49 protein-coding genes, 1 other RNA gene and 2 pseudogenes (1 of these 52 running past the window's edge) are annotated in these 57,671 nt (G+C 38.4%); 25 read left to right on the plus strand and 27 right to left on the minus strand.

The features are described from left to right. On the plus strand, positions 1–775 hold a 775-nt coding region (locus HEQ36_RS21630; protein WP_290708425.1), incomplete at its 5' end, for a hypothetical protein. 586 nt (positions 776–1,361) lie between these two features. On the opposite strand, the gene purF is transcribed toward HEQ36_RS21630, so the two are convergent. Next, a complete protein-coding gene (gene purF / locus HEQ36_RS21635) occupies positions 1,362–2,852 on the minus strand; it encodes an amidophosphoribosyltransferase (RefSeq protein WP_168635460.1) in 1,491 nt (496 codons plus the stop codon). Between the two features lie 214 nt (positions 2,853–3,066). Next, positions 3,067–6,897: a phosphoribosylformylglycinamidine synthase subunit PurL gene (gene purL / locus HEQ36_RS21640; RefSeq protein ID WP_168635461.1), complete on the minus strand. Its 3,831-nt coding sequence runs from the start codon at positions 6,895–6,897 to the stop codon at positions 3,067–3,069. A 735-nt stretch (positions 6,898–7,632) separates the two neighbouring features. On the opposite strand from purL, the gene ssrA reads away from it, so the two are divergent. After that, positions 7,633–8,024: a transfer-messenger RNA gene (gene ssrA, locus HEQ36_RS21645) on the plus strand. A gap of 128 nt (positions 8,025–8,152) precedes the next feature. Here ssrA and psb29 read toward each other — a convergent pair. Together psb29 and HEQ36_RS21655 are read right to left on the minus strand one after the other, a co-directional pair. Continuing rightward, complete coding sequence (gene psb29, locus HEQ36_RS21650) at positions 8,153–8,824, minus strand: photosystem II biogenesis protein Psp29 (protein ID WP_168635462.1); 672 nt, start codon at positions 8,822–8,824, stop codon at positions 8,153–8,155. A 111-nt stretch (positions 8,825–8,935) separates the two neighbouring features. Further along, positions 8,936–9,307: an STAS domain-containing protein gene (locus HEQ36_RS21655; RefSeq protein WP_168635463.1), complete on the minus strand. Its 372-nt coding sequence runs from the start codon at positions 9,305–9,307 to the stop codon at positions 8,936–8,938. Positions 9,308–9,416: 109 nt separating this feature from the next. Between HEQ36_RS21655 and HEQ36_RS21660 the strand changes: the two genes are divergently transcribed. Continuing rightward, entirely contained in the window at positions 9,417–9,590 is a 174-nt protein-coding gene (locus HEQ36_RS21660; protein ID WP_168634707.1) for an alpha/beta hydrolase, read from the plus strand. Here the strand turns inward: HEQ36_RS21660 and hemF are convergent. The 4 genes from hemF to HEQ36_RS21680 form a co-directional block, all read right to left on the minus strand. Beyond that, on the minus strand, positions 9,581–10,627 hold the full coding sequence (hemF, locus tag HEQ36_RS21665) for an oxygen-dependent coproporphyrinogen oxidase (RefSeq protein WP_168635464.1): 1,047 nt from the start codon (positions 10,625–10,627) through the stop codon (positions 9,581–9,583). The two genes, HEQ36_RS21660 and hemF, sit on opposite strands and share 10 nt — an antisense overlap. Positions 10,628–11,221: 594 nt before the next feature. Next, on the minus strand, positions 11,222–11,677 hold the full coding sequence (locus HEQ36_RS21670; RefSeq protein WP_168635465.1) for a ferredoxin: 456 nt from the start codon (positions 11,675–11,677) through the stop codon (positions 11,222–11,224). Further along, positions 11,677–12,063 (minus strand): DUF1257 domain-containing protein, encoded by a 387-nt coding sequence (locus tag HEQ36_RS21675; protein ID WP_027400746.1) that lies wholly within the window; start codon positions 12,061–12,063, stop codon positions 11,677–11,679. Before HEQ36_RS21675 ends, HEQ36_RS21670 begins: the two co-directional genes overlap by 1 nt. A 39-nt stretch (positions 12,064–12,102) precedes the next feature. After that, the gene (locus tag HEQ36_RS21680; protein ID WP_053539079.1) at positions 12,103–12,312 is read right to left on the minus strand and encodes a DUF2997 domain-containing protein; all 210 of its coding nucleotides are present in this window, start codon (positions 12,310–12,312) and stop codon (positions 12,103–12,105) included. 808 nt (positions 12,313–13,120) lie between these two features. Here HEQ36_RS21680 and HEQ36_RS21685 point away from each other — a divergent pair. Next, positions 13,121–13,978, plus strand: coding sequence for a peptidoglycan recognition family protein (locus HEQ36_RS21685; protein ID WP_168635466.1), 858 nt, complete (start codon positions 13,121–13,123; stop codon positions 13,976–13,978). A 105-nt stretch (positions 13,979–14,083) separates the two neighbouring features. Further along, positions 14,084–14,962, plus strand: a complete 879-nt coding sequence (locus HEQ36_RS21690; RefSeq protein ID WP_015080216.1) for an Rpn family recombination-promoting nuclease/putative transposase — start codon at positions 14,084–14,086, stop codon at positions 14,960–14,962. A 135-nt stretch (positions 14,963–15,097) separates the two neighbouring features. Here the strand turns inward: HEQ36_RS21690 and HEQ36_RS26095 are convergent. The 3 genes and pseudogenes from HEQ36_RS26095 to ribBA all read right to left on the minus strand — a co-directional run bounded on the left by HEQ36_RS26095 (position 15,098) and on the right by ribBA (position 18,922). Beyond that, positions 15,098–15,781, minus strand: a pseudogene (locus HEQ36_RS26095) (RloB family protein). Beyond that, the gene (locus tag HEQ36_RS21705; RefSeq protein WP_168635467.1) at positions 15,708–17,051 is read right to left on the minus strand and encodes an ATP/GTP-binding protein; all 1,344 of its coding nucleotides are present in this window, start codon (positions 17,049–17,051) and stop codon (positions 15,708–15,710) included. The pseudogene HEQ36_RS26095 and the gene HEQ36_RS21705 overlap by 74 nt, the downstream one beginning before the upstream one ends. A 197-nt stretch (positions 17,052–17,248) precedes the next feature. Beyond that, positions 17,249–18,922, minus strand: a complete 1,674-nt coding sequence (gene ribBA, locus HEQ36_RS21710) for a bifunctional 3,4-dihydroxy-2-butanone-4-phosphate synthase/GTP cyclohydrolase II (RefSeq protein WP_168635468.1) — start codon at positions 18,920–18,922, stop codon at positions 17,249–17,251. A 299-nt stretch (positions 18,923–19,221) separates the two neighbouring features. Here ribBA and HEQ36_RS21715 point away from each other — a divergent pair, with 299 nt between their 5' ends. Then, positions 19,222–20,073 carry a site-specific DNA-methyltransferase gene (locus HEQ36_RS21715; RefSeq protein ID WP_053539074.1) on the plus strand — a complete coding sequence of 284 codons (852 nt, stop codon included), beginning with the start codon at positions 19,222–19,224 and terminating at the stop codon, positions 20,071–20,073. A 21-nt stretch (positions 20,074–20,094) separates the two neighbouring features. On the opposite strand, the gene HEQ36_RS21720 is transcribed toward HEQ36_RS21715, so the two are convergent. Beyond that, complete coding sequence (locus HEQ36_RS21720) at positions 20,095–20,925, minus strand: ScaI family restriction endonuclease (RefSeq protein ID WP_168635469.1); 831 nt, start codon at positions 20,923–20,925, stop codon at positions 20,095–20,097. After that, a complete protein-coding gene (locus HEQ36_RS21725; RefSeq protein WP_015080221.1) occupies positions 20,926–21,147 on the minus strand; it encodes a helix-turn-helix domain-containing protein in 222 nt (73 codons plus the stop codon). A 210-nt stretch (positions 21,148–21,357) separates the two neighbouring features. On the opposite strand from HEQ36_RS21725, the gene argC reads away from it, so the two are divergent. Then, on the plus strand, positions 21,358–22,416 hold the full coding sequence (gene argC, locus HEQ36_RS21730; RefSeq protein ID WP_168635470.1) for an N-acetyl-gamma-glutamyl-phosphate reductase: 1,059 nt from the start codon (positions 21,358–21,360) through the stop codon (positions 22,414–22,416). A gap of 80 nt (positions 22,417–22,496) precedes the next feature. Here argC and eno (HEQ36_RS21735) read toward each other — a convergent pair whose 3' ends face one another. From eno (HEQ36_RS21735) to HEQ36_RS21745, 3 genes are all read right to left on the minus strand, one after another. Beyond that, positions 22,497–23,786: a phosphopyruvate hydratase gene (eno, locus tag HEQ36_RS21735; RefSeq protein WP_168635471.1), complete on the minus strand. Its 1,290-nt coding sequence runs from the start codon at positions 23,784–23,786 to the stop codon at positions 22,497–22,499. 410 nt (positions 23,787–24,196) lie between these two features. Beyond that, a complete protein-coding gene (locus HEQ36_RS21740; RefSeq protein ID WP_015080224.1) occupies positions 24,197–24,907 on the minus strand; it encodes a serine-tRNA(Ala) deacylase AlaX in 711 nt (236 codons plus the stop codon). Positions 24,908–24,990: 83 nt separating this feature from the next. Next, positions 24,991–25,764 carry a hypothetical protein gene (locus tag HEQ36_RS21745; protein ID WP_015080225.1) on the minus strand — a complete coding sequence of 258 codons (774 nt, stop codon included), beginning with the start codon at positions 25,762–25,764 and terminating at the stop codon, positions 24,991–24,993. Positions 25,765–25,973: 209 nt separating this feature from the next. Between HEQ36_RS21745 and HEQ36_RS21750 the strand changes: the two genes are divergently transcribed. After that, complete coding sequence (locus HEQ36_RS21750) at positions 25,974–28,424, plus strand: tetratricopeptide repeat protein (RefSeq protein ID WP_168635472.1); 2,451 nt, start codon at positions 25,974–25,976, stop codon at positions 28,422–28,424. 95 nt (positions 28,425–28,519) lie between these two features. After that, positions 28,520–28,828: a hypothetical protein gene (locus HEQ36_RS21755; protein WP_015080227.1), complete on the plus strand. Its 309-nt coding sequence runs from the start codon at positions 28,520–28,522 to the stop codon at positions 28,826–28,828. A 62-nt stretch (positions 28,829–28,890) separates the two neighbouring features. Here the strand turns inward: HEQ36_RS21755 and HEQ36_RS21760 are convergent, their stop codons facing one another. From HEQ36_RS21760 to eno (HEQ36_RS21770), 3 genes and pseudogenes are all read right to left on the minus strand, one after another. Continuing rightward, entirely contained in the window at positions 28,891–29,226 is a 336-nt protein-coding gene (locus tag HEQ36_RS21760; protein WP_053539065.1) for a XisI protein, read from the minus strand. Further along, the gene (locus tag HEQ36_RS21765) at positions 29,214–29,633 is read right to left on the minus strand and encodes an element excision factor XisH family protein (protein WP_027400758.1); all 420 of its coding nucleotides are present in this window, start codon (positions 29,631–29,633) and stop codon (positions 29,214–29,216) included. Before HEQ36_RS21765 ends, HEQ36_RS21760 begins: the two co-directional genes overlap by 13 nt. A gap of 33 nt (positions 29,634–29,666) precedes the next feature. Beyond that, positions 29,667–30,101 (minus strand): annotated as a pseudogene (eno, locus tag HEQ36_RS21770) (phosphopyruvate hydratase); the annotation flags it as partial. A 48-nt stretch (positions 30,102–30,149) separates the two neighbouring features. Between eno (HEQ36_RS21770) and HEQ36_RS21775 the strand changes: the two are divergent. Together HEQ36_RS21775 and HEQ36_RS21780 are read left to right on the plus strand one after the other, a co-directional pair. Then, a complete protein-coding gene (locus HEQ36_RS21775) occupies positions 30,150–30,326 on the plus strand; it encodes a type II toxin-antitoxin system HicB family antitoxin (protein ID WP_233455408.1) in 177 nt (58 codons plus the stop codon). Continuing rightward, on the plus strand, positions 30,319–30,462 hold the full coding sequence (locus HEQ36_RS21780) for a type II toxin-antitoxin system HicA family toxin (RefSeq protein ID WP_205748429.1): 144 nt from the start codon (positions 30,319–30,321) through the stop codon (positions 30,460–30,462). The genes HEQ36_RS21775 and HEQ36_RS21780 overlap by 8 nt, the downstream gene beginning before the upstream one ends. Positions 30,463–30,800: 338 nt before the next feature. Here HEQ36_RS21780 and HEQ36_RS21785 read toward each other — a convergent pair whose 3' ends face one another. Both HEQ36_RS21785 and proB read right to left on the minus strand, forming a co-directional pair. Next, positions 30,801–31,988, minus strand: coding sequence for an FtsW/RodA/SpoVE family cell cycle protein (locus HEQ36_RS21785; RefSeq protein WP_168635473.1), 1,188 nt, complete (start codon positions 31,986–31,988; stop codon positions 30,801–30,803). Positions 31,989–32,078: 90 nt separating this feature from the next. Next, positions 32,079–33,188: a glutamate 5-kinase gene (gene proB, locus HEQ36_RS21790; RefSeq protein WP_053539063.1), complete on the minus strand. Its 1,110-nt coding sequence runs from the start codon at positions 33,186–33,188 to the stop codon at positions 32,079–32,081. 686 nt (positions 33,189–33,874) lie between these two features. Here proB and HEQ36_RS21795 point away from each other — a divergent pair. Then, positions 33,875–34,438 carry a Uma2 family endonuclease gene (locus HEQ36_RS21795; protein ID WP_168635474.1) on the plus strand — a complete coding sequence of 188 codons (564 nt, stop codon included), beginning with the start codon at positions 33,875–33,877 and terminating at the stop codon, positions 34,436–34,438. Positions 34,439–34,561: 123 nt separating this feature from the next. Here HEQ36_RS21795 and pheS read toward each other — a convergent pair whose 3' ends face one another. Then, positions 34,562–35,554, minus strand: a complete 993-nt coding sequence (gene pheS / locus HEQ36_RS21800) for a phenylalanine--tRNA ligase subunit alpha (RefSeq protein ID WP_168635475.1) — start codon at positions 35,552–35,554, stop codon at positions 34,562–34,564. A gap of 340 nt (positions 35,555–35,894) precedes the next feature. Between pheS and surE the strand changes: the two genes are divergently transcribed. Both surE and HEQ36_RS21810 read left to right on the plus strand, forming a co-directional pair. Continuing rightward, positions 35,895–36,692: a 5'/3'-nucleotidase SurE gene (gene surE, locus HEQ36_RS21805; RefSeq protein WP_027400770.1), complete on the plus strand. Its 798-nt coding sequence runs from the start codon at positions 35,895–35,897 to the stop codon at positions 36,690–36,692. A gap of 243 nt (positions 36,693–36,935) precedes the next feature. Continuing rightward, positions 36,936–37,817 carry an MBL fold metallo-hydrolase gene (locus HEQ36_RS21810; protein ID WP_168635476.1) on the plus strand — a complete coding sequence of 294 codons (882 nt, stop codon included), beginning with the start codon at positions 36,936–36,938 and terminating at the stop codon, positions 37,815–37,817. 88 nt (positions 37,818–37,905) lie between these two features. Here the strand turns inward: HEQ36_RS21810 and HEQ36_RS21815 are convergent, their stop codons facing one another. Further along, positions 37,906–38,043, minus strand: a complete 138-nt coding sequence (locus HEQ36_RS21815) for a hypothetical protein (protein WP_168636213.1) — start codon at positions 38,041–38,043, stop codon at positions 37,906–37,908. Between the two features lie 61 nt (positions 38,044–38,104). Here HEQ36_RS21815 and HEQ36_RS21820 point away from each other — a divergent pair, with 61 nt between their 5' ends. The 4 genes from HEQ36_RS21820 to HEQ36_RS21835 all read left to right on the plus strand — a co-directional run bounded on the left by HEQ36_RS21820 (position 38,105) and on the right by HEQ36_RS21835 (position 40,265). Beyond that, positions 38,105–38,194, plus strand: a complete 90-nt coding sequence (locus tag HEQ36_RS21820) for a helix-turn-helix domain-containing protein (protein WP_233455409.1) — start codon at positions 38,105–38,107, stop codon at positions 38,192–38,194. A 52-nt stretch (positions 38,195–38,246) separates the two neighbouring features. After that, positions 38,247–38,708 carry a transposase gene (locus tag HEQ36_RS21825; RefSeq protein WP_290708442.1) on the plus strand — a complete coding sequence of 154 codons (462 nt, stop codon included), beginning with the start codon at positions 38,247–38,249 and terminating at the stop codon, positions 38,706–38,708. A 143-nt stretch (positions 38,709–38,851) separates the two neighbouring features. Then, positions 38,852–39,049 carry a zinc ribbon domain-containing protein gene (locus HEQ36_RS21830; protein WP_290602872.1) on the plus strand — a complete coding sequence of 66 codons (198 nt, stop codon included), beginning with the start codon at positions 38,852–38,854 and terminating at the stop codon, positions 39,047–39,049. 325 nt (positions 39,050–39,374) lie between these two features. After that, the gene (locus HEQ36_RS21835) at positions 39,375–40,265 is read left to right on the plus strand and encodes a bestrophin family protein (protein WP_168635477.1); all 891 of its coding nucleotides are present in this window, start codon (positions 39,375–39,377) and stop codon (positions 40,263–40,265) included. Positions 40,266–40,272: 7 nt separating this feature from the next. Here HEQ36_RS21835 and HEQ36_RS21840 read toward each other — a convergent pair whose 3' ends face one another. From HEQ36_RS21840 to HEQ36_RS21850, 3 genes are all read right to left on the minus strand, one after another. Continuing rightward, positions 40,273–41,202, minus strand: coding sequence for an alpha/beta hydrolase (locus HEQ36_RS21840; protein WP_168635478.1), 930 nt, complete (start codon positions 41,200–41,202; stop codon positions 40,273–40,275). A gap of 21 nt (positions 41,203–41,223) precedes the next feature. Next, positions 41,224–42,048 carry an SDR family oxidoreductase gene (locus tag HEQ36_RS21845; protein WP_168635479.1) on the minus strand — a complete coding sequence of 275 codons (825 nt, stop codon included), beginning with the start codon at positions 42,046–42,048 and terminating at the stop codon, positions 41,224–41,226. 774 nt (positions 42,049–42,822) lie between these two features. Next, entirely contained in the window at positions 42,823–43,494 is a 672-nt protein-coding gene (locus HEQ36_RS21850; RefSeq protein ID WP_053539058.1) for a pentapeptide repeat-containing protein, read from the minus strand. Positions 43,495–43,933: 439 nt separating this feature from the next. Here HEQ36_RS21850 and HEQ36_RS21855 point away from each other — a divergent pair, with 439 nt between their 5' ends. Beyond that, a complete protein-coding gene (locus HEQ36_RS21855) occupies positions 43,934–45,769 on the plus strand; it encodes an APC family permease (protein ID WP_168635480.1) in 1,836 nt (611 codons plus the stop codon). Between the two features lie 230 nt (positions 45,770–45,999). Here the strand turns inward: HEQ36_RS21855 and HEQ36_RS21860 are convergent, their stop codons facing one another. Then, positions 46,000–51,468, minus strand: a complete 5,469-nt coding sequence (locus HEQ36_RS21860) for a translocation/assembly module TamB domain-containing protein (protein ID WP_168635481.1) — start codon at positions 51,466–51,468, stop codon at positions 46,000–46,002. A gap of 412 nt (positions 51,469–51,880) precedes the next feature. Between HEQ36_RS21860 and HEQ36_RS21865 the strand changes: the two genes are divergently transcribed. From HEQ36_RS21865 to HEQ36_RS21890, 6 genes are all read left to right on the plus strand, one after another. Next, positions 51,881–52,300, plus strand: a complete 420-nt coding sequence (locus tag HEQ36_RS21865; RefSeq protein WP_168635482.1) for a DUF3110 domain-containing protein — start codon at positions 51,881–51,883, stop codon at positions 52,298–52,300. 170 nt (positions 52,301–52,470) lie between these two features. Then, positions 52,471–53,391, plus strand: coding sequence for an N-acetylmuramic acid 6-phosphate etherase (gene murQ / locus HEQ36_RS21870; protein WP_039204873.1), 921 nt, complete (start codon positions 52,471–52,473; stop codon positions 53,389–53,391). A gap of 603 nt (positions 53,392–53,994) precedes the next feature. Continuing rightward, positions 53,995–55,203: a response regulator gene (locus HEQ36_RS21875; protein ID WP_053539055.1), complete on the plus strand. Its 1,209-nt coding sequence runs from the start codon at positions 53,995–53,997 to the stop codon at positions 55,201–55,203. Between the two features lie 204 nt (positions 55,204–55,407). Continuing rightward, positions 55,408–55,770, plus strand: coding sequence for a response regulator transcription factor (locus HEQ36_RS21880; protein ID WP_053539054.1), 363 nt, complete (start codon positions 55,408–55,410; stop codon positions 55,768–55,770). Positions 55,771–55,905: 135 nt separating this feature from the next. Further along, on the plus strand, positions 55,906–56,379 hold the full coding sequence (locus HEQ36_RS21885) for a chemotaxis protein CheW (RefSeq protein WP_053539053.1): 474 nt from the start codon (positions 55,906–55,908) through the stop codon (positions 56,377–56,379). A 195-nt stretch (positions 56,380–56,574) separates the two neighbouring features. Continuing rightward, positions 56,575–57,671: the 5' portion of a GAF domain-containing protein gene (locus HEQ36_RS21890; RefSeq protein ID WP_168635483.1), read on the plus strand. It continues 2,770 nt past the right edge of the window; the window shows 1,097 of its 3,867 coding nt (coding positions 1–1,097); it begins with the start codon at positions 56,575–56,577; its stop codon lies off the right edge, out of view.

A 57,671-nucleotide genomic window follows, 5' to 3' on the forward strand; every position in this document is an offset into this window, starting at 1 on the left:
CCATCCTGTACATCCTTTAATCCTAGTTATCCTGATTCAGACAAATACAACTTTCATCACCAACAAACTATCTAAAAATTACCATCCTGTACATCCTTTAATCCTAGTTATCCTGATTCAGACAAATACAACTTTCATCACCAACAAACTATCTAAAAGTTACCATCCTGTACATCCTTTAATCCTAGTTATCCTGATTCAGACAAATACAACTTTCATCACCAACAAACTATCTAAAAATTACCATCCTGTACATCCTTTAATCCTGGTTATCCTGATTCAGACAAATACAACTTTCATCACCAACAAACCATGTAAAAATTACCATCCTGTACATCCTTTAATCCTGGTTATCCTGATTCAGACAAATACAACTTTCATCACCAACAAACTATCTAAAAGTTACCATCCTGTACATCCTTTAATCCTAGTTATCCTGATTCAGACAAATACAACTTTCATCACCAACAAACCATCTAAAAATTACTATCCTGTACATCCTTTAATCCTGGTTATCCTGATTCAGACAAATACAAATTTCATCACCAACAAACCATGTAAAAATTACTATCCTGTACATCCTTTAATCCTGGTTATCCTGATTCAGACAAATACAAATTTCATCACCAACAAACCATGTAAAAATTACCATCCTGTACATCCTTTAATCCTGGTTATCCTGATTAGGATGATGATTTTGAGATATTTTAGCCAATGTTCTTCCTTCCTTGCGAAAACCTTCCACATATTTAGGATAATTAGCGGCATTAGATAGTTACCTCAGCTTCAGCAACAAAAGCTTCTAAAATCGGTGATTCATCTTCTAAAACTTCCTGACCAAATACTTCTATATGACATCGAATTGCTGATTTTATGCTAAAGCTTCTTCGTAACTATCACCTTCACCAACTATAACTCCTTGAATACCCAGAGGATAAGCAATATAGCCATCAAAGTGCTTTTCTACAATAATTTTAATTTGCTTCATCAGACCTCACGGTAAGTGGAAAACGGGCGTGTCTTTAGACCTGAGAGGGACTGCGCCCTCCATTGTATTTCATTAGAGCGAGAATTACTGTAATAGAAATTTATAGTTATTATAAGGGAAATGCCGAAAACCCCATCTCATTCCCAGTCAGAGACTGGGAATGAATTCTAGAAGGCTCTGTCTTCAATAATATTAGAGGCAGAGCCTCATCAACTGCATTCCTAGTCAGAGACTAGAAACGAGATGTGGTAGGGATTTGAGCTTAAGTTGACACCAATGAAGCTCTTGCTTTACCCCTACACCTGTAGCAAATAATTGGTAATTGATAATTATCAATTACCAATTTAATTACTTCTTGGATATTCCCAATTTTCTAAACTAGGGCTTTTTCCAAAATCAATTTAGAACGCTTCATTTTTTCAGGAATAGCCACAGGATAATCACCAGTAAAACAAGCCGAACAAAAACTATTAGTATCTTCTCTGGTTGTTTCTAGCATTCCTTCCCAACTCAAATAAGCTAAACTGTCAACTTGTAATTGCTTGGCTATTTCTTCGACTGACTTCGTAGCAGCAATTAATTGATCTTGGGTATCAGTATCAATACCATAGAAACAAGGATGAGTTACAGGAGGAGAAGAAATTCTCATGTGGACTTCGGCTACACCAGCATCACGCAAGGCTTGAACGAGTTTGCGGCTAGTAGTTCCCCGGACAATGGAATCATCAATAATTACAACTCGCTTACCGAATAAGACATCTTTAAGGGGATTAAGTTTCATTTTAATCCCTGATTCTCGCATGGCTTGGGTAGGTTGAATAAAGGTGCGACCAACGTAGCGATTTTTAATCAATCCTTCACCGTAAGCTATACCAGAGGCTTGGGAAAAGCCAATGGCGGCAGGGATACCAGAATCAGGGACACCGAAGACCAAATCAGCTTCTACGGGGGCTTCTGCCGCCATTTTCCGTCCTAACCGCATTCGATAACTGTATAGGGTTTCGTTGTGCATGAGGCTATCAGGACGGGCAAAGTAGATCATTTCAAAGATACAAAGTTTGCGTTCTGATTGTTGATGCCATTGAAATGATTCTAAGCCTGTTTCCGTGATCCAAACCAATTCTCCAGGGGCAACATCACGCAGATATTCTGCACCGATAATATCTAAACCGCAAGTTTCGGAAGCGAGAACGTAACGGACAGGATCACTATCTAATGTGCCAATTACCAAGGGACGAATCCCGTTAGGATCACGGACTCCCATCACACCTACGGGTGTAGCAACAGTCAGGCTAAATGCTCCCTCGCACCGATGAAAGGCACTGGTAGCTCCTGTTACCCAATCTGCACCAGCGTTGACTTCTTGAGCGATCGCATAAGCAATCATTTCTGAGTCGGTTGTCGTTATTAAGTTAAACTTATCTTTGAGTAACTCTTCTCTCAATTTTACGGTATTGACTAAATTACCATTATGTGCAAGTGCTAATAAACCCAACCGAGTTTCTACTACAGCAGGTTGGGCGTTAACTTTGCGACTAGAACCGGTAGTGGAATAGCGATTATGACCAACTGCCAGATTTCCGGGTAATTGATCTAAGATGGTTTCATTAAAGACTTGAGACACCAAACCCATATCTTTGTGCTGGTGGACACGCGTACCCTCAAAGGTAGCAATCCCAGCAGATTCTTGACCCCGATGCTGAAGAGCATACAATCCAAAGTAGGTCAATTTAGCAACGTCTTGTTCTGGGGCATAAATGCCAAACACACCACAAGCTTCTTCTGGCTTGTCAGGGCGCTCTTCATGACTATTGATTGGGTTGTTAGCAATTTGGGGGTACTCATCCGAATTCATGGGAATCATGCTGGTATTGCTCCTGGTGGGGATGTTGTTCAAAAATCAAAAATCAAAAGTCAAAAGTCAAAAGTAAAGAAATCCTATCTGTCACCTTGCTTGAGGGAGAGTTAAAAACTTCTTAACAAATCTTTAACCATCCACTAAAACAGTACCGTAAATTGGTCAAGGATAGAGGATGAATTGTAAATTTTCATGTTTAAACCTTGATTTTTGCTGTTGCTTAGGTATTGGTGTAGATGGCGAGACGTTTGGAAATTGACAAAGAATAGCGATCGCTCATATCTTCGAGACTAACCTGGAGTAACTTCTGGTGATCTGTGGTTAAAATCTCTAAATTGCCGGAATTAGATACTGTTCCTAGCTTTTGCCAATTCTCTGGCAGATTTTTCTGTAAATAGGATTCCCATGCTTCTTGGTTTTCTTGACTCACAGAAACTAAAATCCTCGCCCCACCTTCACCAAATAGCACTTCATCAAAACGGGAATCGTGATTTGTAGAAATTGGGAAATTAATTTCCGCCCCCAAATTTCCCGACAGACAAGATTCCGCGATCGCTACAGCTAAACCACCTTCAGCCGAATCATGGGCAGAATTTACCCAACCAGCGCGAATACCATCACGACAAGCCTTTTGCACCAGCCGTTCTAAATCAAAATCAATTCTAGGCGGCTTACCAGCGATCGTATGATGAATAGTTGCCAAATATTCAGAAGCACCCAATTCCATTTTAGATTTTGGATTTTGGATTTTGGATTGAATTGATAAACCCAGAAGATAAATTATATCATCTGCATTTTGCCAACCTTGTCCGCAAATTTTCGTTAAATCAGGAATCAAGCCCACCATACCCACAACCGGAGTCGGGTAAATTGGTTGGGGATTACCTTCCGCGTCGAAAGTTTCATTGTAGAGAGAAACATTCCCCCCAGTTACCGGCGTTCCCAACTCACGACAACCTTCACTCAAACCCCGACAAGCGGATGCTAATTGCCAATAACCAATGGGTTTTTCTGGACTACCAAAATTGAGGTTATCCGTCACAGCAATGGGTTCAGCACCCACACAACTAAGATTCCGGGCAGCTTCCGCCACTACTGCCTTCGCCCCTTCATAAGGATCAAGATAGACATAACGAGAATTACAATCTACCGTAGCCGCAACACCGGATTTTAGATTTTGGATTTTGGATTTTGGATTTTGCGGTGTTTCTAAGGGACGGATACGAATCACAGCCGCATCAGCGCCACCGGGTAACAATACGGTATTATTCTGAACTTGATGGTCATATTGGCGATAAACCCAGCTTTTAGAAGCAATGGAAGGAGTATCTAGCAAAGTCAATAAAATCTGATTCCAAGTTTCCAGACTTCCCGCAATTTCAATTCCCGCAGCATTGCAAACAGGTAAATCATCACTTGTCCATTGCCATGCTTTTTGTGCATATTCTGGGGGTTCTGTCAATAATTCTCTTTCATACAAAGGCGTATTTTCCGCCAAAGCATCAGCCGGAATTTCCGCCGCAATTTTCCCCTCAAACCAAATTCTGACAATGGGTTCTTCTATTACTGTCCCCGCAACCACCGCTTGTAGTCCCCAACGGTGGAAAATATCAATTAATTCCTGTTCTCGTCCTTTTTCGGCAACAAACAACATTCGTTCTTGAGATTCCGAAAGCAGGTATTCATAAGGAATCATTCCCGATTCCCGCACCGGAATTTTATCTAAATCGAAGTCAATCCCCACACCACCTTTTGCAGCCATTTCCGAAGTGGAACAGGTGATACCCGCAGCGCCCATATCCTGTGCTGCCACTACAGCCCCAGTTTTAAATGCCTCTAAACAAGCTTCAATTAAGGACTTTTCGACAAATGGATCTCCCACTTGCACAGCGGGACGGTTATCCATTGATTCATCAGTTAATTCCGCACTGGCAAAACTCGCGCCGCCCATGCCATCCCGTCCGGTGGTTGAACCTACATACAGCACAGGATTTCCGAAGCCAGAAGCCCCTGATTTGACAATTTCCGCCGTTTCCATCAATCCCAGTGCCATGACGTTGACCAGGGGATTGACCGAGTAGGCGGGGTCAAAATAGACTTCACCACCAACGGTGGGAACCCCGACGCAGTTATGAGTAACAATCCCAGATGAAGTTACAAAAAGATGGGTGTGATCTACTTCCACATCGTAAACATTACATTCATCAACGGCTTGACATTCGATACTTTTAATTTTGACAACAGCCACATCTGCCGCAGACTGAGTAAAGCGGGGAAATGAATATTTACTGCCATTGTAACGATTCAGGGCAACTGCTAATTCTGCATTGCGCTGTTGACTAAAGACAGTTGCTAATTCTTTTAATCCCGCAAAATTACTAACTTCCAATTGCCATAATGGTTTGTGAATGTGCTTACGTCCCTCTATTTCTCCTTCCCCCGCTGGTCTTTGATAAATATAGGGCATGACTCCTTGACTTTGCAGCAGGATAACTGTTTGTTCAAACAATTGATGGCTGGTTGTCCCAAAACTGATTTTGGCATGATTACCATTAGTTTTTGTAGTCATTGAACCGTCACCACGCAGTAAGCCTTTCAGGGCTTCACGCTGCAAATTTTGTGACCATTGAAAAATACAAGCGGGAAAAGCCTTATTACTGGCTTGAGTTCCACATTGCCATACATTTTTGAGGAAATGCCCTAATAACCACGAAGTTGCATAAACAGCGATAGTAGAAGCGCGTTTTTCCACACAGGGGCGTAATCCTAATTGCTTCAATCCAGCAATTACATCTTCAACATACTCTGTTTCATGGTGGGCAAAGGTGAAAATAATTTTGTATGTGTTGCCATTTTGGGAAACGCAACCTTCAGACAAGAAATAGCCAATTAATCGGGCAAATAATTCATTTGGCTGAATAACTGCTGGCATATAGTTAGCTTTGCCACGTCGGAATAGACTAATATCACTGCGGGAAACGTTAAGCAGCAGTTCTAGGGCTAAAAAGTGAGAAAGTGGGAGTCTACCAGTGCTTAAATAGTGATGACGATTAGTAGCTGAAGGTTCAATTAACCGCAATGCAGTCCGCACAACTTCCGTGACTTGCCAATTTTCCGGTAGTTGTACATAAACATCTTTACCACTAGCATCTTCTGGGTTTAAACCAGCAATTAAGTCTAGGGGTGCGTTTTGGTTTTCTCCTGGTTCTAATTCCGGTAAAGCGGTGATAATGGGAATTTGATCACCCACTTTTAAAGATTGTGCTGGGGATACATCCCATTGACCTTCTGCACAAATTACCATGGGATGGTCTGGGGTAACTATCAGCTTACGCCCCAAAGCGGTGCGGATAGTCATGAGATTTTGGGTACAACGTTTGAAAATACGGCGGACACGCTGCCAACTTACAGTATGCTGATCTGGGTCTAAGGACAGGGTTGTAACTGCATTAGCATCGTCTATCTCTAAAGTGTGGACATTAGCAGGTAAGCGCGATTCTACAAAATTACCAATCGTATCAAAATGCACACCTTCTTGATCTTTCCAGATAAATGTTTCGCCACCGACCAAACAGTTACCATAATGGGAGATTCCCGCAACTACACCCGTAAATAATCTTTGGGTTTTGGGATCATTCAAATCCCCAAACCGCAAAGAATTTAATAAGGCTATGGGACGCGCCCCCATTGTAAAGATATCTCTTAATATCCCACCAACTCCGGTGGCTGCACCTTGGAAGGGTTCAACGGCGGAAGGGTGGTTATGGGATTCTATTTTAAACGCTAATTGTAGTCCGTCGCCAATATCCACAACTCCGGCATTTTCACCTGGTCCAACGAGGATGCGTGGTCCGGTGGTGGGAAACTGTTTGAGTAAAGGGCGAGAATTTTTATAACAGCAGTGTTCTGACCACATTACCCCAAACATACCGAGTTCGGCTTTGTTGGGATGACGACCTAAGCGACGGATGATTTCTGTATATTCTTCTGGTTTTATGCCTTCTGAGGCTATTTCTTGCGGAGAAAAGGGATTTTCACCAAATATGGTCATGGAAGTTATGCACCAAGGGGACAGATGAATATTCTATCTGAGATTCCCGACTTCTTTTTTTTTATAAGGAAGAACGCCGAAAACCCTTGAAAATGTGGGTGACTCAGGAAGCCACATTTGGGCTTTAGACAAGGGATGAAGGCTAGTACCGCAAGGCGGAAGTCAAAAGTCAAAAGTCAAAAGTCAAAATGAAGACAGTATAGGCTTTTGGAGGATTTAGAATGGTTGGTTTATTTACGCCGTTTTGTACTAGAGGCAGGATAAATCCTGCATTGATTTTAATCCATATTCGTGATACAACTATATTGTCACTAAAGACATAAAAAGCTACCGAGGGACTCTCGGAAAGTTACGCTTGTCAGATATGATTTCGCCCGCCAGGGCCAACGAAATCAGGGCAAGAACCCAAATATTTAAGGCAGTGCCTGAAACTGGGATAACTGAGGGATATAGACTGAAACTCTCTATAGAATCTCCGCGTCTTTAGACCGGAGAGTGTCAAGCTACGCTAAGTAATTGGACAAGAATATTGACAGTCATTGCGATCGCAGGGAAGCAATCACAACCCTGGCAATTGCTTCATTTCACTTCGTTCCATATGGCTAACGCCAGGCAACGATTACGCAATAACATTGTATAATTAATTCTGTCTCACTACTTATCAGCAAATCTTAACTATACTTTTTATTTGTCAAATTACAAAATTGTCTACTATAATAAAAGTGTGAAGTACATGGGGCTTTAACGGTTTCGACAGGTTGGCGAAAGCTACTCTGTGATTCAGGTCGAGAGCGAGTCATCTCTCGGAAATCAAAGACTCAAAAAAAAAGTAAATGCGAACAATATCGTAAAATTTGCTCGTCGGGAAGCTCTAGTAGCTGCCTAAGAAACCTCTTTTAGGTTCGAGCGTCTTTAATTTGACTCCGTTAAGGATTAAAGACCTAACCCCCAACGGATGCTCCAACAAGCGTTCTCTGGTTGGCTTGAAGGCTAAGATTAAATCAGAGCATCCTACGTTCGGGATAATGAGCGATTCCCGCCTTGAGGGTCAGAAAGGCTAAACCTGTGAACGAGTGGAGGGTTAATACCCAATTTGGACATGGGTTCGACTCCCATAAGCTCCATTTTCAATTTTCAATAATTATTTAGCCCGCTAAAAACTTTGATGTTAGGCGGGCTTTTTGCTATCTGGGGGATTTCTTGACACGGTTATCCCGTTCCCAATTTATTTATTGGTACGGGATGGTGCTGATAGTTAGGCTGACTTTAAAGCATCCCGCTTTTTGCGATCTGCTGTCAAAATATCTGCCATGACTATGAGTGCTTGCGCCATTTTTTCCAGGTTGGAACTGTATAGTTCTAAATCTTTGATGAGTTTATCTTCAGAGATATTTAACCCGTTAGCGATCGCTTTGAGTGCTTCACTCTTTTGTTTATCATCTTTGATCAGTTCAGGATCTGACTGTACCAATAATGCAAATAAACCAACACCAAATAAGCGACTGTATTTAAAGTTGGAATTGGTAGCAACCGCTTCTAATTGCTGCTGCAAGTCCCCATCTTGATCTAGGGAATTTGCCCGACTCAAACCAGCAATCAAATCCTTAACTGGTAAACTGACAGCTAAAGCTTGCAATCTGGAAGCATCTTGTCGGTAACCCTGGGGATCTTGTTCCACAGCTTGACAAATTGCTCGGAAAATTGATTCTTTATCCTGTTCTGGTTGGTAGCCGTCCATGAAGCTGTCAAAAGTGGTGACAACGCCCAAGGCATAAATGGCATTGTAGCTAAAATCAACATTGACTGATAGCAGGTGCATTTCTACCATCAACTCTTCCACTACCCGGCGGTAAATAGTGTTAATTGGCCTGGTATGAAGGGTGTAAAAGGTTCTTTTTGTATCAGATACTGTACGGACGTTATTCACAAAGAAAATTTTAGTAAAGACGTATTCCTCTTCTCTAGTATGAACTAATCAGACCTAATTCGTGAAAGTCATTCAATTTTAGATTTTGGATTTTGGATTTTCTGATAAATCCTATTGACTCGCCAAAATCCGGGGTGGAGTCTTTAAAACCTGTTCTTCGGTATCAAAAATTTCAAATACTGTATCCATCATTGTAACTTCAAACACAAGTTTAGCTTCCGAATGAAGATTACAAATCCGAAAACTGCCACTAATTCTATCAGCTTCACGCATCCCGGCTAATAAAGAGGTCAACCCGGAACTATCAATAAAATTTACTTGTCCTAGATTGACAACAACATGAGGACTGTGTTTAGAAATACATTCCTGTAGCTTGAGACGAAATTGCCAAGCAGTGGCAATATCTAAACGACCAGCAGGTGTCAATACCATTATGGTATGACCGTCTTCAGTCGTACAGGTTTTTTGATCTATATTAATCACTGAACCGATACTTTTTTACTAATATTTGCTAATCCAAACACTCGCAATGAGAGGAAGTATCAACTCATGTCCAGAAGATGACATCTAGTTGTTAGTGTAACTTACTGTCATGGTATTTAACAAAAATAACTGGAAATTGGGAACTGGGGACTGGGGATTGGGGATTGACAAACATATTCTGTTTTTTACTTCCTTACCATTACCCATTACCCATTACCCATTACCCATTACCCATTACCCATTACCCATTACCCATTACCCATTACCCATTGCTTATTCCTGACTTGGTTTCCAGTTTATCCAATCTTGAGGTTTTAGGAAAGTCTCATACAACTGGGCTTCAGGAGTATTAGGTTCTGGTTTGTAGCCATATTCCCAACGAACTAAAGGTGGTAGAGACATGAGAATTGATTCTGTGCGACCGTTGGTTTGGAGTCCAAAAATTGTTCCCCGGTCATAAACCAAGTTGAATTCTACATATCTACCACGACGGTATAATTGGAAATTGCGTTGGCGATCGCCATATTCCATCCCGTGCCGGCGTTCCGCAATTGGCACATAAGCAGGTAAAAATGCCCCAGCACAGTCTTGAACTAAAGCAAATATATCTTCCCAACTCCGCGAGGGTAATTCACCTACCTGATTGCTATAAATCGCTGCTTCCCCATTGGGATCTGGACCGCGATAGATAGAACCTTGACCATCTTGGTAATCCAAAAATAACCCACCAATTCCCCGTGTTTCATCTCGATGTTTCAGATAAAAATATTCATCACACCAGCGCTTAAACACAGGATAATATTCGGGATGGTGTTGATCACAAGCTTTTTTAAAGGTGCCGTGGAAATGTTGTGCATCTTCAGCAAAAGGGTAATAAGGTGTTAAGTCTGCACCGCCACCAAACCACCAAACTGGACCTGCTTCAAAATAGCGGTAATTTAAATGGACTGTAGGTACATAAGGATTGCGTGGATGCAATACTAAGGAAGTCCCCGTTGCATAAAAGCCATGTCCTGTAGCTTCTGGCCGTTGGGCTAAAATCGAAGGAGGTAAATGAGAACCCCAAACTTCAGAGAAATTTACACCTGCTTGTTCAAAAATTGCTCCGTCACGCAGTACACGCGATCGCCCCCCACCCCCTTCTGGACGCTGCCAACTATCTTCTTGAAACTTCCCCAGACCATCTAATTTCTCTAAACCTTGGGTAATTTCATCCTGCAAATTTTGCATAAACTGGCTGACTCTAGCCTGAGCATTAACTCCAGGGAGAAGATCAGATGATTCTTTTGTGATAGTGGGGGTTTGCGAGTTGGTTAACATAGATTCCCGAACCTAAAATTACAATTTCCAAAACAATTACAAATTTTTGTTGTCAAAACTTGTCAGCAGCGAGAGTCACAAATCCGGCTTAATTTGCCAAATACAGTCTTTTATTATACGCCAAAACACAACCGTTCAAAACGCCTTCAAATCTCCATTGGCACGGATTTTATTCCAATTCACACATATCACACCTGAAGACCCTTTTTCACAGTTACAGAAATAATCTTATTATTCATTCTACAAATTTTCTCTTCCCCACAAGCTCCTTGAATGAAAACTTAACGGTCTTTACCTGTTCACGTTTCAACATTAAAGAACATTTTTAATTTGACTATAATATGATTAATTAAGATTTAACAAGGTTAACTAAAATAAAGAGCAAAGTTAATTAAATAGGGTTTGCTGATAGCGTAGCGTTAGCCATACTCCTGAATGGGCGCAGGCCCTGCGCCCCTACCTCCTGATAGCGCAGCGTGGCGTTAGCCATAATTACCGATTGTGACACCGGGGGGTGCGGAATGTGGGATATAAAATAAAAGCACTGGTAAAACCAGCGCTTAACTGCATAATCAATACAAATTGTCAAGTTATTTAAGGATTGGATTTTTTTAACTTTTGTTTTTTCCGGCGTTTTTCTGTAATGGCTACACCATGTTCTACTGGATAACCAACTACAGGAATTACCTGATATTTTCTGTCTTCTTCTAAATTTTTAAGTTCTGTGTAATCAACCCAGTGAATACAATCAACAGGACAGGTATCTATGGCTTCTTGAACTACCTCTTCTATGTCTCCATCTTGACGGATGACGCGCGATCGCCCATAATCTTCTTCAATAAAAAAAGTATTTCGGGCAACATGGGCGCAATGCTTACAACCGATACAGGTAATTTCATCCACATAAACGCCTTTTTGCCGCACCAATCCACCTAATTCCGGTTCTAAACCAGAACGTTCAGGGACATCTCGGAGAAAATTCCCTAATTCTGGTTCTAAGCCGGAACGATTATATTCCTCTGCTTGTGGCGACGGCTGCAAATTAGACATTACGCACTCCAGCGTTGTACTACTAGGCGAATAGAACCATCTTCCTGTTGCTGTTGTTCTGCCACTTGGAAGCCAACTTTAGTGGTTTCTTTGACTATTGTTTGATAAGCATAACGTTGAGTTACTTGACGGACAAACCCGTCCACAGATAGATTTTGTTGCCAATATTGTAAATCTGCAACTAATTCGTATTCTTGACCATTCCATCTGAAACCGATGTCATAGCCGTTTTGCTGTTCAATAGTTACTTCGGCTGCATGAGTTTGACCACGATAACCACGCACCTCACAAGGTCCAGGTTTCCAGTCTATTCCCAAATCGGAAAGGGCATCTTTCAAGGATTCTAGATTACGGATTTGTGTTTTAATTTGGCTAAAGTGTGACATAGTGGTTTGTAATCAATGAACATTAACTAGTTGGAAAACTTACCATTCGCTGTGGGCGGTTTGTGTATTCGCCACACTATTTTGCTGCGGGTTAGTGGCGAAAAACTCTGAGGTTGGTTCATTACTCAACACTCGTCCTAGCTGGGCTTCTATGGCTGCTGTCACCTCAGCACAAGATGCACCGATAATACCGGTGACTTTTTCTTGTACTCGACCATCTGGATAAATGATGAATTCTAATGTTTCCATGCTTTGAAAGCCAACCTAGATAATAGATTTGAACCTAGCTGCCTGATTTCAGACTAGCTCAAAATTTAGGGATAGGAATTTAGATACAAATTTGCCACCTATCTCATAATTTCCCATACTTAAGGACATATATTTCATCGTTTTTACAAAATTTATTATTTTCACTAGTATTTACCTTCGTTAATTATAAGTTTCTCTTAACCTGATCAATTAGTCAATATGAGGACTGCCAAAGATCAGAAATAATCAAGAACCTGATTAAATCAATCTTGTGGACAACATCTCTAGTCAAAAACAGGCTGAGATTTTTCTCAGCTTCATTGGAAAATCTTATCATTATCATTAGTTAGGGTTTGCTGAATAAGTCTTCTCGTGAAGGGAGGTGACAGGTGACAGTTGACAGGTGACAGTTGACAGGTGACAGTTTCAGCTATCTGTCATCCCCAAACTTTTAAGTTTATTAGAGGTAAAATACTCCGTTTTGGTACTACCCCCTCAAAAACCTTGCACCTATTTTCCTTTTTATCAACCTCAAACCTTTGATTCATTTACGGTTTACGTTTTTTCAGCAAGCCCTAGTTAGCCAATTCAGGCACTTTGTACTTGTCAGCAGGTATAATTGTTACTAGTAGTTCGTCAAATTTATTTTGACGGGTAATGATCGAAAAAAAACCTCTGTTCTTCCCTCCCCCACCTCCCCTACCCCCCCTACCCCCCCTACCTCCCCCACCTCCCCTACCCCCCTGCTTGCCTTCACCCATGAATATTGACAATCAGCACACTATATTACCGATTTTCTATAAAAAATATGAAATTTAGAGCTTGGGCAACTAGAGTCATCCTGATTTTTTTGATGTTAGCTACCCTGATTCTGGCTGTATTTATTGGGGGTGCAAGACAAAAACACAATCAAACAATTGCATCCACTTCAGAGGTGACAACGTGGAATCAGTATTCACCAGGGCAATTACAATCAGCAGTAACTAAGCCAGAAAATAAGCAAAAATTAAGACCATCTCCCACAAAGATGAATAAAATTAATCCTCTATATATAACTACTAGGGATTTTGCTAATTATAGACCTAAGTTTGCCCAGGTTAAGGTTGATCCTAGCAATTATGGCGATCGCTATACAGCAGATATTAATGGTGTCCCGTTTAATAATCAAGCCATTATTGTCCTTCATGAAACTACTAATTCTACTTCTAGTGCCATTAATTTTTTTCAAACACGCCATGATGATGAAAGTGTTCAAGCCAGTTATCATGCCATCATTACTTTAGAGGGAAAAGTTATTTATTTAGTTCCTCCAGAAAAACGCGCTTTTGGTGCTGGTAATTCAGTTTTTAAAGGTGCTAATGGTGTGGAAACTGTGCAAACTAATCCTAATTTACCCCCATCTGTCAATAATTTTGCCTATCATGTATCCCTAGAAACCCCTCCAGATGCTTGGGGTAAAAGTAATATAGAATCACATTCAGGATATACAGAGGCTCAATATAATTCTTTAGCTTGGTTAATTGCTCAAAGTCAAGTTCCTGATGAGAGAATTACTACTCATCGTGCTGTAGATGTGGGGAATGGGAAGGTTGATCCTTTGAGTTTTGATGGTGAAAAGTTTATCAATAAATTGCATTCTTTTCGGCAATTACAAACTTTCAATTAGTTAGCAAAACAAAATTCTGAACATTTAATTTAGTTAAAACTTATGCAGAATCTCAAATAATGTGATTAAATTTAGAGGATATTTAACAAATAGATAGAATGCTTCATGCGTCGAGACTCCATTTTCTATAAACTATTTCAACAGTCTCCAACTTTGCTATTTGAACTGTTGACAAATCCACCCATAAATGCAGATGCTTACCGATTTGATTCGGTAGCTGTCAAAGAACCCAAGTTTGAAATAGATGGAGTATTTCTCCCCCCAGAAAATGAAGGTGCTGGGATTGTGTATTTCTGTGAGGTGCAGTTTCAAAAAGATGAACAACTTTATGAAAGAGTATTTGCAGAATCTTCACTATATTTCTATCGCAACCGCGTTAGATTTAGTGACTGGCAAGCAGTTATAATATATCCATCTCGCAATACCGAACAAAGGGACATTTACCCTCATAGAACCTTACTAAAAGGTGAACAAGTACATAGAGTGTATTTGAATGAATTGGGGGATATTCGTCAATTACCTCTATGGGTAGCATTGATGGTATTGACTACGGTGGAGGAAGAACAAGCGCCAGCAGCAGCACGGGATTTGTTAATAAGAACCCGTGAAGAAGATCCTCAACCATCAAGTCGCGCCATAATAGAGATGATCACGACTATCATGGTGTACAAGTTTGAAAAACTTAGCCGAATGGAGGTAGAGTCTATGCTAGGAATAACACTCAAGGAAACTAGAGTTTACCAAGAAATTAAGGAAGAAGGACGAGAGGAAGGACGAGAGGAAGGACGAGAGGAAGGACGAGAGGAAGCAACTGTTAATGTGATTATTCGACTGTTGACTAAGCGGTTTGGAAAAATCTCTGAGGAAATGCGTTCCTCAATTTCTAGTTTACCTTTGCCGGTTCTCGAAGATTTGAGCGAAGCATTGTTAGATTTTACCAGCTTTGCTGATATCCAAACTTGGTTAAAAGGGCGGGTAAATTAAATTATTTGGGCTGAATATTCGCGTAAGTTGCTAGTTAAGAAAAAAGGGAATAGGTGAAAACTAAAAACTTACCTATTTCCCAAATTACATTTTTTCGCCAGTTAAGAAGCGTTAATACTGCTAATAAATAATTGGTCATTCAAAGTTTTTTTGTTTTTGCAATTTATCAATTAGAATATGTACTCTTGTTGATGGTTTGGTACATCCATCTTCGTTGGGATGATTATTTTCTAGTTTAATAGCATGAATAATTGCTTTTTCTTGATTGGGTTTAAGTTTTTCATATAGTAATCTATCACTTTTATTATAAGTTTCTCCTTTTTGGAGAATACCCTCTTTTCTCATTTCTGATTCTAGCTTTGGACGTAATTCTTTGTAACTACTAAAGGGACTGGTAGTATAACAACAATGGAGTAAAAACCAAAATTCAAAACAGGGTATTGATGTTATAGATTCAACATTATATTTTTTTGCTGTGCTGAGAGCTTGTTTATATTTATCCGGTTTATTATCATCATCAAATATACAAAATACTTAATCATATTGTTTTTGTTGAGATAGATCATAAGCTGTAGTTACAATCTCCAGAGGATCTCCACCATAAGCGGGAACTATTTTAACTTCAGTTGTTGATAATTTAAGTTCACGTTTTAGAGACTCAAAGTAATTATATTCTGTTTGTTCACCCTCAACTACAATTAAAAAGTATCCTCTAGGATTTTTATTCTCCGAACTTCGTTTTAAATTATTTGTCGATTTTCCCTTTCTCATCTTTTTCACTCCCTCCCTTGAACCCATTAATAAAAGGAATAGCACCATAACGACCTAGTAGATAACCTTTTTGTAAAGATTCATGTTCACGAGGTCGAAAGTCAAACAATGAATATAGTTTAGTCATGCTGTTATCTTTTTCAGTAAACCATATCTGGTCAGGTCTGAATATTTCACCATCTAATAATGTAGTATCATGAGTTGTAAATATTAATTGAGCATTGTTTTTATTAATTTCTGGATTATTAAACATTCTTATTAATGCTTTAGAAAGAACTGGGTGTAAACTTCTATCTAATTCATCTATTATTAATACTTCTCCACATTCTAATACGAATAATAAATATCCTGCTATATTAAATAAACGTTCTGTTCCCGCAGATTCATCACTCATTTCTAATTCTATTTTACTATTAGAATCATTCATTTTATGTATAGTTATAACTTTTTTAAAGTCTTTTTCTAATAAATTATTAGCATTCTTTCTCCCTTCAAATTCTTTGCTAAAAAGATTTTGAACCACCAATTTTATATTATCATCCATTGGTTCACTTTCAAACCTTATATCTGAAATACCAATATCAGCTTCACTCAACAAATTAACAATCTGTTCACGAAAATTATTATCTTCTTCACACATTTTAATGGTAAAATCAAATTCTCTAAGCTGACCTTCCGTTAAAGAAATCATATTTATTTCATCTTGAAAAAAATCAAATACCTCTTTTAACTGAGGATGATTATTTTGTGCAGCATGAGATATAAATAAAGAATTAGAACGGACAAATCTTTGAATACGCTTTTTTTCCCCTTTTAATCCTTTACAAAAAGACCATTTATATCCTTCATCTGGTTGAAACTTTGGATCATCTGGCAGATATTCACGAGAAAACCAGTTTTGTTGAACTTCATTTGGATAAGCAATTAACCACTCTTCAAATACTCGTTCTCGATTTAATGAAACTCCATATTCATAACGAATATCATCAAGAATAAAAATCACTTCAAAACTACTAGGCTTTTTTGCTGATTCACTATTTAATCTAAATGGTTCAACAGGTAATTTATCCCCAATTTGCATTCTACTAGCTGAGTTAATGACAAGATTTTTCAGCACTTGTATAGCTTTGAGTAAATTACTTTTACCAGAAGCATTTGGACCATAAATAGCAGCACTTGTAACTAAGCGTAAATCATCATTATCAGGTACAGAAAAAGTATTACTATCTAGCATGGTTTCATTATCAGCAGCTACCATACTCAATGTTTGCTTTTCTTGGATTGAACGATAATTTTCTACACTAAATTCTACAAGCATGACTTTCTTCTTAGTTTGTTATCTGTATATGACCCACAAATTATTATAAATGGTAAAAATTATACTTGTTTTACTTGCTAATGTCTAGTTGATAGCAATTTTTATTTGTGGGGTTATTCAAGCATACATAAATAATCAACAAATAGCTCTAGTTATAAAACTAAAGCTATGATTAATCTATGGAAATTCAGCAAACCCTACTTACTAAAACTGTAAATGTGCTGTGTTTGAAAAATACCTTTTAAAGAAGAAGGTAGTACACCATCAGCGAAAGTTTGCCTATCTAACTGTACTTGCAAATTACTCAAAGGATCGCTACCTGTCGCAATCAGAAATTCCATTTTCTGAATATAGGGTAAAGTTGCAATTTCATCTAAAATCTGGCAGATTGCTTGCAGGTAAGGATGACCTTTTTGTTGATACCAATTGGATTCAGCAATATTAGCTTGGTCAAAACCCAAATGTACAGTTAAAGAGGGTTGATCAAATAAAGCGATTCCCAATGGACGGGCTTCTTCCTGTAACAATAAATGTTGATTTTTGGATAAATACCGTATTTTCTCTAGTCGTTCATAGCGTCCGGTGACGGATTCTGGTTCATCTTGCCAATGTATCGCTACTGTAACTAGATAAGTTTGTAACAGCATATGTCCCAATTTCTTAGCTTTAGTAGCTAGGTAATAGGAATTAAAATCATTAGACTCAATTAAGAGGGGAACACGATCTACGACTTCTAAGCCATAACCTTTGACACCAGCAATTTTTCGGGGATTATTGGTAATGAGACGGATTTTTTTGATGCCCAAATCCATGAGAATTTGCGCCCCCATGCCATAATCACGCAAATCAGCGGGAAACCCTAACCGTTCATTGGCTTCGACGGTATCTAAGCCCATATCTTGTAAAGAATAGGCTTTTAGCTTGTTAACTAAGCCTATGCCCCGTCCTTCTTGACGCAGGTAAACAACGACACCTTGACCTGCATCCTCAATCATTTTTAATGCGGCTTGCAATTGCATCCGACAGTCGCAACGCAAAGATCCTAAAGCATCTCCTGTTAAACATTCCGAGTGCATTCGCACCATTACGGCTTCATCTCGGAAATTTGCTGGATCTCCCTTGACAATGGCAACGTGTTCTGTGTTGTCCAGGGTGTGACGGTAGCCGTAAATATCAAATTGACCGAACTGGCTGGGGAGTTTGGTAATGATTTCTCTGTATATTAGGCGATCGTTTTGGAGACGATAACTGATTAAATCGGCAATGCTAATAATTTTGAGGTGATGATTTTTGGCATATTCGACTAACTGATTTAATCGCGCCATTGAACCATCGGGGTTTTGAATTTCACAAATTACCCCGGCTGGATACAGTCCCGCCAATCGGGATAGGTCTACAGCGGCTTCTGTATGTCCTGCCCGTTTGAGTACGCCTCCCGGTCTAGCCCGCAGGGGAAAAATATGACCTGGACGGCGTAATTCTTCCGGTTTGGTGCCTGGGTTGAGGGCGACTTGGATCGTGCGGGCGCGGTCTTCGGCGGAAATGCCGGTACTAACGCCTAAATGGGGTCCGGCATCAATACTAACTGTAAAGGCGGTTTGGTTAGTATCCGTGAGTGTGCTGACCATTAATGGTAAGTCTAGTTCATCGAGGCGATCGCCTGTCATTGCCAAACAAATCAGTCCTCTGGCTTCTACAGCCATGAAGTTGATCATATCCGGGGTGGCAAATTGGGCGGCGCAAATTAAATCACCTTCATTTTCTCGATTTTCGTCATCTACGACAACAATGACACGACCGGCTTTGAGATCGGCCAAAGCGGCATCAATAGAATCAAATTTAAAGGTTTGGGTAATATTAGGCTGTGACACAGAAAATTTCCAGCTATTAACGTAAAGTTTTTTAACAATTTCTTATTTTAGATTGTAGCTTGTTTATCGGAATTAGAGCTTTTGTGAGATAACTAAGTAGGTTAGCATTGAAAATCGTCGTTATGACAAGGCAAGAGGCAAGAGGCAAGAGGCAAGGGTGAAGAGGGTTTGGGCGATTTTACTTTTCGTTACATATTTCGGTTTTTTTCCGTTCACCTACTTAAACTGTTACTTGCTAATAAAGTAGTTCATATATACTATCAGCAGTTTAGAGTACCATATACACAGATTATTAAGCTATGAATTTGACTGATATAAGTAAATTACTAGGTAAACCCTACTTTCAAGCGTCTAATTGTCTCATTTACAATTTAGATTGTTTAGAGGCGATGACAATTTTACCAGATGAATCAATTAATTTAACTGTCACCAGTCCACCGTATAACATTGGTAAAGAATATGAAAATTTATTGCCATTAGACGATTATATAAATTGGTGTGAACAATGGATAAAAGAAGTTTATCGTCTGACTTTATGTGATGGAGCTTTTTGGCTAAATTTAGGTTATTTATCTATTAAAAATCGTGCTAAAGCAATTCCTATTTCATATTTGCTTTGGGATAAAATTCCTTTTTATTTAATTCAGGAAATTGTTTGGAATTATGGTGCTGGAGTCGCAGGAAGTAAGTTCTTTTCACCTAGAAATGAGAAATTTTTGTGGTATGTGAAAAATTCAGAAGCTTATACTTTTAATCTTGACGATATTCGTGATCCTAATGTTAAATATCCCAATCAAAAAAAGAATGGTAAAATCAGGGTTAATCCTTTAGGTAAAAATCCCACTGATGTTTGGGAATTTCCGAAAGTAACTTCTGGACAAAACCGATCTTCAAAAGAAAGAACACCACACCCAGCACAGTTTCCCTCTGCTGTCATTCAAAGAATAATTCAAGCATCTTCAAATCAAAATCAAATTATCCTAGATCCATTTTTGGGTTCAGGTACTACTGCTATGGTAGCTTTAGATTTAAATCGGCTAGTAATTGGTTTTGAAATTCGTCAAGATTACTGTGATATTGCTGCTAATAGAATTGAAACTTTTTTGAAAGAACAAAGTTGTCAAGTAGAACAAATGTCTTTATTTCTATAAAATAAAAGTAATTTTATATTTTTAAGTTAACCACCACCAAACACCATTTATTATGTTTTTGCCCAGTGCAAATTTTTCAATCCCTGAATTCAATTTAAGTATATTGTGATATTTTTCCTGCACTTTGGCTTTTTTAACAGTTTGATTATTACCTTGATAATCACTTAATTCCTGAATAATTTTTATTCCTTCCTTATTCATCTCATTCGCAATTACATCACCAACTTTACATAATAAATTAACAGGAGAATCTAAAATATATTCTCCTGATATTGTAAAAAGTTTATGCTCATAGACTTTTTGATCTAAACCAGATGCCTGACCTGTTGCTGATTTTTGTGCATTCCAGTCTTCATGATCTATCCAACCGAATCTTAATAATGTTAAACTTTGCTGGTAGAAATTAGCTGTAATATAATAACCAGACTTTTCTTTTTTAGCAAGCTCCTCATTATTTTCATCTTTTGCTTTTTGACCATAGCTGCGATTTCCAAAAATTTTTGTGCCAAGCTGACCAGAAGTTTTTATCTCTATTGAATATCTTGTATCCTTTAGATAAACAATATCTTTTTCATCTTTACATTGTGTTCCTCTCCATTCTTCTGGATAACGCTTTTGCAATTCTTTGGCAAATAGTTTTTCAAAAAAATAACCCACCATAATAGCTGGTGGATCAATTTCTGCCAGGCTCAAATATGTGTCTTCCTCTCCTATTTTTGTTTGCCATAAAAGCTGCCAACTCTTTAAAGCAACCTCTCTAATAACATTTGGCTTGAGAGGATGTTCTTCTATCAGTTCTTTTGTTTTATCTGCCCATTTTTCAACTGGAATACTGGCATAAGGAAATACCATTTAATCTAAACCTTTTAATAATTCACTGGGTGATATTCCCAGAGCCTGAGCAATACGGATAATATTTAACAAAGCAATATTTCTTTCACCACGTTCAACACCACCGATATAGTTGCGATGTAGTCCTGACAGTTCTGCTAACTGTTCTTGAGAAAGATTTTGCGCTTTTCTGATTGTGCGAATATATTCGCCAAATTTTTGAAGTTGAGAATTTTCTGTCACATAGCAAACATAATCTTTAGTGGTACTGATTTTCTACACACTATAAGTGTGATTATTTTTTAAAGATATTTGTGATTATAGGTACGCTAAAAGATCCGCTTTGCTATACAATGCTGCGAAAGTTCAATCAAAAGTCATTAGTAATTAGTTAGTAGCTTGACTGCTGATGATTGATAATAGATAACTAAAAGTGGATAAGGATTTAAGATCATGGGAAATTTAAGACGCGTACCAGTTGGAATTGTTGGCGCGTCAGGGTATGGCGGAGTGCAGCTAGTCCGACTGCTGATGGATCATCCTGAAGTGGAAATTGTTTATTTAGGTGGTGAAAGCAGCACGGGTAAATCCTTTGCTGACCTGTACCCACATTTCGCTAATATAGTGAATTTGCCCATTGAGGCGGTAGAACCGGAAGTTATTGCTAGTCGTTGTGAAGTGGTATTTCTGTCTTTACCCAATGGACTGGCTTGCCAAATTGCTCCCCAACTTATAGAAAAAGGCTGCAAGGTACTGGATCTGAGTGCTGATTATCGCTTTGGTGATTTGAAAACTTATACAGATTGGTATGGTACAGAAAGAAGCGATCGCTCGACAGCAGCCACAGCAGTATATGGTTTACCAGAATTGTACCGCGATCGCATTGCCGAATCAAATCTAATTGGCTGTCCCGGTTGCTATCCTACAGCCAGTTTACTGGCATTGTCCCCACTGTTAAAACAAGGTTTAATAGTTCCCGAAACAGCCATCATTGATGCCAAATCCGGCACATCTGGAGGCGGCAGACAAGCCAAAGTCAACCTGTTGTTAGCCGAAGCTGATAACTCTCTGGGTGCTTATAACGTTGGTAGACACCGCCACACCCCAGAAATTGAGCAGATTTGTAGTGAATTGGCAGGACATGAGGTAAAAATCCAATTTACACCCCATCTCATCCCGATGGTGCGGGGGATTTTAGCCACTGTGTACGCCACTATGCGCGATCCTGGTTTAGTCCGTGATGACCTCATTACCATCTACAGTGCCTTTTATCGTAATTCCCCTTGGGTGAAAATCTGCAATAGTGGCACTTATCCCCAAACTAAATGGGCGTGTGGCAGTAACAATTGTTATATCGGCATAGAAGTTGACCCCCGCACTGGTCGCGTTATCGTCATGTCAGCCATTGACAACCTGATTAAAGGCCAAGCCGGACAAGCAATTCAGTGTATGAACCTGATGTTAGGCTGGGATGAAACCTTGGGATTACCTAAAGTTGGGTTTTATCCTTAATTCGGTAATGGGTAATGGGTAATGGGTAATGGGTAATGCTGTTTACAATCACCAATCACCAATTACCAATCACCAATTGCCTATTTTGGTCCTAAACCAACAGTACCAGCATAGACGGCGCGATCGCCTAATTCATCTTCAATTCTGAGTAAGCGATTGTATTTTGCTACTCGTTCACTACGACATAGAGAACCGGTTTTAATTTGACCGGCGCGGGTAGCTACAGCCAAATCAGCAATTGTTGTATCTTCAGTTTCACCGGAACGATGGCTAATTACTGAACGGAAACCGTTGCGAGTGGCTAAATCAATGGTTTCCAAAGTTTCGGTTAGTGAACCGATTTGATTCAACTTAATCAAAATCGAGTTAGCGGCTTTTTGTTCGATACCTTTTTGTAAGCGGGTAGCGTTAGTTACAAATAAATCATCACCCACTAATTGTACTTTTGAGCCGATTTTCTGAGTTAGTAATTGCCAACTTTGCCAATCTTCCTCATGTAAACCATCTTCAATAGATACAATCGGATATTGGTCAACCAACTGACCTAAATAATCAATAAACTCAACAGGACTATGGGGTTTACCATCATAAACATATTGTCCATTTTTGTAAAATTCACTTGCAGCCACGTCTAAGGCTAAAGCTACTTCTTCACCGGGTTTGTAACCAGCTTGTTTAATTGCAGCTACCAACAATTCTAAAGCCACTTGGTTAGATTCTAGATTAGGTGCAAAACCGCCTTCATCACCCACACCTGTCAGCAAACCTTTATCATCTAACACTTTGCTAAGAGTGGCAAATACTTCCGCACCCCAACGCAAAGCTTCTTTAAAAGAAGGCGCACCGATAGGAACAATCATAAACTCTTGAAAGTCAACGTTATTAGATGCGTGCGCTCCACCGTTGATCACATTCATTAAGGGGACTGGCAATAAATTTGCCAAAGGTCCACCCAAATAGCGATAGAGAGGAATATCTAAAGCTACTGCACCTGCTTTGGCTGCTGCTAAAGAAATACCTAAAATGGCATTTGCGCCTAAGTTAGATTTGTTAGAAGAACCATCTGTAGCAATCATTGTCCGGTCTAACAATTCTTGGTTGAGGACATCTAACCCTAATAATTTGGGTGCTAATATCTCATTGGCGTTTTTTACCGCCGTGAGGACTCCTTTACCACCATAACGGCTTTTATCCCCATCTCTCAGTTCATGAGCCTCAAATGTGCCTGTGGAAGCACCGCTAGGAACTTGCGCGAGTCCGACTGCACCACCAGCTAAATGTACTTCCGCTTCTAGTGTAGGTCTTCCCCGTGAGTCGAGGATTTCGCGGGAGACAATGGCTTCAATAGCGGTGTCTAGAAATTTAGTCATTCGTGGTTTGTCCTTGATTTTGATTATGTCGTCAGGGTTTAACCTTTACAGTTTACTAATAACCCAATCGTTAGTTTATGTGTTTCTGGGGGAAAATCGGCTGACATTAAAGAAGATTTCCAATCGTGAAGGGTGGTAATGCTCGCTGAGTATGGAAGGAAACATGGAGTTTGTCTGAATCAGGATGCTCAGGATTATTTATACTGCTTGACTGTTTCTGAAGAAATTAGTTGCTATTTTTAATATTTAGGTACAAGATTCTGAGAATCCTCAAATCCTGTAAATCCTGATTCTGACTAATATGAATAAGAAAAGCGATCGCTCTTTTGAAGTGAATATTGCTATACAGCGATCGCTGTATAGCAATATTCAAGATTTAGCTAACTACCATTGAAGAGAATCTTAATCTTTTAGCCTTTTTGATTCAGAGTGGTAATTATTTCATACCCAATTTGAGTTTTTTGTTTTTTACTCTTAATATTTCGGATTTTAATGGAACTAATTTGATTAGCATTAGTCAAATGTGTTCCACCACAGGCTTCTTTTGTTAAACCACCAACATCCAATTTACGGACTCCTGATTCATCAACTATTGTCAGCGGCATACTATTTCTAATTACTTCATCAAGTCTTTCCTCTAGCATTAGCTTTAACTTATCTTCATCAATTGGACTACCTATAAATGTGACTTTAGCTTCTCCAGGAAAGTGATGTCCTTGGACGGCTTTTAAATTTGGTTCAATTTCTTCAGCTAAAGCAGCTAATATGTGTCCTGCGGAATGTAAAGACATTTGTTGAAAACGCCATTCTTCATCAACACGCAGTATAACCATACTTCCAATTTCAAAATCAGGTTTCTCCTTCACAATGTGATTAATTTGAATGAGATTGGGATTAGTAGGATCAAGAACTTCCTTTTGCACAAAGTCAACTTCCATGTCATTTATTCTTCCCTTATCTGAACGTTGACCTCCTCCTTGAGGGTGAAATATTGTTTCATCAACATGAATAGAATAGACATTATATCCACCGAATTCTATCTGCTGAATATCCGTAACTTTAGCTGTTGATTCATATTGGTACTGATGAATCATATACAATGGATTTGTGACAAGCTGCATAATTTAATTTCCTTGACTTAGTTTTGGCAAAATTTAGATGAATTTTTGAGACTGCCTACTATTATTAATTCATTGAGAAAATTCTAACTCCAGTAGGTAAGTGGTAAATTATCGTTTCGATAACCAATAAAACATGAAGCTGTTAATCTATGTGTATTTCCTGGACGAATTGAATGAAGATTTTGGGCATTAAACAGAATTAAATCACCAGTAAATGCTTTAAGACTAGTTGATGGTTCTGGTAAATGACAATGATTAATACCATAAAGACCATCCGACTTATTTTGATAAGATCCATGATCTAAGCCAAATGACCAAAGTTCCAAATCACCTCCATTTTCAGGGACTTGAAGATATATATTCGCTGCTAACTGGGTTTTTATTGACTTTAAACTAGACTCATTTGAAACATTCCATGTAACCATATCTTGATGTGGAAGCACGTATGTTTCTGGTTCTATAACCCGACATAAACCCACAAACATTAATTGTTGATTATAACGTTCAATATTTGCTCCAGATGGCCATATTTCATCTAATTCTAATCGCAGAATATCTATAGGTGATAAGGATGGAGTAAAGTATTGCCGGATTCGATCAATTGATGGTTTAGCTGAGGTAAAATACTGACTTGCAATTTTCTCTGATGACTGAGTTTCAGAAAAAGATAAACCATATCTACCAACTTCACCAGGCGCATAAGCATAAAATTCATACTCATCTCGTAAAATTGTATCTGCACAGTTTTTTGCTTTATTTATGGGAAAATAATTAGGAACCCATATAGCTAATATTTCACCTCTTATGAGTTTTTTGAGAGACTCTAAATCTAATTTTTCTTGTTGGATGTAATTCATGTCTGATCTCCAATATTATTCAATTGAGTCAATTTTTACTCATATTGAATTTAATAGCAATTCAAAAAGTTCATAACTTTTATTTGTCAAAATTGCAACAAAATAGTAAAATCTTCATAAGATTCAGAAAAATATACTAAAAATTCAGAAAATTCAGTTATTATCAAATTAGTTGGGTAAATTTGTAATTATTCGTACATCTCTAACAAATGACTGCGGAAGAAGCATTGAAACTAGTGGAAGTTGCCAATAGCTGGGTTTTTGCCAAGCTAGAAGAAAACCTCTCAGATATCCAGAAGGCCATAATCCAACAGATATTAGAAGGTCAAAAGCTTAAGAATATTGAATTTTTAGGCTATGCAAATAGTTCTATTCAGCGTGAATATGCGCCCAAGTTATGGAGACTGTTAGAGGAGGTAACAGGAGATGAAAAGGTCGGCGTGAAAAACCTACAGGTGATTCTAGAGAGATTGCAAAAACGCGAATTACCGAAAGTTTCAGACACCATAACAGCACAAGCTGAGGAAAGAGAAGGAGAAAACAGTCAAATACAAGAGATTTCAGAATCTTATATAGAGAATGTTCTATGCTATTCATCTGAGCGTGATTTTGTCGGACGTGACGCAGCTATTACCCATATCAACAAACTTGTAAATGAAGGTAGAAAAATAATTGTTATCCAAGCCGCAGGAGGAGTAGGAAAAACAACCTTAGCAAAGCAATATCTAACTCAATTTGACTTGATATTACCACTAGAAATGGCGAAAGATAAAGAAACTATTACTGCTGTTGAAAGTGTGGTTGAAGAATGGCTAAAACAATATTTTAAAGAAGAACCCGGAAGAGAATTTGGAATTACTTTATCAAGATTAAAAACACAATTAAAAACTCGCAAAGTAGGAGTATTAATTGATAACTTAGAACCTGCACTAGATGAAAAAGGAAGATTTGTTGAAAAACATAACGGTTATGTAAGATTATTGGGAATTTTGGCTGATGAAAATGTGCAATCTGTTACCCTAATTACTAGCAGAGAACGCTTATGTGATGACCGTGTGAATGGTATTTATCATTATCCTTTATCTGTGTTGGATGTAACCGCATGGAAAGAATTTTTTACATTTTATCAAATTAAAATTGATACCTTTTCATTGGCAGCAATGCACAAGGTTTATGGGGGTAATGCAAAAGCAATGGATATCCTCCTGGGGGTAATGAGAGAAGATTATAAAGGGGATATGGCCGCTTATTGGCAAGAAAATTGTACTTTCGTGGAAACGGAATTAAAAAATTTAGTTGAAAGTCAATTTAACCGGTTACAAATATTAGATACAGAAGCATATAAACTGCTTTGTCGGCTGGGATGTTTTCGTTATCAAGATGTACCCAGAGTTTCTATTGATGCGCTTTTAGCTTTACTTTGGGATATTTCTGAAGAGAAACAGAAAAATGTAATTAAGTCTTTGCGAAATCGGTGTTTAGTGGAGTTTGAAAAGGGAGAATACTGGTTACATCCAGTTATTCGGGAACAGGCGATAGAAAGATTGAAAGCAAGTGGAGAATGGGAAGAAGTAAATCATAAAGCGGCTGAGTTTTGGACTGAGAGCGTAAATACTATTGAAGCTATAAATGATGCTATAAGAGCATTTGAAGCTTACCATCATTATTTAGCTGTTCCTAATTATGAAGAAGCTGCTGCTGTGATTATAAAAGGGAGAGATAATAAATGGGAGCAAGGTGAGTACCTTGGTAGATCTTTCTATAGGATAGGTTTATTACAGCCAATGATTTCTGGAATTTTATTGTTATTAAATAATTTGAAAAATTGCTACTATTTAAGCTATCTTAATAACATTTTAGGAGATATATATTGGCATACTGGAGATATTAATAAATCTATTAAATGCCACCAAAATTCGAGATTTTTAGTAGTCAATTATTTAAGTTTAAAACATCAGATAAACGAAGAGCAGGATTTATTATTTAAACTCAAAAATCTTGAAATAGGGTCTTTTATGAATATAGGTATCTGTAAACTTGATTTATGGGAACTTGAAGAAGCAATCAATTTTTTTGAGATAACTGTTTCTATGTCTAAAACAACAGGTTATGATAGATGTTTAATTCCTGCACTTTTTGGCTTATCTTTTGCAAAATCATCTTTAAACTGGAAGGATGCAAAAAATGCAGATTTTCATTTAATTGCCAACTTACACTTTTATACCACTACAGTTGATAAAAAAGTAACTACATGGGCTACCATATGGCTTGTATATTTAGGTTTAACATATAAAAATTTGAGAAGTATAGAAAAATCTTTTGAAATGTATAACCAAGCTATTTCTTATGCAGAAGAAAGTAATTATACTCAAGTTAAAGCTAAAGCATTTACTGGTTTAGCAGAACTATATCGAATACAGGATGATTTTGAAAAAGCACTTTCCCATCATTCAGAATCAATCGAACTATTAGATAAAATCGGTGCTAAATGTGACTTAGCAGAAGCATATTACCAACTAGGTTTAACATATCAAAAAATGGGTGAAACCGAAAACAGCCACACCAACTTTAATGAAGCTATCCAACTATTCAACGAAATGGAAGCACCCAAACAAGTTGAGAAAGTGCAAAAAGCGAAAAGAGAAAATATTGATTCATAAAATGTAGGGGTTTAGCAATGCTAAACCCCTACCGCGTTGATATATAATCCTGAAAAATGCTATAATATAAACCAATCGCAAGCTATGTATGAAATATGAAAATAATTCTAGATAACTTAGAACCCAACTTAGTCGAAAATCTCAGATATCAAGCAGAACAACATGGACGGACTCTAGAGACTGAGTTGAAACTAATTTTAACACAAGCTGTTACCAAAAATCCTCAAGAAAATTTTCAGGAACAAACATTAATTCCCCTAGAAATATTAGCAGCACAGGTAAAAGAATCCTTAGATAATACAGGATATAATTCCCATGAGCAAATTATTGATTTAATTCAAGATGTCAAAAAAGAAATGGCTGAAGAACATTTATTAAAAGCACATCATCACAATGAGTTATGATATTCCTCAACGTATTTGTCATAATTTTTTCCAAAACTTCTGATTTTATTTTACACTTTATTTTAAGCTACAGAAAAATCTGTAAACTGCCGATATTCAGGACGAATAAACCCTAAAATAATATCATCCTTTTCTACTCCTAATTCCAATAATTCCGCAGTTATCCCCCTTTCTGTACCATCCCATTCAATGCAGATTTTACCATCAATAATTCGCAGATGAAACACCACTGCATGAACCCTACCTGTTTTATCCCAACCTGTATCCATTAACAAATAATTATCAGATTCTTGATCACAAATACATAAAGCCTCAATTTTTCCATGACTAGGTTTATACTTAGCGTGATTTCCAACAATACTAATTATAATTCTTCTGTATTTTTCTAACTTATCCATTGTACAATTACCTCCTGAATTGGATCGAAAATAATGTAATTAATCTGCTGTTGATCACTTAAAATATCTTGAATAGCTGGTTTAAGAAAAAAGTCTTGATAAGCAGCTTCAGGAATCGCTAAATATAATTTACGTTCTGGATTGATTCTTTTAATTAAACTAACATAAATATTATATTGTCCTAATGTTTTTTCTAATTCTGTAATTAAAGAAGGGCTATTAAAAACTTTTATTTCAATTACAATCTTTTGCTGCATCTTCTGGGCAGCAAATAATTTTTCTGCTCCTAAATCAGCATATAAACGCAAGCCTTTGTATTCTAGTATAAAGGGGTCATCGGTAATTACCCATCCATCTTTCGTTAGAGCATTTTTAACTTGATTGTGATATAAATCGTACTGTGGCATTACTAAATCAAGAATATTAACTTTAGCCTAACAAAAACCACCTTCATCACCCACACCTGTCAGCAAACTCTTATCATCTAACACTTTGCTGAGAGTCGCAAATACTTCCGCACCCCAACGCAATGCTTCTTTAAAAGAAGGCGCACCGATAGGAACAATCATAAACTCTTGAAAGTCAACGTTATTAGATGCGTGCGCTCCACCGTTGATCACATTCATTAAGGGGACTGGCAATAAATTTGCCAAAGGTCCACCCAAATAGCGATAGAGAGGAATATCTAAAGCTACTGCACCTGCTTTGGCTGCTGCTAAAGAAATACCTAAAATGGCATTTGCGCCTAAGTTAGATTTGTTAGAAGAACCATCTGTAGCAATCATTGTCCGGTCTAACAATTCTTGGTTGAGGACATCCAACCCTAATAATTTGGGTGCTAATATCTCATTGGCGTTTTTTACCGCTGTGAGAACAAAAAAAGTATTACCGCCATAATTCATACAGGTGACGATTTTGGTTATGTGGCTGAGTGTGTAGAAATTTCTGTTGTTACTCAAGGGGATACTTTAGATGAAGTTGTGAAAAATTGTACCGATGCTTTTTTTTTGCATTTAGAAGGGGAAAATCCACAGGATTTTGGATTAATTGAACATCCAACTATTCGTTTTATTTTTGAATTACAGCCGATTTATGGCTAAGTTAAGAAGATTATCAGCACAGGAAATCATTGATATTTTTAATCGCTTTGGTTTTGAAATTATTATCCAAAAAGGTAGTCATATTAAATTGCGGAGATTAGGAGAAAATGGTAAGAGTAAGCCACAAAATAAATGATCCTGTTTTGTCATGCTGAGTGTAGCGAATCGAAACGAAGCATCTCATCGTTCCTAGTCTCTGACTAGGAATGCAGTTAATGAGGCTCTGCCTCTAATAAGTAGTGAGACAGAATTAATTACACAATGTCATTGCGTTAGCGCAGCGTGGCGTTAGCCATATATAACGAAGTGAAATGAAGCAATCGCAAGGGTTGTGATTGCTTCCCTTCCCTCGCAATGACTGTAAATATTTTTGTCCAATTACTTATCATTGAAGTCAGAGCCTTCTAGAATTCATTCCCAGTCAGAGACTGGGAATGAGATGACTTGAGTTCTTTGCGGGATAGATGTTTTACGCTAAAAAAATCGTCTTCTTGTCCGAGGTTCAGACGGTGTTCTTCGTAAAGGGACTACTTCTGCTTCACTACCCTCCCTAGCTACTCGAATTAATAACGCAGAAGATACCAAACTAGCAACCATCGAATTACCACCATAACTAAACATAGGTAAAGGTAAGCCTGTAGTTGGTAACGCACCTGTAGTTACACCAATATGTAATAGTGATTGGCCAACCATGACAACTACTACACCAATTGCTACTAATTTGGATGTGAGATTTTTGGATTTAAGGGCAATAATTAATCCTAAAGTGGCAAATATTGCTAACATTAGCAAGAGTAAAATACCGCCAATAAAACCAAATTCTTCGGAAAAAATTGCGAAGATAAAATCAGTATCTTGAATTGGTAAATAGAATAACTTTTGTTGAGAAAGTCCAAATCCCGACCCCCAAGTTTGCCCTGAACCTACGGCTAATAAACTTTGTACTAACTGATAACCATCTCCTGTGGCATCCGCCCAAGGATTCATAAAGGACATAATGCGTTTACGTTGATATTCTTTGATACTAATACTGAGTAATGCTAAAAGCAGACCACCAAAGGCTGTTCCTCCCAAATATTTATATGGTATTCCTGCTGCTAAGGCAATGAACCAAATTGTCATGCCGCAAAGTGCTGTGGTACTTAAGTTAGGTTGGGCAAGAATTCCTAAAAGCACAAGACCAAAAACACCCAACCAAGATAAACGAATTCCCCAAGGTCGTTTTTCCCACTGGCCAAAAAGTGTGGCGCTTTGTAAAACTAAAAAGGGTTTAATTAATTCTGATGGTTGGATAGGAATGGGGCCAATGGCTATCCACCTAGCAGCATCAAAGGCTTTTTTTCCTAATCCTGGTATTAATGTCAGAAAAATCAGCATCAGAAAAAATATTAAAAACCAATGAGATACACCCAAGATTTTTCGCAATGGCAGATTAACAATGATGTTGAAAATAATTAAGGAAGCTATAGCCCAAAGAATTTGCCGTTTAAAATAATACAAACCGTCACCATGACGGGCATCAGCAACGGGATAGGATGCGGAAAAGAGGATGATTAAGCCAATAAACATCCACGTTAATGTTAGCCAGCGCAACAATCGGGCTTCTAAACCCCAGCTAGAAACAGAATTATCAAAAATTGGGATTAAACGGAGTAGATTCACAATTTGGTAATTGGTAATTGGTGATTTTCTTCTTTCTTCTCCTGACTCCTGGGTGGGGAAACCCCGCCCCTACTACAAGAAATCCTGTATTTAAATTAAAACTAAGTTATCTCGGTGAATCACAGTATCTGCGCCTTCATAACCCAGAATTGAGGGGATTTCCCGTGAATGTCGTCCGCAAATTTTCTGCAATTCTTCACTATTATAATTCACTAATCCTCTAGCAATTTCATCACCATTACTATCACACAATTGCACCGCCTCTTGATTGTCAAATTCCCCTTCTACGGCTTTAATTCCCGCTGCTAGTAAGGATTTTCCCGCTTTGACAACGGCAGCGATCGCCCCCTCGTCTAAATATAATTTTCCTCCAGGAATCAAACCATAGGCTATCCAACGTTTGCGGGCTGAGGTTGGTTCTGGTTGCGGTGCAAAATGTGTACCAATGAGTTCCCCCTGAATAATTTTTTCAATGTTTCGGGGAAACTGTCCTTGAGTAATGACTGTACGGATACCAGCAGCGATCGCAATTCTCGCTGCCGAAATTTTAGTCATCATCCCTCCAGTCCCCCATTGAGAACCCTGTCCACCAGTTTGAATCTGTAAATCTGTCAGTTCTTGCATACTACTAACTAAACTAATTGGTTTAGCATCGGGTACGGAACGAGGATCGGCTGAATACAATCTATCAACATCCGTTAATAAAAATAACCAATCTGCTTCTACTAAACTAGCTACTAATGCAGACAGGGTATCATTATCCCCAAATTTTAATTCTTCTACCGCTACTGTATCATTTTCATTAACTATAGGAATTACTCCCAAACCTAGTAATTCTTGAAAAGTATTATTAGCATTCAGATAGCGGCTACGTTGTACCAAATCTGCCCTAGTTAATAATACTTGAGCAATTGGTTGTTGGAGAATACTAAATAAATCATCATATATACGCATTAATCTACCCTGTCCAACTGCTGCTACAGCCTGTTTTAAAGCTATAGTTTTGGGACGTTCCGTTAACCCTAACCGCGCACAACCGACTCCCACCGCGCCAGAAGAAACTAAAATTACCCGATGTCCCTGTCGTCTCAAATCACAGAGGGTTTCCGCTAAAGTAGCAATACTAGAAAGGGCTAATTGTCCTGTTTCTGGTTGAGTAAGGCTAGAAGTACCGATTTTAACAACAATTGTTTTGGTCATTAGTTAGTGGTCAGTTGTTATTCCCAAAAAATTATACAGCGCCAATCCCTCTATGGTGAAGGTTGGCGCTGTACAGGTTTATATTTATCTATTATTTGCTAGGGTCTTTTTAGGCTGACCCTGATGTTATTGAAATTAATAATCTCTGATTTTTTGCGAATTTGATAATTCCTTAACTATTTCTTTAGATTTACTTTCCTGACGAATGATAAATCTTTGTAAAGATTTGTATCTTAAAACTATTAATACAGCACGGCGAAAATAAACCAACCACTATAAATCTCCCAAAAGCTTATACCGTCTTCGTTTTGACCTTTGACTTTTGATTTTCGCCTGGCGGCACTAAGTAGGTAGACGTGAGATAACCAAAATGTGTATTCAATACTGCTCGGTTAAGCCTGAAAAGTCATTATATGGTAGGTTGGGTTGTGGAACGTAAACGTATCCCTGCGGGACACTGCGTGAACGCCAAGCAATCGGAACGAAACCCAACATTATCAAGGATTTTGTTGGGTTTCGCTATCGCTCAACCCAACCTACATTTCCTTAACCGACAAGTATTGAATGTGTATTGTAGAACCAAGAAACATTCCAATATAATTGCGCTGTCGCTTCATCCAACCTACAAAAAATGGCGAAGGTATGGTTATCGTTGATAATATAACTATGCTTTCTAGTTACCAATTATGACTATAGCCACTGAACGCCAGATTACACTAGAAGATTTTCTCAAGTTACCAGAAACTAAACCAGCATCAGAATTTATTAAGGGGGAAATCCTACAAAAACCTATGCCACAGGGTGAACATAGCTTAATTCAGACTACTTTTATTGAAGTTGTCAATGGACTAACCAGAAGTCAAAAAATTGCTATAGCTTTCTCCGAACTACGCTGTACTTTTGGTGGTAGTACCATTGTTCCTGATATTGCGGTGTTCCGGTGGGAGAGAATTCCCACAACTGAATCTGGGAAAATTGCTAACCGCTTTGAAATTCATCCTGACTGGGTAATAGAGATTCTTTCTCCTGAACAACTACAGAAAAAAGTATTAACAAAATTATTGCATTGTTCCCGACATGGAACTGAGTTAGGTTGGTTATTAAACCCAGAAGAAGAAAGTGTATTGGCTGTATTTCCTGGACAAAAAATTGAAATATATGAAGGTGATGATAAATTACCAATTTTGGAAAATATAAATTTAGAATTAACAGTTAAGGAAATTTTTGGTTGGTTGAGTTTTGGTTCATAACTGTAGCAAGGAAAGGGGAATGAGAAACTTTATCAAGGGCGGGTAAACCCCGCCCAGAAATGAATTATGGCTTACGCCACGCTTCGCTATCATTCCCAGGCGGAACTTATGCCCACCTGGATATTAAAATTGTTGTAAGAAGCGCAAATCGCTGTTATATAAACGGCGAATATCATCAATTTGGTGTAATACCATAGCAAAACGTTCTACACCAAAACCAGCAGCAAAGCCGCTATAAACTTCGGGGTCATAACCGACAGATTTTAAAACATTGGGGTCAACCATTCCGCAACCCATGACTTCTAACCAACGTCCTTTCCACTGTAAATCTACTTCGGCAGAAGGTTCAGTAAAAGGGAAATAACTGGCACGAAAGCGAATTGGTAAGTCGCCAAATATTGATTGTAAAAAGATTTTGACAGTTCCTTTCAGGTCTGTAAAAGTTAGTCCTTCATCTATGGCTAAAAGTTCGATTTGATGAAAAACTGCTGAGTGGGTCGCATCTACATCATCTCTGCGATATACTCGACCTGGGGCAACAACTCGAATGGGTGGTTCTTCCTTTTCCATATAGCGAATTTGCACTGAGGAAGTATGAGTCCGTAATAAATTACCATCTGGTAAATAGAAGGTATCTTGCATATCACGGGCTGGATGATCTGGGGGGGTGTTAAGTGCTTCAAAATTGTAGTAATCTGTTTCCATTTCTGATCCTTGGGCAACGGTGTAACCCATGCCGACAAAGATATCTAGGGTTTGGTCAATAATGCCATTGAGGGGATGAATCCGACCTTGGGGACGGTAAATACCGGGCATGGTGACATCTATGGTTTCCGCCTCTAGCTGTGCCTGAATTTGAGCAGATTCTAGGGTTGTGCGTTGCTGGTCAAGGCTGTTTTGAATGGCTTCTTTGACTGTGTTAGCGATCGCTCCAATTTTAGGACGTTCTTCCGCGCTCATTTGCCCCATACTTCGCAATAGCGCCCCCAATTGCCCTTTTTTGCCTAAATAGTTGACTCTAAGTTCTTCTAGGCGTTCTAGGCTATCAGCAGAGGCGATCTCTGTTTCTCCTTCTTGCCGTAATGCTAAAAGTTGATTCTCTAAATTGCTAGTCATTAGTTATTGGTGATTAGTCATTAGTCATTAGTCTATAGTAGGGGACGGGGAACAGGGAACAGGGAACAGGGAACAGGGGGGCAGGGAGCAGGGGGCAGGGGAGCAGGGGGGCAGGGAGAATATTTATTGCCTATTGCCTATTGCCTATTGCCTATTGCCTATTGCCTATTGCCTATTGCCTATTGCCTATTGCCTATTGCCTATTGCCTATTGCCTATTGCCTATTGCCTATTGCCTATTGCCTATTGCCTATTGCCTATTGCCTATTGCCTATTGCCTATTGCCTATTGCCTATTGCCTATTGCCTTCTTCCTGACAACTGACAACGAACAACTGACAAATGAAATTACTAGTTAGCAATGATGATGGAATTTCTGCTTTGGGTATTCGTACCCTAGCCAACACTTTAGCAGCAGCGGGTCATGAAGTGACAGTAGTTTGTCCAGATCGAGAGCGATCGGCAACAGGACACGGATTAACTTTACTGCAACCAATTCGCGCGGAAATAGTAGAATCTGTTTTTCATCCTCATATTAAGGCTTGGGCTTGTGATGGTACGCCTTCAGATTGTGTAAAATTGGGATTATGGGCTTTATTAGATTCTCCACCCGATCTAGTGCTATCTGGAATTAACCAAGGGGCAAATTTAGGGACAGAAATCCTCTACTCTGGGACTGTTTCTGCCGCCATGGAAGGAGTCATTGAAGGTATTCCTAGTATTGCTTTTAGTTTAACCAGTCATACTCATAAAGACTTTCAAACAGCGGCTAAATTTGCCGAAATCCTAGTTGCTAAAATTGCCGCCCAACCACTGCCAGAATTGATGTTACTGAATGTCAACGTCCCCCCCCTATCTTGGGAAGAAATAGCTGGAGTTACTTTTACCAGACAAGGAGTACGACGTTACGTAGATGTTTTTGATAAGCGAACTGATCCCAGAGGTAAAACTTACTACTGGTTAACTGGAGAGGTGATCGAAGATGTAGAACCACCTATAGAATTAAACTTACCAACCCACATTCCCCTTGATGTTCATGCCATTCAAAAAAAATATATCAGTATTACTCCATTACAATATAATTTGACTTATGGGCATGGACTTAATCAGCTATCTGGGTGGGAATTTGAATTTCCCTAGATTTAGGCATTTTCATCTCAGCTAGAAAAAATTATTTTCAGTGACTTTACTGGATTTTGACTAGCTATTACTTAAGTAAATGTAGGAGTCTAATAATGACATTGAAGCCAAAGTGCTTGCAATTTTGAAAGCCGAGTATGTTGTTTTCAGTAATAAAATTTGTAAAATAGCATACACTTAAATCAATAAGAAGTCCTGTGTTTTCATGATTCCTTTGCTCAGTCTAGCCAGTCAACAATACCCATGTCTAGGATAGAAAACCAATTTAATGTGCAGTTTTGGGGCGTTAGGGGCAGCATCCCCAGTCCAGGGCTAGATACAGTCCGCTACGGAGGTAATACTCCTTGTGTCTCCATGCAGGTGGGCGGTAAACGACTAATTTTTGATGCGGGGACAGGATTGCACATTTTAGGTAAATCCTTATTGTCCCAAATGCCAGTAGAGGGGCATTTATTTTTTACCCATTCCCACTGGGATCATATTCAAGGATTTCCCTTTTTTACCCCAGCTTTTATTAGTGGTAATAAATTTGATATTTATGGAGCGATCGCCCCAGATGGTTCTACTATAGAACAGCAGTTAAATGACCAAATGCTGCATCCTAACTTCCCTGTACCATTACAGGTTATGCAGTCTAATTTGACTTTTCACAATGTGCAAATCGGACAGCCCATCAATATTGATGACATCATTATAGAAACCGCTCATTTAAATCATCCCGGTAAAGCAGTAGGATATCGAGTTAATTGGCGAGGTAGTGCTGCTGTCTATATCACGGATACTGAACATTATCCTGATCATTTAGATGAAAATGTCTTGTGGTTAGCTCGCAATGCTGACGTACTCATTTATGATTCTACCTATTCTGATGAAGAATACAGTGACCCCAAATCCCCCAAAATTGGTTGGGGACATTCCACTTGGCAAGAAGCTATAAAAGTTGCTAAAGCTGCTAATGTGAAAACCTTAGTAATTTACCATCATGATCCAGACCACAATGATGATTATTTAGATCGTGTCGGTGAAGATGCTTGTGCGAGTTTTCCCGGTGCAATTATGGCGAAGGAAGGACTAGTTATCCCAGTTAACAAAGAATTTTATCCTCAAAACGGCTGGATTGTCTGATTCTAAAGGTAGGGGGTAGAAACAGCTTGATAATTTCTACCCATAACTATCCATATATTACTGTTTGTCCAAGTCTTCAATAAGTTGATCAACAAAATCCCTCAACCGTTGCTGCTGTGTCAGGGACGGTTTTAATTTTTTCCCTGACTCCAGGTAAAACCTTAAATTGCAAGGGTGATTTATCGTAGGCTACTTGATTTTGTGGTTTAAATTTAATCCGAGGCATTGCTAAATCTTAATATGTCTGATATACTAGATATCATAGCACAACATTGAAGGTCGAATCAATGCTTTTATCATTCAAAACTGCACTAATTCCAAATAACCGACAGATTACAGCTTTTCGCAAGGCTTCTGGAGTCGCTAGACACTGGTAAAAGAATTAAATTACCGTCAATCGGTTGGGTACGATTAGCCATACCTTTACCAATTACCGCAACTCATAACTGTGTAATTTCCCGACAAGCTGATAGATGGTTTATTTCTGTCAAGTACGAGATTGAAAAACCTCCTATACTTGCAGACAGACCGACCATCGGCGTTGACGTAGGAATAAAGGAGTTAGCAGTTTGCAGTAATGGTGAAATATTCAAAAACCCCAAAGCCTACCGCCGGATGAGTAAACGCATGAAACGTTTACAGCGTAGCGTTACCCAGAAGGTCAAGGGGTCTAATAATCGTAAAAAAGCTGTGAGAAAATTGGCTAAATTACACGCCAAAGTTTCTAATATTCGCAAGGATTCTATTCACAAATTAACCTACTATCTAGCTAAAAACCACAGCATAATTAAGATAGAAGATTTGCACGTTAAGGCATTTTTGAAGAACCACAAATTAGCAGGTCCAATTGCAGATTGTGGGATGTATGAATTTAAAAGGCAATTAGAGTAAAAAACTGAGAAGTTTGGCAGTGAATTAATCCTTGTAGATAGATTCTTTCCTAGTTCGCAAATATGCTCTAAGTAGGTGAACACAATAAAACCAAACTGTGTAAAGAAATGTAAAATCGCCTAAACCCTCTTCACTCTTGCCTCTTGCCTCTTGCCTTTTGCCTTGCCATAACGACAATTTTCAACGCCAACCTACTTAACTGCGGTAATCATCGTCATAAAATGCCATTAAAAAGCCGCGTTTATGTTTGTCCTGATTGTGGACATACAGAGGATCGTGACCTCAACGCAGCTAAGAATATTGACCGATGGTTTGTGGATATTTTTATCCCTGTAGCGTAGCGGTTCTTTTTAGGAACTACGGTCAGAAACGGTAAGTTCTACCGAGATTGCCTGTGGAGCGGGCAAACAAGATTGGAAGTCATTCTAAGACCGCGATGAAGCAGGAAATAAACACTAAGATTATTGCTGTCCAGATGTGTCTAGACTTTGGTAATTTTGGGTAAGTTTTATAGAACGGATATCCTCAATTTTCCAAATCCGACAAAGAAAAATGCACCTAAGTAATGGGACAGAATTAATTACACAATTGATTTTTCTGTTCCCTGTTCCCTGTTCCCTGTTCCCTTGCCCCAACGACAATTTTTAACGCCCACCTACTTACTATATGTTAGAGAAAAGACTGTCATGGTTTGAAAGTGCTTTACAAATAAAAGGGTCCGTCATTGCGGCGATTTACAAACGGGTGCTTTTGTGTGGTGGTTTTGGGGTTTTAATTTCCATACTTTATCATCTGAAAATTCCCGTTTCCCAACCAATTTTAGGGACTGTTATTCCCAGCATCGTTTTGGGTTTGTTATTAGTATTTCGTACTAATACAGCCTATGAACGTTTTTGGGAAGGGAGAAAATGCTGGGGGGCAATAGTCAATACTATCCGTAATTTAGCTCGACAAATTTGGGTATCTATTGATGAGAAAGAACCAGAAGATAAAGATCATAAAATTGAGGCTTTAAACTTACTTGTGGCTTTTGGCATAGCGACAAAACTACATTTACGAAGTGAACCTATAAATAGTGATTTAGAAGCATTAATGCCAGATTCTAAATACATCACTCTGAAGATTATCAATAATCCGCCTTTAGAGATTGCCTTTTGGGTTAGCGATTATTTACAACAGCAATATAACCGTAATTGCATTAATAGTTATCAACTGACATCTATGCAGGAACTATTAAATATATTGGTAGATAATTTAGGTTCTTGTGAACGAATTTTAAGAACACCAATGCCGCTGGCTTATGCTATTCACCTCAAACAATTATTATTGCTGTATTGCTTCCTATTGCCATTTCAAATCGTCCAGAGTCTTGACTGGTGGACTGGGTTAATTTCTGCTTTGGTTAGCTTTACGTTGTTAGGTATTGAAGCCATTGGGTTAGAAATTGAAAATCCCTTTGGTTATGACGAAAATGATTTACCTTTAGACGCAATTTGCACGACTATGAAACGAAATATTGATGATTTAATCAGCTTAACTCCTACTGTGCATAAATAATGAAATTTTAAATGGAACTGGAAATAGAAGCTATAAATGGTGATACTACCTCAACAAATGCTTGAGTATATTCATAGGGCATAACATTCTTGCCAATGATTTTGACTCCCTGACCTTGAGGTAAACAATTCAAATAATATGCTAATCTTTCATCGGGAGTTTCTGGTTTACTTTCTTTACTAATGCCGCGAGCTTTTTCTCCCACAACTAATAATGTGCGGTGAGGAATTGAAGCAATATCATGACTATAATCCCTTTGCCAAAATCTGGCTAAAAAAGCAAATACAGCATAACGCCCATTCATATTCTTAGCATCTGCCATGAGAGTATTTAGCCATTCATCATCAACGTTTTCACTGAGAGCAAATAATTTTTCAGATGAGAAAGAATGTAAAAATTTGCGGGTACGGGCATAGCGAAAAAAGGCATTACCTATGGGAGATGTAAAAATACTCCAAAGTAAGTTCTGTTGCCATTTGGGGGCATTTTTAGTAATAACTGGACGAGAGGTAGGATCAGATAATACTAACCCGGCAATTAGGTCTTTTTCTAGTTTCACTAATTCAATGGCAACTGGCAATAAAGCCCCTTGAACTACGATAATAACGGGTTGTTTAATTACAGTTTGCAAAAAGTATTGTAGCTGTTTTGCCCAGTTAATTGGTGTATGTGCTAAGGCTGGCATATCACTTTCACCACATCCCAATAAGTCGGGATTGTAGATATAATTTTGGTGATTTTTATCATACCATTCTCGGCAAAATCGTTGCCAAAATTGCCGTGATAAACCTACACCGATAGGATGAATTAAAAGTAAAGGAATGCCTGTTGCTGGCGAATTGATAGGTTGATGAATTTCGTAAGCACAGCGATAGTTTTGCCAAGAATAATACTGGGTTGGCAATGCTGTTCCGTTGTTGATTGTAGCTGATGACATGATGATAATTGGGAATGGGGGCTAAAAAATTATTTGCGGGTGAATGAATTGATATCCAGCATCTTTAAGCTTTTGATTGGATACCCAGGCATTATAGGGGCGGATGTTTTTATTATCTGCATCCCAAATAACTTTAGGTAAATTGTTTTTTGTCATCACATTATCAAGTAATTCTTTATTTGTCAGATGACTATCATCTACAAGATTATAAATGCCTTGTAAGCGATGCTCACGAGCAAATTCTATGGTGTTAACAATATCGTCAAGATGAACCCAATTGGTGATATCTTCTCCATTTCCGGGACGAGTTGTTCCTGCGGCTCTACCAAAGATTTTTTCCAGTTCTCTACCCGGTCCATAAATACCACCTAACCGTAAAATACAAATGCGGGTGTTTTCATTGTTTGCTGATAATAATATATCTTCTGTTTTTCTGAGTAGTTGAGAATTGCGATTAGCTGGGGCTGGCGGGCTTTCTTCATCTACCCAGATACCATTTCTGTCTCCATAAATTGAATAACTACCTGTATAGATGACTTGGTGAATATGAGGAAATTGGGGTAAGAGAGAAACTAGATTTTTCGCAGTATCTACATAAGTTTCTTCATAAGAATCTGCATTTTTTGCCCCGACACTTAATAAAACAATTTCTTGATTTTTTAATACGGCTTTCAAACTTTCTAGATTATTACCTGATGTGACAATAACTCTTTGTGCTACTGTTTCTAAAGTAGGAATACGTTCTGGGCTAGTGGTAGTTGCGGTCAGCATAAAATTACTGTTTGACTGCCAATATTTGCTAACTGCACAACCTACATAACCACAGCCAATAATTGCAATGTTCATGATCATTAATAGAACTAAAATAAATTATTTTTAACAATTACCAGTCAATCGTCAATAGTACAGGAATCCAGAAGTTTTTGACTAATAAGTATTAGTTTTACTTAAAATTTTCTGCCTATTCAAATATATAACCTGAGAAGGAAGCCACATTGATCATTAAATTTTGTGAATACAGCATTCCTATTTTGTATGTAAACTTGACTTCGGGAGTCAAAGAGCAGGAAGTAGATTCTCTCACATATTATGGATTATGGCTATATTATTAATTTTAATGGCTATAACTAAGTAGGGTTTGCTGAAAAAGTTGTCTGTGAGGTCAGGAGTATGGCTAACGCCACGCTAGGAGGTAGGGGCGCAGGGCCTGCGCCCATTCAGGAGTATGGCTAACGCCACGCTGCGCTATCAGCAAGCCCTAAGGGACTTCCAATTAAAAAAATACCCAAAAATTTCTTGTGGTGCGGGACGAATTGCCCGCTAATCATCAAGGACGGGCAGGATGCCCATCCCACAAAATTGGGTAATTTATTTTTTGGTGTTCCCTAAGTAGGTGAACGGAAAAAAACCAAACTCTGTAAAGAAACGTAAAATCCCTGAAAACTTCTTTACTCTTGCCTCTTGCCTATTACCTCTTGCCTATTACCTCTTACCTCTTACCTCTTACCTCTTGCCTCTTGCCTCTTGCCTCTTGCCTCTTGCCTCTTGCCTCTTGTCTCTTGCCCCTTGCCTCTTGCCTCTTGCCCCTTGCCTCTTGCCTCTTGCCTCTTGGGATTGTTTTCAGGTATGAATTATACCATCAGGCATGATGGCTCCAGCTAATTTAGCTCCAATCAATTTTACCAGCAGGCGATCGCCTGAACGAATTCTCGCTCCTGTCAAATCAGCGCCCCGCAAATCAGCACCGCTAAGATCCGCACCAATCAAATTAGCCGAGCGTAAATTGGCATCTCTTAAATCCGCTAAGAGTAAGTTAGCTCTAAATAAATTAGCTTCTGACAAATCCGCACCTCTGAGAATCACCTTGTGCATAAAGGTATCACTAAGATTAGACCCACTTAGATTGGCATAGCTCAAATTTCTGCCTGATAAATCCCGGTTACTCAAATTAGCACGACTAAAATCTTTACCGCTTAAATCTGAATTTGGCTGTGGTTGTTGATAAGTTGTGTGTGGTGGATAAGAGTATGTAGATGATGGTTTATTGGCTTGAGGTGCTGGAGAATAAGCGCGAGTGGGCTGGTTATCCCGTAAAGATCGCAGTTTATCACGAGCTTCATTAAATAATTTCAGCTTTTCCTGGGCTTTGTGTTGCAAGCGCAGATTGTCTTTAGGCAGACGGTCTGGATGCCAAACAAACACTAAATCTTTATAAGCCTGGTTTATTTGTTCGAGTGTAGCCCCTGGCTCTAATTCTAAGATTCTGTAGTATCGCTCCAGTTCGCTCGTCATGGTGTATTGATGAATATTAATTAATAATTGAACAAATGATGAGTTATGCGGTTATTTTTTCAGTATAGCGACTGATTACTACACTTCGTTTCGTAATGCCTCTGGCACGCTGCGCGAACAGAATGACATTGGGCATTTCTTTTTGTGGAGTTCTCTTAAGAGTTAATAGGGGAAATTTTTCACTAAAACCGTTCTTTTTGCGGGAAATAAATCTGATAATTTTCCTGCAAATTCACTATAAGATGTTTCCGCCTGCGTTTTGCACCTTCCCCAGCATCGAGCGGTAGTTAAAGAGGCTTGTTTTTGTTAGCAAAATTTTAGGCTAAAATGTAATGGTTAATTTGTTACAAATCTGCCTAAATTACTATATTCTGTAAACTCAGGTTTGAGTTTATTCTCAACTGAGTTCTAGTTAACATATTTTCCAAGCGGACTTTATATGTCCTTCTACCCTCAAATTAAGCAATTTTTCCTCGGTAAATCCTTACCAACGAGCGCCCATAGCGAAGAACGATTGAGCAACGCGGCAGCTTTGGCGGTTCTTTCTTCTGATGCTCTTTCCTCTGTGGCTTATGCAACAGAAGAGATTTTGCTCGTTTTAGTGACAGCAGGAAGTGGCACTCTCGGCTTGTCTCTACCCATTGCGATCGCAATTATCGCCCTTTTAGGCATAGTTGTTCTTTCCTATCGGCAAACCATTCGTGCTTATCCTAATGGCGGTGGTTCTTACATTGTCGCTAGAGAAAATTTGGGTCTTTATCCAGGACTAGTGGCTGGTGGTTCGCTGATGATTGATTATATTTTGACTGTCACTGTCAGTATATCTGCGGGTACAGCGGCTTTAACATCAGCAATTCCTGCACTCCAATCTCATACAGTGCTTCTGTGTTTGATTTTCATTTTCTTATTAATGCTGGCAAATCTTAGAGGTGTCAAGGAATCAGGACAGTTGTTTATGGTTCCGACCTTTGCCTTTATTGTGAGTATTTTTCTATTAATTGGCATTGGGCTGTTTAAATATAGCACTGGGCAAGTTCCGGCAGCATATCCTGCTCTTCCTGCTACGGAAGGAATAAGTTTATTCTTCATCTTACGGGCTTTTTCGGCGGGATGTACAGCATTGACGGGGGTGGAAGCAATATCTGATGGGGTATTAGCTTTTAAAGCCCCAGAATGGAAAAATGCTCGGCTAACTCTGTTGTATTTAGGGGTGATTTTGGGATTTATGTTTGTGGGTATCACTTACCTAGCAAACATTTATCATATTGTTCCCGAAGATGGACAAACAGTAGTTTCCCTCTTGGGAAGAGTAATTTTGGGGACAGGACCTATTTACTATTTTCTGCAAATTGTTACCCTGTTGGTTTTGATGTTAGCTGCAAATACCAGTTACGCGGATTTTCCTAGACTGTGTTATTTTCTGGCACGAGATGGATTTTTACCCCGTCAGTTGTCCCTATTGGGCGATCGCTTGGTCTACTCCAATGGTATTATTCTCCTCAGTAGTTGTGCGGGAATTTTAGCGATTATTTTCAAAGGTGAAGTTAACGCCATTATCCCTCTCTACGCAGTGGGTGTATTTACTTCTTTTACCCTTTCCCAAGCTGGCATGGTTCGTCACTGGTTTCAAGGACAAACTACTAATTGGCGTGCAAGCGCAATTATGAATGGGTTAGGAGCATTCGCTACTCTCATTGTATTGTTCGTGATTATTTCTACAAAGTTCATCTTAGGTGCTTGGTTAGTTGTAGTAGCAATTCCGTTAGTCGTGGCTTTATTTGCAGCCATTCATCAACATTATCAATATGTAGCCCAACGTCTGAGTATTGAAGATTTAGCACCCCGAAGTTATATCTCCATTCCCAAACCAGCGGTTATCACTCACCCTGCGGTAGTCGTGGTCGGACAACTGAACCGAGGCACAGTAGAAGCTTTAGACTATGCACGGACAATTGCTGATGAAATTGTGGCTGTTCACGTAGATATTGGGTCTACGAACCGGGAAAAACTTCAAGAAAAATGGCAAAATCTCCAATCGGATATTCCTTTGGAAATTATTGACTCTCCCTATCGTTCTGTAATTGACCCAATTGTGGATTTTGTTACTCAGTTTAAAGAACTTCATCCAGATGTTTTTACAACTGTGATTATCCCAGTTTTTGTACCTCGTAATTGGTGGGATAGTGTTTTACATAATCAAACCACTTTGTTTTTAAAGAATGCTTTACGAGCTAAGAAAAATCGTATTGTCACAACTGTTAGATATTATTTATAGGGAACAGGGGGCAGGGGGTAGGGAAGTAGGGGGAGTAGGGAAGTAGGGGGAGTAGGGGGAGTAGGGGGAGTAGGGGGAGTAGGGGAAGTGGGGGAAGTGGGGGAAGTGGGGGAAGTAGGGGGAGTAGGGGGAGTAGGGGAGTAGGGGAGAAATTTCATTCTTCATTCTTCATTCTTCATTCTTCATTCTTCTGAATGGGCGCAGGCCCTGCGCCCCTACCGCTTGATTCCTCAAAATTTTCTTTCAAATTCAATTACAGCCCGACTATCATCAGTTAAATTAGTGGAAGAACGGACACGGAATTGATTATTTATGCGGTAATTAACCCCCCATTGTAAGGGATCATTTGCTGTGAGGATTTTAATGGTAGAAAGAGAGAATTTTGCAGAAATATCAATTCCTGCTTCTAAAGCTAATTCTAAAGATGAGTTATTTCTCCCTGCTTCTGGTCTTTCAGATAGAATAGTGGGAAATATTCGCAATTCACTTAAACCAAAAGCATCACCAATTTCATTAAATGCACCTTGGAAATTACTGAAAACAGCCGAACCGGCAATATTAATTAAACCCAGGGTACTATCACCACGTCCTTGATTGTCAACAAATCCGCCTCCTAGCAAGGTGACAATTTGTGTTTCTGAACGGGAAGGATTACTTTTTAATTGCAAATTATCATTAATTTGACTAGCTAAACCATTAATACTAGCTTCTACTCGCACAGTTTCTAACCCTGCTAAACCTAGAGAACCTTGTCTACTTAAATCACTATTTTGAGTTATGTCTAAAACCTTCGCAAATAGGCGAATATTCAAATCAGGGTCACGGGGTTGACGAGGACTAAAAGTAGCAGTTTGTGGATAACCTTTTGCTAAATTTAACTGGGTAGTAAATAAGTTTACTGTACCTTTGGTTAACTTAATAGGTCCATCTGGTATGGGTTCAGCTAAAGAACCATTCACAGTTAGATCTCCAGAAGCTTGGAACTTGAACACTGGTGGTTTAGAAATTTGGATATTTTTTCCTAATCTTAATTTTAAATCATTTAACTTAGTAATTTTACCCGCTGTATCTAGTTTATTAAGGTCATTAATTTTTGCAGATGATGAATTTTCATCTTTAGATTCTGCTAACAATACTTGACCATTGAATAATTCTATATTACCGCTAATTATTGGTTGGAGAAGAGAACCAGTAATTGTTAAATCACCATTAGCACCTCCTTGATATAAATCTTTGAGATTTAAAGATAATTGTCTTAAATTAACCATCAAGGGAATATCTATTTGCACATTTTTACTATTAGCAATTGGCAATTCTCCCACAGCTTCCACTTTACCATTGCTAAATTTACCTTCAAGACTTTTGATAAACACACGAGTTAAATCAAAAATTGCTTTACCATTCACATTAGTTAACTTTCCTGGTAAGGCTTGGGCGCTAAAGGTAGCATTATCAAGAGAAGCAGTTCCTTTCACGAAAGGTTGTTTTCTAGTTCCTCGAACTTTTAAATCTAATTCTCCTTGTCCCTTTTCAAAAGCTATCTCATTAGTAAAGAGATTTAAAAGTGTCAACCCTTCATTTTTGATATTGACATTTAAAGTAACGTTGTCACTGTCCGATTTTTCAGAAGCAAAGGGTAAAGTATAGGGAATACTACCATCAATATTTGCAGGTTCAGACCCCACTCCTAGTACCTGACTACCAAAGTTTAAACGTCCATTAGCATAACTGAAACTAGCATTAGCTGATTCCACTGGTTTTTTATCAATTGTTCCTTCTGTAATGTTTAATTCTCCTGTAGCTTGAGGATTGGCAATACTACCTGCTATGGCTGCATTAAGTTTTAGCTTACCTGTAATTCCCAGCGGCAGTTTTACTAAATTATTAAATCGCTGAATGGGAAAGTTTTCAACTGTTAATTTACCTGATTGGGTTTTACCACTAACGTAACCTGTAAAGGCAATTAACTTGTTTTCCGATTGAATTCGTAAAGGTTGTAACCGCAAAGTTCCTTCTGTAAAACCACCTTCAGCTATGATTTTTTCTGCCCGATAAAAGCGACTTGGTTCTGTTGGGTTCCCCCAGGTAAAATTTTGTCCTTGGAGGTTAAATTTTATTCTTGGTTCATCCGTTGTGGCAGTATTAATGGAAATGTCACCATTCAAAATCCCCTTTAAGTCTCTTAATTCTGGGATAGGTTGAGTATCTAATCGTTTTTGTTTTTGGGTATTTAGTAGGGCATTAATTTCTGATAATCGTTGTATTTGGTTAAATAGAGACTCTAATGGTAAGCCTTGAGATTGGGTGGTTAAATCCACAGCCGTGCCGTAGATAGGTGGGTTTAACCCCCGCTGGAAGTCTTGAATATCAAAGATTTGTGCTGCGGTGAGAATGTCTTGAATATTGCCTTTGTCAATGTTGATATTTGCTCGCAGTTGCGGTTTTTTTGCCCAGGGTTTGATGTTGGCAGTAAAGGTATATCTACTTTCACCTTTGCGAAGTTCGCTGTTATTGAGGATGAAGGTATTATTATCGTATCGCAGTTGAGTTGCAAAGCGATCGCCTTTAATTCTCCCCAGTTCCGGTTCTTCAATGGCTATATTTCCCGTTGTAGCCCATGTCTGCGAATTAATTTGCAAATTCCCTGTTAATAATCCTCTCACTCCTCCTGGACTTAAAGGAGTATTTGCTGGTAAAGCTATATTCAAAGCTTTTAAAGGAAAATTAGTCACATTTATATCCCAATCAGATCCTGTTGCTGTACCTGATAACAATGCTTGTTGCCACTGAACTAAAATGGATTTTGGGCGATTATTACCATCTAAATTAACTGCTATGCGGTCTTTCACACCAGCAACATCTAAACTCAACCCCTGTCCTGACACAGAATTTAAATTACCAGTCAATAATGGCTCAAAAGCCAATTCCTGAACTTTTAAATTCCGTAACCCTAACTTAGCTGTAATATTTGGAGCGGTAGGTTTTCCCGTCACCTGTCCGCTAAAATCCAATCTGCCAGCAATATCAACAAGATCAGGTAGTTGCACTGGCAATCCTTCCAGACTATAGTTTCTTGCCTGGATATTCAAATTAACATCAGTAATTTCTGGAATACCCGATTTCTTAGCATTAGCTAATAAATAACCTTTTATAGCGAGCGCCGTTGAACTATTAGCTTGAAAATTGGCACTATTATAACCATCAATAGTTAGCTTTTCTCCATTCCAACCAATATCAGCTTGAATAGGTGCATCCATACCTGATAAACCTTGACTCAACCGCACCTGACCAACAGCAGCTACATCTGCTAATGTGGGAGCAGCTAGAGTTCCCGATACTTGCAACTTTCCTGCCAACTGTCCTTTTAACTGCTGATTAAAAGGCTTTAATTGCAAACCTGAAGTAGCTAACAAGGCTTGATAATGGCCATTATTCAGTTGAATCTCGGAAGCTTTAACTATACCACTAGGTAATGTTAAATAGCCTTTCCCTTCTCCTTGAATAGTTTCTGCTTGGAATGATTCCACCGAACCCGCTACTTGCAATTGACCAGTGATCATTCCCTGCATTTCTGGGTGCAGGCCCTGCGCCCCTACGAGTTTTGTTAAAGGTATATTATCAGCTTGAATTTTCGCCTGATAGCGACCTTCTGCTACTTGAATATTAGCAGCTTTAATTGTCCTTCCACCAATATATAGAAAGGCTTCACCGATTCCAGAAAAGGTTTTTAGACTGAAATTTTCCCTGTTACTGGTAATCATAAAATTACCTGATAGGGGATTATTTAAAATTGGGTTAGCTTGTTTAACAATTGTTGCTAACCGTAAGTCTTTTCCTTGCAACAAAGCGGTAAAATTTTGGTTATTTAATTGGATTTGGGAAATATTGACTGTGCCACCTGCAATGTTGACATTGGCATTTTCAGGAATAATTGTTTCTATTTGAAATGGCGAGGAATTTCCTGATAAACGCAACCTACCGTTAAATTCTGCCCCAGCTAGAGAAATATTTTCCTGCTGTTTTTGGTCAACAAAAGATGTTAATTGGATTTTACTAGCTTGAGTTAAAGCTTGCCAACGCTTGCTATCATAACTATAATTACCACTACCAGTAACTATACCGCCGCCAACCTTGGCAACTATATCACTAAAGGAAACTGTGCGATCGCTATGAATAATACTTGTCCCTGTTGCCGGGTATTTGGCTTGAGGAGCTTGCCATTTAACTACAGTTTGGGTATTAGTAGCCACACCCTTCAATTCCGCGGTAGCTGTCATCAGGCCAATGGGGAAGCCTGTTTTGATATTATATACTTGAGCGATCGCATCCCCAGGCACATTTTCCGCTTGTAATTGCAAGTTCAGCGCCGATACTTTACCAAGTTTAATTATCCCCCCACCCTTAACCTCGCCGCCATAGGTAGTTTTACCTTGAATATCTGTAATTTTCAGAAGAGATTGACTACTAATAAGCTCAAATTTACTACTAACTTGCCCAAAATCAACTTTATCAATTTGGGCAATTTTTAACGTCCTCACATTACCAGACAATACAGGTTGAGAAACTCTCCCCACTATCTGTAAATCGGCTTGAGCTATACCACTCACCGGAAATGGTAACTTTACCTTTAGCGTTGTTTGGGCATTAGCTAAACTTACCGCATTTACACGCCCTTTTAAATTAAACCCTGCTTGCTGATCAATAGTACCCGATGCTGTTAACGGAATCTTTCCATAATTTGTAACTATATGATCTAATTTAATTAACAGTCCATCAAAACTGAGATTTCCCTGACTATTATTGAGCAATTGGGGCAGATTGGGAATTTGCACCGTCACCCCTTCTAGAGCCGCATTGCCATAAAGTAAGGTTTTCTGCTTTGGTATCACCTTAATTCGCAAATCACCATTAACCTTACCAGTCTGTAAAATCAGTGGTAAAGTTACAATCCGGGTAATATCTGCGGCAAGAAGATTTTGAGCTTTAAGTCGAAAATCCCCAACTAAAGTTTTCTCAGGAATTAAATCGCCAACAATGGTAATATCACCCCCACTGACAGCCTTACCAGCCAAGTCTAATTTAATTAGGCGATTTTTATCTAAGAAGAGTTGAGCCGTGCCATTAACCCCAGAAAATCCCACAGGGACTGGTAAAGAAATTTTTGCCCCTTCACTAACTTTCGGCACTAATACCAAATTTGCATCCCGAAACCGCAATTTATCTAAATCGGTTTTAATCAGTCCTGCCTCCGTAGGTGGAGCGATAGTAGTCGTTAACCAGCTTCCCTGCCTATCCTGCTCAACATAAACATCTGGATTAATTAAAGTTACATCTAATCGAAGATTGCGGTTAATAACTAACTTCCAAATATCAAATCCTACATCTACTGCTTTGACATTTACCCGATCTGGATCTGTCGGTGTAGCGGGAATCTCCGAAGCGGCAAACTGAACACCAGTCAGGGAAAAGGATTTAACTGCTCCCAATTTTACTGGACGATTGAGAGTATTAGTAAGACCTTGGGTTGCTAATGGTACTAAATCATGATCAACAAAACCCTTTAATCGCCAAACACCACCAATAATTCCTAATAATAACAAAGCACCTATACCTAAGCCAGCACGACCAATTATCGTCCACCATAGGCGATTAATCCCAGAATTACCGGGGCGAGAATTTTGACTAGGAGAGTTAGACATAGGTTTGCACGCTTTGATTACCAGATATCTGGCAAAACACTAATTACTGAAACCGGACAAGCCTCAAGGTTATCCACAGCACTAGAAATATAAATGAATATTGACATAATTTTACGTTTAGAGACTTCCAAGAAATAAATTATCCTAAGAAACGAACCACAGAGGCACAGAGTACACAGAGAGAGAATTTCTGAATCAGTTTTGGGACATTTTTTTATTTGGAAGTCTCTTAACTCTTAGAGTATAACGGGATAAGTGCGAAAATGAAAACTTGGGTTTTGGTAGAATTTGCAAATTATGTCTTTTGGTCTATGCCTAACTTCCAATAATCTCACAAAAATTATTGGAGATTTTTATGAATATACAGTATTGAACTTTAAGATAAATTAGAGAACTGATCAAAGGATAAACAATGCGTGTTTTTGTACTAATGTTCAATGCTGGCACTGATAATGAAGGGATTCACAGCATTCGGATTAGCAATACTCAAGGGATAGAAGGGAATAAAATCCTCATGTTTGAGTCAGAGGATGATGCCACCCGCTTTGCTTTAATGTTAGAAGCACAGGATTTTGCTGTCCCGACAGTGAAAATGATGAATGCTGATGATGTTAAGGAATTTTGCGAAAGCACTGGCTATCTCTGGGAAATTGTAGCGGAAAATAACGAATTAGTATTGCCACCAGAAACGAATGTCAAACAAACTGATTGGCAACCTGAACCAGAAATAGAGGATACTGATGAAGACTTTTTATCTTACAGTCCACCTGCGCCAGAAATTGCTAATTCTGATTTAGACAGTATTCGACGCAAACTGGAAGGTTTATTATAATTAGTCATTAGTCATTGGTCATTAGTCATTATGGGTAAATAAAAACTGACGACTGACAACTAACAACTGACAACTAACCAACTAACAACTAACAACTAACTAACCAACTAACAACTGACAACTGACAACTGACAACTAACAACTAACAACTGACAACTGACACAAAGTATATGACAAATTTTCAGGAACGAGGGCATTTACTCACCGAACAAGTTAATCCCAATAGTCTCAATTTAGACCAACTTAACTCCCTGGAATTGGTGGAGTTATTTAATAGCGAAGACCAAAAAGCAGTAGCAGCAGTAGCGGCTGCGAAGGTTCAGTTAGCAGCAGCCATTGACTGCACAGCAGAAAGGCTAAGTCAAGGTGGACGTTTATTTTATGTAGGTGCAGGGACGAGTGGGAGATTAGGAGTATTGGATGCTGCTGAGTGTCCACCGACTTTCTGCACTTCCCCAGAATTGGTACAAGGGATTATTGCTGGTGGTGCGGGAGCATTAGTCCGCAGTTCTGAGGATTTGGAAGATCGGTCTGAAGATGGGGAAAGTGCGATCGCTCAACGACAAATTACTCAATTGGATGTAGTCGTCGGTATTACTGCTGGGGGAACAACTCCTTTTGTTCACGGTGCCATTAACGCAGCACGTCAACGGGGAGCTAAGACTATTTTTATCGCCTGTGTTCCCGCCGAACAAGTTAGTATTGAAGCTGATATTGATATTCGGTTGTTGACAGGTCCAGAAGTTTTAGCTGGCTCTACTCGCTTGAAAGCAGGAACAGTGACAAAATTAGTTTTGAATACTCTCTCGACGGGGGTAATGGTGAAACTAGGTAAGGTCTATGGGAATCGCATGGTTGATGTCGCTGTCACTAATCAAAAATTACGCGATCGCGCTTTACGCATCTTACAAGACCTCACTGGTTTAAGTCGAGAAGCCGCTGGTTTTTTACTAGAACATAGCGGTAAATGGGTGAAATTAGCATTATTAATGCACTGGACTAGCTTAGACCAAGAAGCAGGTAAAAAACTATTAGCAGCCCATCACGGTAATCTTCGACTAGCTGTAAACAGCTACAATCAGAATACTTAACTACTAAATTTACCAACATCACAAAACAGAATTAAAAATGGGTAATTGATAATTACTTACGGTTTCTTGTACCCTAAAAATAAGCGTTATTACTGATATAGTATCATAGACAAAATGAGTATAATATTACAGGATTATTGAGTAAATAAAACAGATGGTTAATTGCATACCGCTAAATTAATCTGAGACTTTTTAATATTTACTAAGTAGTGAGACAGAATTAATTACACAATGTCATTGCGTAAGCGTTGCGTGGCGTTAGCCATATGGAACGAAGTGAAATGAAGCAATTCCAAGGGTTGTGATTGCTTCCCTTCGCTCGCAATGACTGTAAATATTTTTGTCCAATTACTTACTATTCTAAATATCGAGTACTGTTACATAACAATAACTAAATTACATTTGTGTGTAATCCTCCAATACCCTCGCCAAACGTCTGAAGCCCTATTAATAATATCGTAAAGATTTTATTGGTTTGCATATCTATATTTAGAAAGTCGGCATAGGTATTAATCCTCCCAATTAAATTGTCAAATGCTTGTCAAACAAGCCAAACATGGATTTTTATAAATACTAAATCAATAAATTTTCAGGGAAAGTATGATGACCAAACCAGAAGTAACAGAAGCGCAAAACCTATTCAACGAATTTAAAAAGTGTACTCAAGTCCAATATAACGGACAACTAAATATCAAAAGTTCTAAAGGACGAGAATGGACTTTCTACTACCGTTTAGGTAGAATAGTATGGGCTATAGGTAGTGATCATCCCTTCAGACGTTGGCGCAGAAACATGGCTCAACATTGTCCTGATATTGATATCACTAAAATTCGCTGTCGTTATGAAGATATAGCTATTGACCATTGGGATTATAATCTCATAGAGATGCTACATAAAAGACAGAAAATTCAAAGAGAAAAAATTCATGCCATTGTGGAAAACACTGTAGCTGAATTATTTTTTGATCTAGCTCAGGAACTAGGTTTTGCGGCTGTCACCTGCAATTACAGCCAGAAAATCATATTAGAAATGCCTATGAGCTTCACAAATGCAGATATGTCCATTAAACAAATGCAAGATGCGTGGTCAATTTGGTCACAAGCTGGACTAACAAATATTTCTCCTAATTTAGCGCCAGTTTTACGCCGACCAGAACAACTACAGCAAATGGTAAATCCATCTGTATATAAAAATTTTGTGAGTTTAATTAATGGTCAATCCACATTACGGGAGTTAAGCATCAGAATGAAACAAGATGTCATGCCTGTAGCACGTTCCCTACTTCCCTATATTCTTAAAGGCATTATTGAGTTAGTATCAGTACCTGATTTACCCTTAACAGTCGAATCTAGTAGTTCCACTAGTAGAAACCCCAAAAATCAAGCTCCTCCATTAATAGTTTGTGTAGATGACAGTCCCCAGGTGTGTAACATCTTAGAAGGAATTATGACCCGTCATGGACTGAGATTTATTAAAATCCAAGACGCTATCCAAGCTTTACCTATTATCATCCAACAAAAGCCAGATTTAATTTTCTTAGATTTGATTATGCCCATAGCCAGTGGCTATGAAGTATGTACACAATTACGCAGAATTTCCGCTTTTGCGGAGACACCAGTAATCATATTAACTGGTAATGATGGTTTAATAGATAGAGTTCGGGCGAAAGTTGTCGGCTCTACAGACTTTATTTCTAAACCAATCGTAGCAGATCGGGTTATGAATGTAGTTCGTAAATATTTACGCGTCCCCAATTTATCAAACAATAATCATGATACTAATTTAGAAGCTACCAGTAAGAAAAATTTTTGACCTCAATTAGTGATAAAAACAGGTAATATACATAAGAATCAGTATTTACCGACTCTTGGATTGAGATATCTTGAAAAAAGTTCATGATTTTTACTGAGATAGTAATAATAAAATAGTGTTAAGATTAACAATGCTAACTGTTGATTGTTTTGTTGGTTGCCACCAGCATTAAATCTTTTTAAAAGAATTCAATAGGTAATTGTTATGAGTACCGTTTTAGTAGTAGAAGATGGCTTAACTGATATGGAAGTTATCAGTAAATACTTACAGCAAGCTGGTTATTTTGTGGTTTGCGCTACAAATAGTGCAGAAGCACAATCTAAAATAGGTAGGAATAAACCGGATGTAATAGTTTTGGATGTAATTTTGCCGGATAAAAGCGGCTATGAAATTTGTCGGGAGTTAAAAGATAATACCGAAACTAGTAATATTCCTGTAGTTTTTTGCTCTACTAAAAGCAGTGATGTAGATAAAATGTGGGGGAATATGTTAGGTGCTGATGCTTATTTAGCTAAACCAGTAGATAAGGAAGAATTAGTGCTGACTTTAAAAAGATTGATTAAATGATGAATTGTGGGTTAGTCACCGAATTTTAGATTTTAGGTTTTAGATTTAAAATTTGAAGAAGTCTGTACCCTTTCGGTAAAGCAATCTGCATTTTCAGGGGCTAAAAAGAATTATTGAGGGTAGGGGACACTAATTTTGGAAACCAAACAAAAATTTTTGAGCTTTTCTTTAGGAGTCAGAGATACAGCAGTAATTCCCCTGGAGCAAATTACAGAAGTTGTACAAATACCACTAACAGAAATATGTGGTGTTCCCCAAATGCCTAATTGTGTTGTCGGAATTTATAATTGGCGGGGGGAAATGTTGTGGTTGGTTGACTTGGAGGAAATGCTAGGTTATCCACCACTTTTACAAGGGTCAAATGTTTTGTCCAAAATGATGGCATTAGTGGTAGAACATGAAGGTAAGTATTTGGGAATATTAATCCGTCAACTCATAGATATTGATTGGTTGGATACCCAGCAAATGAAACAACCATCTGGGGAGGTTTTCTATCCAGAAATGATACCTTTTTTGCAGGGATATTTCATTAATGATTCTGAACAAATGATTTTTAATTTGGATGCTTCAGCAATGCTGCAAACTTCTATCTGGACAACACATAGTTAAATAAGGAGTCAGGAGTCAATAAAGAATAAGAAGTTTAGTAATCATAATTTTTATTCTCTATTCTCTATTCTCTATTCTCTATTCTCTATTCTCTATTCTCTATTCTCTATTCTCTATTCTCTATTCTCTATTCTCTATTCTCTATTCTCTATTCTCTATTCCCTACACTTTACTACAATTATTGAGGTTAATAGCATGACAACTTTATATCAAAACCAAAATGAAGATGCTGGAAACATTTTTAGTACATCAGAAAATGAAGAAAAGAAAAAAGATAATGGCAATGGATCTAATTATGATTCATCTAGTAAAAGTTTAATTGCCCAGGAATTTAAAATCTGGAGACAGCGATTTCAAGAGATAACTACTAAAATGCGCCTAGTTGGGGATTTGGAGAAGTTATTATTTGTAACAGTAGCAGAAATTAAAGCTAAGTTAGTATGCGATCGCGTCTTAGTTTATAAGTTTAACACAGATGATACTGGAACTGTTTTAGCTGAATCAAGAAGCACTGGTTGGACACCTGCGATTAATGAAACTCTGGCGGCTATCGTGTTTGGTGTTTATACCAGTGCAGATTATTTAGAACCTGTAATTATTGACGATATTAGTAAAATTCAAGTTACCCCCTACCAAAAGCAGCTACTCGAAAAATTTCAAGTTAGAGCTAGTTTGAGCTTACCTATTTTTATTGATAGTAAAGTGTGGGGTTTATTGGTAGTTCATAGCTGTGGCATACCTCGACAATGGCAAGAAACAGAAACCACACTTTTATCACAAATTACCACAGAAATCACTTATAGAGTTCAAGGATTTAAATTACAAAAAGAACTAAAACAATCTTCCCTAGCTAAACAGTCAGCAGCGAAAGTTATTACCAAGATTTTACAACAGCCAGATGTCGAAAAAATCTTTCAAACAACTACTCAAGAAGTCCGCCAACTATTGAAATGCGATCGCGTTGGGGTGTATCGTTTTAGTGATGATTGGAGTGGTCAATTTGTCTCCGAATCTGTGGGAAATAATTGGGTGAAAGTTGTCACCCCCGATTATAAAATGGTTTGGGAAGATACCCACCTTCAAGAGACAAAAGGTGGTAGATATGCCAATGGAGAAACCTTTGTCGTTAATGACACCTATAAAATAGGTTTAGCCCAATGTCACATTGATGTTTTAGAACAGTTTGAAGCCAAAGCTTATATAATTTCTCCCATCTTTTCTGGGGAAAAATTGTGGGGTTTATTAGCAGCTTATCAAAATACTGGAGCGCGGGAATGGCAAGATTGGGAAGT

Origin of the sequence: Anabaena sp. 54, assembly GCF_017355725.1 — a bacterium.
Classification (GTDB): Bacteria; Cyanobacteriota; Cyanobacteriia; order Cyanobacteriales; family Nostocaceae; genus Dolichospermum; species Dolichospermum heterosporum.

What these genes read in the sequence shown, in the direction of transcription:
- HEQ36_RS21840 (WP_168635478.1), bottom strand. Translation starts at nt 41,202, where the DNA reads ATGTCATCAGCTACAATCAACAACGGAACAGCATTGCCAACCCAGTAT.
- HEQ36_RS21765 (WP_027400758.1), bottom strand. Translation starts at nt 29,633, where the DNA reads ATGCCACAGTACGATTTATATCACAATCAAGTTAAAAATGCTCTAACG.
- HEQ36_RS21690 (WP_015080216.1), top strand. Translation starts at nt 14,084, where the DNA reads ATGCGTCGAGACTCCATTTTCTATAAACTATTTCAACAGTCTCCAACT.
- HEQ36_RS21845 (WP_168635479.1), bottom strand. Translation starts at nt 42,048, where the DNA reads ATGAACATTGCAATTATTGGCTGTGGTTATGTAGGTTGTGCAGTTAGC.
- HEQ36_RS21750 (WP_168635472.1), top strand. Translation starts at nt 25,974, where the DNA reads ATGACTGCGGAAGAAGCATTGAAACTAGTGGAAGTTGCCAATAGCTGG.
- murQ (WP_039204873.1), top strand. Translation starts at nt 52,471, where the DNA reads ATGACAAATTTTCAGGAACGAGGGCATTTACTCACCGAACAAGTTAAT.
- purF (WP_168635460.1), bottom strand. Translation starts at nt 2,852, where the DNA reads ATGATTCCCATGAATTCGGATGAGTACCCCCAAATTGCTAACAACCCA.
- HEQ36_RS21680 (WP_053539079.1), bottom strand. Translation starts at nt 12,312, where the DNA reads ATGGAAACATTAGAATTCATCATTTATCCAGATGGTCGAGTACAAGAA.
- HEQ36_RS21810 (WP_168635476.1), top strand. Translation starts at nt 36,936, where the DNA reads ATGTCTAGGATAGAAAACCAATTTAATGTGCAGTTTTGGGGCGTTAGG.
- eno (WP_168635471.1), bottom strand. Translation starts at nt 23,786, where the DNA reads ATGACTAAATTTCTAGACACCGCTATTGAAGCCATTGTCTCCCGCGAA.
- hemF (WP_168635464.1), bottom strand. Translation starts at nt 10,627, where the DNA reads ATGTTAACCAACTCGCAAACCCCCACTATCACAAAAGAATCATCTGAT.
- HEQ36_RS21685 (WP_168635466.1), top strand. Translation starts at nt 13,121, where the DNA reads ATGAAATTTAGAGCTTGGGCAACTAGAGTCATCCTGATTTTTTTGATG.
- HEQ36_RS21835 (WP_168635477.1), top strand. Translation starts at nt 39,375, where the DNA reads ATGTTAGAGAAAAGACTGTCATGGTTTGAAAGTGCTTTACAAATAAAA.
- HEQ36_RS21660 (WP_168634707.1), top strand. Translation starts at nt 9,417, where the DNA reads ATGGTATTTAACAAAAATAACTGGAAATTGGGAACTGGGGACTGGGGA.
- HEQ36_RS21855 (WP_168635480.1), top strand. Translation starts at nt 43,934, where the DNA reads ATGTCCTTCTACCCTCAAATTAAGCAATTTTTCCTCGGTAAATCCTTA.
- HEQ36_RS21880 (WP_053539054.1), top strand. Translation starts at nt 55,408, where the DNA reads ATGAGTACCGTTTTAGTAGTAGAAGATGGCTTAACTGATATGGAAGTT.
- HEQ36_RS21860 (WP_168635481.1), bottom strand. Translation starts at nt 51,468, where the DNA reads ATGTCTAACTCTCCTAGTCAAAATTCTCGCCCCGGTAATTCTGGGATT.
- surE (WP_027400770.1), top strand. Translation starts at nt 35,895, where the DNA reads ATGAAATTACTAGTTAGCAATGATGATGGAATTTCTGCTTTGGGTATT.
- HEQ36_RS21670 (WP_168635465.1), bottom strand. Translation starts at nt 11,677, where the DNA reads ATGTCTAATTTGCAGCCGTCGCCACAAGCAGAGGAATATAATCGTTCC.
- HEQ36_RS21865 (WP_168635482.1), top strand. Translation starts at nt 51,881, where the DNA reads ATGCGTGTTTTTGTACTAATGTTCAATGCTGGCACTGATAATGAAGGG.
- pheS (WP_168635475.1), bottom strand. Translation starts at nt 35,554, where the DNA reads ATGACTAGCAATTTAGAGAATCAACTTTTAGCATTACGGCAAGAAGGA.
- HEQ36_RS21820 (WP_233455409.1), top strand. Translation starts at nt 38,105, where the DNA reads ATGCTTTTATCATTCAAAACTGCACTAATTCCAAATAACCGACAGATT.
- HEQ36_RS21755 (WP_015080227.1), top strand. Translation starts at nt 28,520, where the DNA reads ATGAAAATAATTCTAGATAACTTAGAACCCAACTTAGTCGAAAATCTC.
- HEQ36_RS21875 (WP_053539055.1), top strand. Translation starts at nt 53,995, where the DNA reads ATGACCAAACCAGAAGTAACAGAAGCGCAAAACCTATTCAACGAATTT.
- HEQ36_RS21815 (WP_168636213.1), bottom strand. Translation starts at nt 38,043, where the DNA reads ATGCCTCGGATTAAATTTAAACCACAAAATCAAGTAGCCTACGATAAA.
- HEQ36_RS21745 (WP_015080225.1), bottom strand. Translation starts at nt 25,764, where the DNA reads ATGAATTACATCCAACAAGAAAAATTAGATTTAGAGTCTCTCAAAAAA.
- HEQ36_RS21760 (WP_053539065.1), bottom strand. Translation starts at nt 29,226, where the DNA reads ATGGATAAGTTAGAAAAATACAGAAGAATTATAATTAGTATTGTTGGA.
- purL (WP_168635461.1), bottom strand. Translation starts at nt 6,897, where the DNA reads ATGACCATATTTGGTGAAAATCCCTTTTCTCCGCAAGAAATAGCCTCA.
- HEQ36_RS21780 (WP_205748429.1), top strand. Translation starts at nt 30,319, where the DNA reads ATGGCTAAGTTAAGAAGATTATCAGCACAGGAAATCATTGATATTTTT.
- HEQ36_RS21715 (WP_053539074.1), top strand. Translation starts at nt 19,222, where the DNA reads ATGAATTTGACTGATATAAGTAAATTACTAGGTAAACCCTACTTTCAA.
- HEQ36_RS21705 (WP_168635467.1), bottom strand. Translation starts at nt 17,051, where the DNA reads ATGCTTGTAGAATTTAGTGTAGAAAATTATCGTTCAATCCAAGAAAAG.
- proB (WP_053539063.1), bottom strand. Translation starts at nt 33,188, where the DNA reads ATGACCAAAACAATTGTTGTTAAAATCGGTACTTCTAGCCTTACTCAA.
- HEQ36_RS21850 (WP_053539058.1), bottom strand. Translation starts at nt 43,494, where the DNA reads ATGACGAGCGAACTGGAGCGATACTACAGAATCTTAGAATTAGAGCCA.
- argC (WP_168635470.1), top strand. Translation starts at nt 21,358, where the DNA reads ATGGGAAATTTAAGACGCGTACCAGTTGGAATTGTTGGCGCGTCAGGG.
- HEQ36_RS21795 (WP_168635474.1), top strand. Translation starts at nt 33,875, where the DNA reads ATGACTATAGCCACTGAACGCCAGATTACACTAGAAGATTTTCTCAAG.
- HEQ36_RS21720 (WP_168635469.1), bottom strand. Translation starts at nt 20,925, where the DNA reads ATGGTATTTCCTTATGCCAGTATTCCAGTTGAAAAATGGGCAGATAAA.
- HEQ36_RS21675 (WP_027400746.1), bottom strand. Translation starts at nt 12,063, where the DNA reads ATGTCACACTTTAGCCAAATTAAAACACAAATCCGTAATCTAGAATCC.
- HEQ36_RS21740 (WP_015080224.1), bottom strand. Translation starts at nt 24,907, where the DNA reads ATGCAGCTTGTCACAAATCCATTGTATATGATTCATCAGTACCAATAT.